Origin of the sequence: Bacillus sp. FSL M8-0256 (assembly GCF_038005765.1) — a bacterium.
Taxonomy (GTDB): domain Bacteria; phylum Bacillota; class Bacilli; order Bacillales; family Bacillaceae; genus Bacillus; species Bacillus safensis.
The window spans coordinates 3,333,705-3,391,375 of sequence record NZ_JBBOTU010000001.1; the positions used below are offsets into that span (position 1 = coordinate 3,333,705).

Below are 57,671 nucleotides of genomic sequence, written 5' to 3' on the forward strand. Positions count from 1 at the left end.
TGCTTTCGTCCTTTCAATCCTTGCGGAAGACTTACCCCTCAGTTGCAGTCAGGTCCTCTTCTGTTGCTGAAGATCTCGAAGGCGCCTCATTTGCAGGACAGTACGAGACTTATTTAAATATCAAAACAAATGAAGAGTTTTTACAGTCAGTCAAAGAATGCTGGTCTTCTTATTTTGCAGCGAGAGTCACAGAATATAAGGAAGAGATGAATGAAAATGAGGAAGAGATGCCGCTCATGGCCGTTGTCGTTCAAGGATTGATCCATTCTGACGTCTCCGGTGTCATCTTTAGTGAGAATCCCGTATCGGGGAAAACAAATGAAATGATGCTGACCGCAAGCTACGGATTGGGAGAAGCAATTGTCTCCGGCCTTGTGACACCAGACACGTTTATTGTAGATAAAGAGAATTTTTCGATTGAAAAAACACTTGGGGCGAAAGAGCTACAAATTGTTCCTTTCCAAGAGGGTGTCATCGAGGAGCCAGTATCGGAGGAAATGGCTGGCCAGTTTTGCCTGAACGATGATCAATTGAAGGAAATCACACAAATCACGAAACAAGTAGAAGAACTTTACGGACATGGAGTCGATATCGAATTTGGAATTGCAGATGGGTCGTTTTATTTACTTCAAGCAAGGCCGATTACTACAGCTCTTCCAAAAGCAGTAAATGACACAGCAGGTGCTTCTTTTCAAATGAAGCCAGAAGAGCTGCAGGATTTCTGGATTTCAATGGATGATCATATGCCTGGTCCAACGAGCCCTCTTTTCTCAAGCCTGATCATACCAGCCTTAAAAAGCGGGATGAAGAAAAATGGAGAAAAGTATCAAGTACCTGATTTGAACATCAAAGATATTAAGCTTTACAGAGGCCACCTATACTCAGCACCGGATCTGCCAGAAGCGCAAGAAGGAGCTGCACCCGTTTTTGATGAAAGTATATTTGAGTTATTTCCTCATTTAAGTGAACGGATGTATGAGATTCTAGAGAAAAATTTCTTTCCATTTTACGAAAAACTCGATCGCCAAATGAATGAACCTATGACCATTGAAAAAGCCATCATTGGTTTTGAAGAATTAAAGGATTTTTATATTCAAGCATATGATGATCATTTTGATATCGTCATACCACAAGTCATTCTATCAGCCATCATCGAAGACATGCTTGTAACGTATACTGGTGATCAAACCCAAGTCGTCTTGCTGCACGAAATGATGATAGGCGTGATGAACAAATCTCTTGAAACAGACAAGGTGCTATCTGATATCGCAAAGGATGTCCTTCAAGATCCAGAACTTCATCAAGCATTTATTCAACATGAAAAGAACTCGGAGCTGTTACATGCACTCAATCACTCGGAAAAAGGAAGGCATTTCATTTCGAAATTGGAGGATTTTCTCCAAGTTTACGGCTGGCGATCTGTTAAAAGTCATGACCTTACAGATGAGACTTGGGCAGAAAACCCGGAGTTTATATTAGATATCATCAGAAATAACATCCATTGCCATTGTGATTTTGATGAAGAATTTGCAAAAGCAGTGATCAAAAGACAAGAGACATATAAACATTTTATGAGTCAAGTGAAGGATGAATCGTTTAAAACAAAATTTGAGACGCTGTATCAATTTGCCCTTCAAGCAGCGAATATCCGAGATGACCACCACTTCTATATTGATGCCATGTTAGATGCAAAGGCCCGGGTATATCTATTAAAAATAGGTGAACTTCTTGTACAAAAAGGAGCCATTCCTCATCAAGAAGATCTTTGGTATCTCTACGATGAAGAGGTACAAAAAGCGCTCACAACGTCTATCTCATTTGATTCGGTTATCCAGCAAAGAAAGATAGAAATGAAGGAAAATGAAGTTATTCAACCACCGGCTTACATTGGTACACCAACTGAAGCGGAACTTCAGCAAGTAGAAAGAATGCTTGGTTCATTAAGAGAAAATGAAAACAACACACACGATGTGATCCATGGAATTGGCGCATCCAGCGGTATTGTTTCTGGAAGAGTAAAAGTCATTACATGTGCTGATGAATTCTCACAATTTCAAAAGGATGATATTTTAGTTTGTAAAACGACCACACCTTTATGGACGAGCTTATTTAGAGATGCAAAAGCAGTCATCACCGATGCTGGAGGCATTTTATCTCATTCAGCTATTATCGCAAGAGAGTATATGATGCCAGCTGTCTTAGGTACTAGAATAGCAACTGAAACACTTCAATCCGGTGACCTTGTGACAGTAGATGGCAGCAATGGACGCATTCAGATTTTAAAGCAGCATTCGCGTGCATAAACTTATCATTTTGGATGATATTGGCGGTCATAGGTTTTATCGGTATACTTACTTTGTTGCAAACACATTCATAACCTGAGGTGAGTATGCTTGTTAAAATCTACAAATCAACGAATCATTCGCGCAACAATGGATTTATTAACTGAAAAAGGCTATCAAAAAACAACAACCAAAGAAATAGCGACAAAAGCGAATGTGAGTGAAGCAACTATTTTTCGCAACTTTAAAAACAAACGCGGCGTGATTGCTGCCATTATGAAAATGAAATCAACACCGACAAAAACCCTAGAAGCAGAATTCAAAGGCGATTTATACACCGATTTGAAGTTTCTCGGTACCTATTTCCTTGAAGATTTGACTTCCAAAAAAGAATTTATTTATATCAGCATGCGAGATCCGGTTATGTATAAGGATTTAACCAGTCACGAAAAGATTTATCCTCAAGAATTGAGAGAAATGCTCATACAATATTTCAAAAAGATGGGTGCCCAGCATCATGTATTAAAAGGAAATGAAGACATTTATGCAGACATTTTCATTAGTACGTATTTCGGATTTTTCATTCAGCAGCTAGAGCAAGATTTTCAACTCGTTCTCACACAAAAAGAAGATTTTATTGAAACATGCACACACATTTTCATGAGAGGAATTTCTCCCGCTTAAAGGGTGGAATTCTTCTTTTTTACAAAAGGTGGTATACACATTGAGGTTAAAAAAAGAGAGTTTCGTCATCTATTCTTTGTTGCTTGGAGCTATACTAGTTCCAGTCAATTCAACGATGATCGCTGTCGCTCTATCATCCATATCAACTTATTATGATCAATCCCTTGCAAACATCACTTGGGTTGTCACAATTTATCTAATTGTCATGGCAGTCACTCAGCCTATCGCTGGTAAGTTAGGAGATATATACGGACACAGGCGAATGTATTTAATTGGGGTCATGCTCTTTTTAATTGGATCAATTGGATGTGCTTTAGCTCCTAATCTAGCTTTTCTCATCACTTTTCGTTCCATTCAAGCAGCTGGCGGTGCTATTTTAACACCGAATAGCATTGCATTGATTCGTGCAACAGTATCCCCCGAAAAATTGTCTAAAACAATGGGGTATTTTGGGTTTGGAGCCGGTATTGGTGCCGCACTTGGACCTTTTATTGGTTCGATTCTTATTCAGAGTTTTGATTGGCATTCTATATTCTTTGTCAATATCCCATTCTTGTTCCTTACACTTGTTACCGGCGTATTACTCATTCCAAAAACAAAGCATACACGCTTACAAGCAAATGTAGACATCACTGGTTCACTATACTTAACCATCGGGATTGCCACACTCATTCTATGCACTAAAAGCCAATTGCTAAATGAATACTTGATCTATGGAATTCTAGCGTTGATCGTCATTCCTTTATTCTTTAAACATGTACGAAAAGTAAAGAATCCGATCATCGATTTGTCGCTTTTTAAAAACAGTTCATTTACAAACGCAAACCTGTCGATCATGCTAAGTAATTTTGTGATGTATGCCATTCTTCTAATTATGCCGCTGTTTATGGAACAACAACTTGCACTTTCTCATACACAAAGCGGTATTATTCTATCAGTATTTTCTCTTTGCATGTCTATTAGCGGCTTGTTAGGGGCAAGACTCCATCCGAAAAAAGGCGCGAAAAAAATGATTGGCTTTTCATTTCTCTGTCTGACTTTATCAGGCATCATGTTAATCACACTCAGTCAGTTCCCTACCTTACCACTGCTTATCGTGACACTTGTCGCAGGTGGAATTTCATCAGGTATTGGAATGACCAGTATGCAGATGGCTTCTTTAACGTCTGTTGATCAAAGCTTATCTGGTTCAGCATCTGGTATTTTCTCTACCTTTCGATATTTTGGCAGTATCATTTCGTCTACATTGATTGGGATCATGAGTGGTTTTCAATCTTTATTTATTGTATTAATGGGTGCAGGTATTCTTGGTTTCCTTTTATCTCAACGTGTAAAAACCAAATCAAACTCCGCATCATCTGAACATTCCGCCTAATGACTCCCTTGCTCTATGTTTAGTTAGAGCGGGGAGTTTTCATCATTTGTATCACTGTAAACTATAGCGAGTGCATCCATCAAATCCTGAAAATCATCTTTTAAAGAAGAAAAAATGGCATATGTCCAGACAAAAAAGGAACTTCAGGTACAAATGGTCTCCCTCACTTACCTAAAAGCTTTTTTTCATTCTTTCAGCATGGATAACTTCAATTTTTTTTCACAATTTTTGTGGTATGATTTTGAAAATAGAGAACGCAAAGGAGCGGAAGAATGGAACGTGTGAAATATGTTTTGATCTGTTTATCAGCTCTACTTTTATTCCTGACAGGCTGTGGAAAAGAACAGCAATTTACGCCGCCAGGCAGCTCTCAATCCATCGCTGTCATCTCTCAATTAAAAAAAGCCTCCTTTTCAATAGTTGATATACAAAAAAATAAAATGCTCTCTTCTGTGGATTTAAAACACCCACTCACTGATCTTATTCAAATCAATAAAGACGTCATCATCGCTACAAGTAAAGAGGGAGAATCCCTTATCGAAATTAATCTAAAACACGGTACAGCAACAGATTATATGAATGTGGATAAAGGACTGACTTCCCTTACATATGATGCAGCTTCTCATACATTAATCGCTGCTAACTCACAGAAAAATGTCGTTTATTTTATTGATACGGAGCGCAAAAAAATAAAATCGACTGTGAAAACTGGAAAATTACCTTCTTCTATGACTCTTTCTTCATCAGGTATTTTATTTGTTTTAAATGCAGAAAGTCATACTGTCTCCGTCATAGATATTGAAAAGGAAAAAAATATACGTACTTTTTCTGTACTTGAACGGCCTTCTGGGATTCATTTTGATGGACAGTCCATTTGGATCGGCGGCCACGGTAAACAAGGCACCTTAAATAAGAGTATTTTTGCTTATGACCCTAAAACTGGAAAAAAACAGCGAGAAATAAAGCTAGGCGTTATGCCTGTTGCATTTTTTCCAGAGAAAAATTCTTCTACTTTATATGTACTATGTCATGGAGATCATACGCTATACAAAGTAGATACCAAAACAAATAAACAGCTTGCTTCTGTTGAAACTGGTCAAAATCCGAATTATATCACCGCTGATACGACATCAATTTATGTGAGTAACTTGGATGACAACTCAGTATCCATCATCGATAAACACTCACTTATCATGAAAAATCAACTGAATGTCCCATCAGGACCTTATGCTATCGTGTTGGAGGAAAAGAAATGAAGGAACAAATGCGTATTTTAATCGTAGATGATGAGCTTGATATGCTTGAGTTAATCGGGTCTTTTTTAAAGAGACATGGCTTTCACATTATCACTGCGAATAATGGAAAAGATGCCTTGCATCAGCTTGAAAAGGAATCTGTTGATCTTGTTGTATTAGATATCATGATGCCTGACATGGATGGATTTGAAGTCTGTCAGCGTATTCGACAAACATCTCAAATACCGATTTTATTTTTAACAGCGAGGAGTTATGAACAGGACCGAATTAGAGGACTTGAAATTGGAGCGGATGACTACATCATGAAGCCTTTCAGTCTGCGTGAGCTTGCAGCAAGAATCGAAACCACTCTGAGACGAATTAGAGGTCTTTCGCTAAAGCGCAGCCGAATACAGATTGGTGACATGGAGATTGATCAAGATGGCAGACAAGTTTACCTCCATCAACAGCCCATTAATTTAACAAGAAGAGAATTTGATTTACTCATGTTTCTTTTGCTCAACCAAGGACAAGTGTTTTCACGAGAACACCTTTATCAAAAATTGTGGGAATCACATTCAACGAGCGGCTCTTTAAGAACTGTCGATACACATATCAAAACGCTGCGACTAAAATTAAAGGAAGCAGAACGATATATTAAAACCGTTTGGGGTGTCGGCTATAAGTTTGAGGAGGAAGAATGAAGCCATTATCGATTAAAAAGAAAGTACTCTTCTTAATTCTTGCAGTGATCGGAATCGTTGCAGCCTCAGCGCTTGCCCTTACCTTTTACTTATACCAGCATTTATATATTGATAAACAGATCAATTCCTTAAGTTTGCAAGGTAAGAAGCTGGCAGAAATCTATCACACACACGGGAAAGACAAGTATTTTACCGACAGAATGAAATGGGCAAATGACTCAAGTCAGGCAAGCATTATTTTTACAGATGATCCAATGGAGCTTTCAAGTGGACTTCCTTTTGATACGGACACAAATGATAATCTCATTACGTTCAAGGAACGCCAAAAGCTCCTTCAAGGTGAAACCGTCGTGTTAATTAGAGAACACCCAAAGTTTCACCAAGATATTCTTGGCATCGCCATCCCTGTTTTCTCAAGCAATGATGATCTATCGGGAACTATTTTCCTCTCCATGCCCTTATCAGATGTATATGAACCCTTTGTCCAAATTAGATTGACGCTTGGCATATCCATCTTAATGATTCTGCTCCTGATATTCGTGATCGGATATAAGAGCTCCAATAAAGTAGTGCAGACAATTAATAAAATGAAAGAAATTGCAATGGAAATGGAATCTGGTGACTTCTCAAAACGAATGGCCGTAACCAAAAAAGGAGATGAGTTAAACCAGCTTAGCCGCTCCTTTAATAAACTGTCTTCAACCCTCGAAAAAGTTGAACAGCACCGCAGGGAATTTCTTGCGAATGTCTCTCACGAACTTAGAACGCCTTTAAGTTATATGAAAGGCTATGCAGAAGGAATTGAAGAAGGGATCATTGATCAAAAAAAGGGAATGCAAATCATCCAAGATGAGGCCACACGTTTAAGCCGGCTTGTGCACGACCTTTTAGATCTTGCACAGTTAGAAGGTGACTCTTATCCACTTACGATGGAGCCAATCGTCTTTGCACAGCTCATCCACGATGTTCTTGATCAAATGGCATTCATCGCTGACAAAAAAAGCATTACTTTCAAACGAACGCTTGAAGAGGATTGTATTGTTTATGGTGATAGTGACCGTCTCCAACAAGTAATCCGTAATTTACTCGATAATGCCATTCATTACACGCCATCTGGAAAATCAATATCGATTGAATTACAAGTTCACCAAGGTGTTGCTGAATTGAAAGTGACTGACGAAGGCAGCGGTATTCCAAAAGAAGATCTCCCACATGTTTCCGAGCGATTTTATCGTGTAAATAAAGCACGAACAAGAAAGGATGGCGGATCTGGCCTTGGACTAGCCATTGTCTATCAAATCATTAAAAAACATCATGGAACATTCGACATTCAATCTGAACCTGGCTTTGGTACGACAGCCATCATTCAACTTCCCAATGCTCCATTCAATGAAAGCTCACCTACTCTATAGCTACTCACGTATTTTAAAATATCATTTGGAATTACTACTTTATCAATAAATTCAGTATCCATAGGATTTTCTACAACTTGAACAGCTCTTTTCATCAAGAGCTGTTTTTATTTCTAAAAGATAAAAAAATGGTCTTTTTTTATTAACATTTTATTCATATTTGCTTGTTACACTTTTTTCAAGTGAAGAAAAAGGAGTGACATGCTTTTGATCAGACGTTTTCAGAAATTTGATATTTATTTATTTTTCATATTGATCTTATCTGCCATCTTAAACATTTATAACATTTGGGAAGATGATACGGTGAATGCGTATTATACTGCGGCTGTCACTAGTATGATGCAAAGCTGGCATCATTTCTTCTTTGCTTCATTTGATCCAGCAGGGTATGTCACGGTGGATAAACCCCCGCTCACCTTCTGGCTGCAAACGATCAGTGCCAAAATTTTTGGTCTGCATGGATGGAGCGTCATCTTGCCTCAAGCTTTAGCAGGCATTGGATCTGTTTATCTAATCTATCGTCTTGTCAAACCAACTTTTGGTCAAGCAGCGGCAAGATTAGCGGCACTTATCATGGCGTGTACACCTATTGCGGTGGCTGTATCCCGCACAAATAATATTGACAGCTTACTTGTCTTTATACTTTTACTAGCAACAGGAATGATGTTCAAGGCTGTAAAACAGCAAAAGGTTCTTTGGGCGATTGCTTCATTTGCAATGATTGGCGTCGGCTTTAATACAAAAATGCTACAAGCCTATATGATCGTACCAGCACTCATTCTTTTTTACATCATTGCCTACCGAACGACATGGAAGAAAAAGTTGTTATCATTAATGATTTCAATGATTGTTCTTTTAGGTGTATCTGCTTCTTGGTCTATAGCGGTTGATCTCACTTCCAAAGACAATCGTCCTTATATGGGATCAAGTCAATCGAACTCAGCACTAGAATTAGCCTTTGGTTACAACGGTCTTCAGCGGTTGACTGGTCAACAGTCTGGCGGGGGAGGCGGCACAAATCAGGGTAAGGGACAGCCGCCTTCACAGCAAGGTGATCAGCAAAATGACAATGATTCATCCACCATGCCTCAGCCGCCATCTCATGGAAATCAAAACAACTCAGACAATTCAAACCAATCATCCAGTCAGAAACAGCCTTCAATGCAAGGACCACCAAGCAATGCAAACGGCACAACACCACCTGATATGCCTTCAGGCGGTAATGGTGATGGACCGCCAAATGGCATGGGCGGAAAAATGGGAAATGGCTCCGGCATGTTTGGTACAGGAACCAAGGGACCGTTACGTCTGTTCCAATCTGAACTGTCCGATCAAATCAGCTGGCTGCTTCCATTTGCAATCTTCGGTGCGATTGGTATCTTCTTCTCGACTGCCTTTGAAAGAAGACGTCTCAATACAAAACAAAAAGAAACACTATTTTGGTTAGCATGGCTTATTCCTGTAGCTGCATTTTTCAGTGTAGCAGGATTTTTCCATCATTATTATTTGATCATGCTGGCACCGCCAATTGCTGTATTAGCAGGAGCCGGTTGGGTTTCTATGACACAATTGTTCCAAACAGGAACTGGGTTTAAAAAATGGCTGCTTCCATTTGCGATATTCGTCACAACAGCATTTGAAATCTTTATCCTATCTACTTTTACAAGCACGATCGGTCTTGGACTAAGCATTGCAGTCGGTATCCTTGGTGTTGGAACAATCCTTTCTCTGCTTTTGATAAAAGGAAAAGAAAAACTAAAACAATTCGTGTCTCTCATCGCCATCCTTGGCATGCTGATTGCACCACTATACTGGGCAAGCACACCTCTTCTTTATGGGGGAAACAGTATGCTTCCAGAGGCTGGTCCTCAGCTTGCAACTTCAAGTGGCAGCATGAGTTCACAAGTCAATGAAAAGTTGATCAGCTATCTTGAGAAAAACAATACGGGAGAAGAATTCCTATTCGGAACAACAGATGCAACCACTGCTTCACCTTACATTATTAAAACAGGAAAAGCTGTTATGGCATTAGGTGGATTTAGTGGATCTGATAACATTCTCACGCTTATTGAATTCAAACAGCTCGTCAAAGACGGCAAAATCAAGTACTTCTATCTTTCTGGTATGAGAGGCGGCAGCTCTGACATTCTCACTTGGATTCAAAAAAATGGCAAAGAAGTATCTGCTTCTAAATGGCAGAACAGCTCTACATCCAAAACGAACCAGCAAACAGACAGCCAACAATCAGAACAAAATGATCAGTCAAATGGAAGAATGGGCGGAATGGAAAGCGGCACTCTTTATGAACTATCCGTTGATTAATTCATCTATTAAAAGGGAGGAAGGATGACTGATGGAAAAGAACATACGATATTCTATTGTAGTCCCAGTCTATAATGAAGAACTTGTGATCCATGAATCCTATCAGCGACTGAAAACAGTCATGGATTCGACAGGAGAAGCATACGAGCTTCTCTTCGTCAATGACGGTAGTATGGATCGAACAGCTGAACTAATTAAAGGGTATTCCCAAAACGATCCGAATGTAAGACTCATTGATTTTTCACGTAACTTCGGACACCAAATTGCCATTACAGCTGGGATGGATTATGCAAAGGGAGAAGCGGTCATCGTGATAGATGCAGACCTGCAAGATCCGCCTGAATTGATATTAGAGATGATCGCAAAATGGAAAGAAGGCTATGAAGTCGTATACGCCGTGCGCATCAAACGAAAAGGCGAAACTTTTTTCAAAAAGCAAACCGCTTCCCTTTTCTATCGCGTTTTACGTCAAATCACCGAAGTAGATATCCCAATCGACACCGGTGACTTCAGGTTAATGGATCGTAGAGTGTGCCATGAAATGAGAAAAATACGAGAAAAAAATCCATTTGTTCGCGGCCTAGTCAGTTGGGTAGGTTTCAAACAAATTGCAGTAGAGTACGTTCGAGATGAACGTCTAGCAGGAGAAACAAAATACCCGCTCAAAAAGATGCTCAAGCTCTCGATGGATGGAATCACTTCCTTTTCCTATAAACCTTTGAAGCTAGCGAGTATAGCAGGAATTGCCCTTTCCGCTATCGGATTCATTTCAATGTTTCTTGTACTTTACTTAAAGCTTTTTACAAACAGCACCATTACAGGATGGAGTTCATTAATTGTCATACAGCTGTTCTTTAGCGGCATCATCCTCTTTATGCTAGGAATGATTGGGGAATACATCGGCCGAATCTACGACGAGGCAAAAGATCGACCACTTTACATCGTAAGAGAGAGTTACGGGCTTCAGTCAAAGCCACATCCTGTTCAACCCCCTGTTCATTTCAAGCAATACAAACAGCATTAAAAAAGCGTGTGAGACCTCTTTAAAGGTCCCGCACGCTTTTTGTATTAAGCGGCTGTTTCAAACCGCTTTCTGTTGATGAAGAAAGAAAGAGTAATCATCAGATAAATGCCCATTGTGACCATCGTTTGGACAATTGGAGTTGTTGACACAACGCCGATGAAAATGGCCATGATCGCAATCACAGAAAACCATGTTGTGAAAGGATACAGCTTCACGCGATATCCTCCTGGTTCTGCTACACTCCGAGATTTTAAATGACCGACAGCAATAATAAACCAGATGAATAAGACCGTATAGCTTAAAGATCCCATTAAATAATTAAAGGTTTGACTTCCTACAAAAAGAGAAATCAATACAGCGGCATACAATGTAGATGTACACACTAGGATCGCTCTAACAGGCACCTGCTGTTTTGATAGCTTTGAGAAGCCCTTCCATACACGCCCATCCATCGCTTGCGTATAAAGTACCCTTGAGGATGCGTACAGCCCAGAGTTCATAGAAGACAAGATCGCTAGTAAAATGATACCGTTCATGATGTCACTTGCATATGGCACGCCAATCGTTGCAAACACGGTGACGAATGGACTCACTTGCTCATTGTTTACTTGATTCCAAGGAATCAAGCTGACGATGATGAAGAACGGCAGTACATAGAAGCCGATGATTCGTACAAATGTACTTTGAATGGCCTTTGGGATGACTTTTTCAGGGTTTTTTGTTTCTGCTAATGTGACCCCGATCATTTCAGTCCCGCCATATGAATACACTACAACAAGCATGGCCGCAATTAAGCCGCCTGTTCCATTCGGGAAAAATCCTCCGTGGTCGGTTAAGTTGGATAATCCCGGTGCTGCATGCTGACCAAATGAGACAAACAACATGGTTAACCCAATGATAATAAATAAAAGAATAACAGCAATTTTAATAGAAGCTAACCAGTACTCTGTCTCAGCAAACATTTTAACAGAACAAACATTGATCAATGTCACAACAAGTGAAATGATTAACACAAGTATCCAAATCGGCACTTGTGGGAACCAGTACTGAATAAAGATCGCAGATACGATTGCTTCTGCTGCAATGTTCAGCACCCACATTTTCCAGTATATCCAGTCTAAGAAATAAGCCGGATATTTGCCTAACACCGGTTCAATTAAATCACGGAATGTTCTTGCGCCAGGTCGTGCAACCGTCATTTCGGCAAGTCCTTGCATAATAAATAATAAAATAAGACCACCAATCATATATGCCAAAATGACAGCAGGACCTGCGATATCAATAGCAGAGCTGCTTCCTTTAAACAGACCAGCACCAATTGCACCGCCAAGTGCGAGCATCATAATATGCCTTGACGTCATTGTTCGTTTTAACTGCACATGTTCCTTTTCCATTTTCTATAGCTCCTTTAAATTTGAATCTTCAGACAAATATAGGATAAAAGCATATAAAAAGGCCAGTCATCTCCTTGAAGAGACGACTGACCTTGCAACCGCGTTACCACTCTAATTGATTCAGCCATAGCTAAATCCAACTTAAAACCCGTTAACGGAGGTCACACGTAAAGACTTACTATTTCATTCAGTCTTACCGCTCTTTGAGCGAGTTCAATGATTCGTTTTACTGCGTTGCACCAACCCGCAGCTCTCTTAAAAAAACGGATGTTCATCTACTATTCTCAAGTCAAAGCGTTTATAGTCCATTTGTATATTCATCAAAGATTTTATTTTTTAAATATACTGACTAACCACGCAATTGTCAACATCCTTTTTCAGACATTCTCTTTTAACGAATCCAAACAGCGACTTCATCCATCGGACGGCGCGTTTTGCCGCGCTTCGGCTCAGTCACACGATAACCAAAGGCTGCCATGACAGAAATATCATACTGACCATCCTCAAGCAGCCCTTCTTCATCTAGAATGCGATGAATCTCATCGTAGCTGAATCCTTCAACTGGGCATGAATCAATGCCAATTTGTGCAGCGGCTGTCATCATGTTTCCAAGGGCAATATACGTTTGTTTTGAAGCCCAATCAAAGAGCGTGCGTTCATTTTCTAACAAATGAAGATCATTCTCTTGGAATTCTTGGTAGCGTCCCTTCACCATCTCGAACGTTTCGTCTGACATTCCTTTGATTTGCTTGTTGATATATTCTGCATATGCTGAATCATAACGGGCGTCTGTTCTTGCCAAGATGATCACAAAATGGCTGGCAGTAGGAAGCTGCTTTTGCGCTCCCCATGTATACTCTTTTAATTTTTCTCTAAATGCTTCATTTTGAACAACGAGGAACTTCCAAGGCTCAAACCCTACAGAGCTTGGGGAAAGTCTTCCTGTTTCTAAAATAAATGCAAAATCATCCTCTGGTATTTTTTTCGTTGGATCAAACTCTTTTGTCGCATGGCGGAACTCATACGCCTCAATGATTTCTTTTTTTAATTGCTCTTTGTCTCGCATTGTCTTCATCCTTTCTATTAACCAATTAGGGTGTGTGTTTCATCAATCCAATTTCTTTCCATTCCCATATAGAAATTGTTATGATAAAAAAACAACAGCCCGAATGTGTGATGTGATATCTCTATGGTATAAGAAAAGCTTCGAGTGATTCAAGTACGCACATTTTTGTTCGTTAGTTACCATCTTGTTCGTGTATCACCAAATTTATCTTAGAAAGGCGTGTTAAGATGAGTGCACCATCCAACCCAGTCAGTATTGTCAATCATGGCTGTCCCGTTTCAGTGACGACAAGTGTCATCGGAGGGAAATGGAAAGGAGTGATCCTTTATCATTTGACTTGCGGACCAAAACGCTACAATGAATTGCGCCGGCTGCTGCCAAGAATTTCTCAGCGTGTCCTCACACTGCAATTGCGTGAGCTTGAACAAGACGGCGTTGTCCATAGAGAAGTCTATGAGGAGGTCCCCCCTCGTGTCGAATATTCCCTCACTTCTCTCGGAAATACATTAAAGCCTATCATCTTCGCTATGCGTGAATGGGGCGAATCCTACGGGAAAGAAGCGCGCCCAAAAGAAAAAAGCTGCCATCTCTAGCAGCTTTTTTTAAGATGAAATTGCCGTTGGTTCTTGCTGTGGATCATCCTTCACAAACAGGATGCCAAGCTGATGATGCTCCCCTTCATAAGAAGCACGTTTCTCAAATCTTGTCTGACCATTTAAGCCAATAATCTCGAGCTTTGTTAGAGCACGATTGGTTTGAAGGGCTTCATAAAATTCCGAAACGGTTTTGACTTCAATTCCATTCACTTTTGTGATGACTTCTCCGATCTCAAGCTTTAAATCAGCCGCTGGTGTATTCGGAATAATCCCCAGCACCATCAGCCCTTGATTACGCTTAGAGAAGTAGAACGGGGCAGCATTGTCATTAACCCTCTGCTTCCATGAGAGAAAGACTCTTCCTATCACCGCAATCAATACAGCTCCCCAAGCAATCGGTTCAAACCAAATACTTGCAGCACCTAATAAGGCGACAGCGAGTCCGAGCATAAGAATACGCCGCGCTGTAATTTGAATACTAACAATTGGCAGTGAGCCTTGAATTCTCTGACCGAATCCGATGATATATGGAATCAAAATAAATGAAAAGCTTTGATCATGCACTTGAAGCACCGGCCACCATGGCAGAGAAGAAGTGAATTCACCTGCCGGCATCAGCAAAACAAGCGGTAAAAGCCACAGACGGTTTGCCCGCTGCTGACCAATTAAAAGTCCTCTCGCACTCATCACCATAGCAGGCGATGTACGTAAATGCGCCGTTCGATAGGCTAGAATTCCCTCGGTCATTAATAGAAGTCCTAGCAGAATGACAACGGCTGATGCATTCATCATTGAGAGCTGCGGCAGCCAAGAATGACTCACTTGGAAATGCATCAGTCCAAGTGCCGCAATAAAACTGAAACCGAGTGTGTATGCAGACGAAAGCGCACTCGCCTTAAAGAATAAAGAGAAAACGATGGTCATCGCTGCAATCAGCACGATGAATCCAGGGGGGAGGGCAATCCCTAAGCCTACTGAAATAACGGATAGGCAAATCCCTAGAATCCATCCCTTTGAATATGTAAATTTAAGTTCATCGTATACATCTTCTATTCTTGTTTGAAACGCTTTTCTCTCCCGCTTTACGCGGATGTAGCCATGCAATAGGCTGATTAATATCATGAAATAAAAAAGAGGATGGATTAAAAACAGACCGACCGCTTTTAATCCGGCTCCCATCCACTCCGAGCTCATTATCGTTCACCGCCCAAGTCAAGCATTTTCTCTTATTCTATCAAATAAATCGATGCTTGACATCAGGTTTATTTCTCCTGATTCATCCAAAGTGTGACATTCGACAGTGAAAAATCTTTTAAGTAGTGATTGACATCTACATCTAGTATGCCGCCGAGCAGCTGCATCGACCTCTTGATGTCGGTTAAGTTTATACCAAGTCTCTTATGATTATCCATTAAATAATTGAAGTATATCTCAGCACAGTCTTCATCGATTTCGTCGACTGATTCTACCGTTGTGTAATTGACCAAGTACCTGCTTAACAGCATGAGCAGACTTAATGCCTTTGTAGCGGAAAACGTCACATCTTTCGTACGACTCTTAAGTTCCTCTACCAACTCGTAATATTTTTTCTCTCTCACAATACTTGCCCTTTTCAATTGTGTACCCCCATTTACTAGTTCTTTTAAGAAAAGCGCAAACCTCGGTACAGCTTAATGCTCAAGCTGAATATCCGCAAAAAATAAAATATTTAAAATGAGTGCTACTTTTTATTGTAAGAATTATTTATGTAACATACAACTTTCAAAAGTTTCATTTTCATGACATGTTTAAATCAACAGAAAGTCTCTTATATACTTATGTTATCGGGTAAAATTGAAGGAATGTTATGTTTTTTGTAAAATAAATGAATATATTTCTCGATATAATTTATTTTTAATCATAAATTATTACATGTTCATGACACTTATGAACCAAAAAAAAGAGGCTATTATTCGCCTCTTTATTTTTTAAGATATAGTGCTTTTAGTGCAGTCTGTAATTGAAGGTCATTTTTTTCGTAAGATTTCACTTCATCCACCATTTTGTTCATCATTTCCGCTGTTTTCAAATCAATGACACCTGATTTATCGAGATTGTATGTGCTTTGGAAGGCAAGTACGGCCTTTTTCGTTTCTTCATCAAAGTATCCATCTACTCTGCCAGGGTCAAATGACAATCCCTTTAACAGCGTCTGCGCTTGTCTTACTTCTTCATTGTTCATATCAAGCTGAAGCGGTTCTTTCAGCTGAAGCGGACCTGCGGTAAAGTAATCCGGCTGATGAATCGCAATTGTCGGTACGACGCCTTTTTTGTGAATCCAATTGCCTTTTGGCGTGAGCCATTTATACAGCGTTAATTTAATATTACTTCCATCTCCCATCGGAACCGCCTGCTGCACAGTTCCTTTTCCAAAGGAGACATCACCAACAACTTCATACTTTCCAGCTTCTTTCATGGCTCCAGCAAGTATTTCCGAAGCGGAAGCACTGCCTTTATCAATTAAGACGTTGACTGGGTAAGGCTTTTGTTCTTTCAGTTTTGAAAAATATCGTTTCCGGTCGCCATTCCGTTCTGCGATTTGAATATAGGGCTGATCCTTCGTAATAAAATGTTTCAAAATATCTTCCACACTTTGCAGATAGCCGCCAGGGTTTCCTCTCACATCCAGTACAAGGCCTTCTATGCCCTTTTTCTCGAGCTGTTTCAGGCTTGACGTGAAATCCTTCGCCGTATCTTCAGAGAAGCTGGAGATCGCAATATAGCCTGTTTTATGACCATTGACCTCTTTTACAGAGGAAGTCACTGTTTCAAGCGGGATTTCTTCTCGTTTGATATGGAACGTCAGCTCTTTTTCAATCCCGTTTCGTTTGATTGTTAAGGCGACAGACGTTCCTTTTTTTCCTCTTATTTTCAGTACAGCATCGTTTAAGCTTTTTTCTTTCATCGGCTCACCGTCAATGCTGATGACCTCATCTTTTGGCTTTAGACCTGCTTTTGCCGCAGGGGATTTTTTAAAGGCGGAGACGATAATGATCTTTCCTTCATCCATCCCCACTTCTGCCCCAATTCCCTCAAAGGAAGAATCAAGCGAATCAGAAAATTGCTTTGCGGTCTGCTTGTCCATGTATACTGAATACGGATCGTTTAACGTCGAAAGCATTCCTTGGATCGCGCCTTCAAGCAGCTTTTGCCGATCCACTTCCTCTACATATTCATTTGAAATAAGGTCATAGGCTTTCTCGATCTTTTCCATCCCATTCTCTTTCGCCTTATCACTTGATTGAGCTTGTCCAGCCATTGCAGCGGCTGCTTGCGTTGACTCCGCATGAGTTCCCTCTTTATGCGTCATCACACCTGCACTTATTAAGAGAACGACACTTGCCATAATAGATGCGATTTGTTTTTTCATATTTGGCCTCCTTCTTCAACTCTTCCTGATGACCTGAGTTATTATATGCCAGAAGAAGGGATTTCATGTAAAGACATTCTCCCGTGAAGGCTTGACGAATCATTTTATTAGGTGTAATTTTTATTTTGTTATGATTGAGAAGGAGTCTTCGCTATGTATATTATCTTGACGATGCTTTTATTAGGAATTTTATTAGGTTTTGTAGGAGCAGGCGGGGCGGGATTCGTCATCGCATTGCTTACATTAATTTTTGATATCCCTATCCATACCGCACTCGGGACGTCATTAGCCGCTATGGCATTTACGACACTATCAGGTGCATACAGCCACTACCGGGAAGGGAACATTCAGCTGAAATCTGGTTTGATTGTCGGGGCTCTTGCTTGTATTGCTTCTTTTGCTGGGGCTAAGGTTGCTCCTTTTATTCCAGAAGAGAGTCTGCACTATTTAACAGCAGGAATGCTTTTTTTATCCGCTGTTTTTATGATGATCAAACTATTTGTTCTTAATGAAGAGGCTGAACAGCAGCCGCTTTCTTCACGTCAGCTGATGACAAGAGGCATTATTTTAGGTCTTGTGTCAGGGATGCTGTCAGGCATGTTTGGTATCGGGTCTGCACCATTCATTCAAGTAGGGCTTTTGATTTTACTGAAGCTGTCGATTCGGCAAGCCGTTGGCACGACCATGCTTGTCATTATTCCGATTTCCATCGGCGGTGGAATTGGATATATTTCAGAGGGTTATGTTGATTTTATCTTGCTGATTCAAATATTAATTGGAACCGTATTAGGCGCATTTATCGGCGCGAAATTTACACGCCTTGCACCGAAGCTCTTATTGAAATCAGCTGTTCTGTTAACACCTATTATTGCCGGATTACTGCTGCTGTTTTAATTCTATCTAGACCAAAAAAGCCGATAACATGATGTTATCGGCTTTTTGATTAGCGGATATATTGCGCTGGATTGACTGCATTTGATTTTGCGCCATTCCATAATCCTTTATGAATTTCAAAGTGAAGATGCTGACCATGCGATTGGCCGGTATTTCCCATATAGCCAAGGAATTGTCCTTGTTCGACTCTCTGTCCTGTTGACACACTTCTTGTAGACAGATGGGCATATACAGTTTGATACGTCTGTCCATTGATATTGTGCGTAATGAACACAACATTTCCATAGCTCGATGAGTAGCTTGAGTTTGTGACGGTTCCAGATGCTGCTGCATAGACAGGAACTGTGCCCTTTGCTGCAATATCTAATCCGAAGTGGTTTCCGCCAGAACGTCCGCCAAAACCAGATGAGAAACGCCCTGCAGCTGGTTTAATAAAGCCTGAGCTGCTTGCTGGTGTATCAGATACTTGATCTGAGCCGCCGCTGTGAGGTGCAGGTGCATTTTTTTCAGCTGCTTGTTTGGCTTTCTCCGCTTCTTCCTTTTGTCGGTGTGCTTCCTCAGATTTCACTGCCGCTTTTTGATTCGCAAGGATTTCTTGTTCATTCTCAAGCTTGCCTAGTTCATCATGTGCATGATTTTTTTTATCTGTCACATCACCTAAAATGTGTTCTTTTTCTTTGTGCTTCTTAGATAAATCTTTTTTCAGTGCTTCTAGCTCTTTCAGAGATGTTTCAAGTCCGCTTAGCTGATTATTTAGCTCTGCTTCTTTTTGCTCCACCAGCTTTAAATCATTTTCATGTTCTGTAATCATGTCTTTGTCTGCTTCGACAATCGTTGTGACAGCCCCAACACGACCGACAAAATCACTAAAGCTGCGAGCACCTAGCAGCACATCTAAATAGTTGATCGTACCGCCGCTTTTTTGCATTGAACGAATTCGGTCTTTGAAAATGGCTTTTCTTTTTTCAATTCGCTCATTGATGACTTGAATGTCTTTTTTTAGCTTCTTGATCTCTTGCTTCGTTTTTTTAACTTCTTTCTCTTTTTCAGCGACTTTTTCAGTTGCAGTACTCACCTTTTGGTCAATTTGTTCAATTTCTTTCTTGAGCTTTGATTCTTTCTTTTCAAGCTTTGCCAGCTCTGACTTCTTCTTCTTCAAGCTTGATTCAGTCTTCGATGTTTTCTCTTCGATTTGTTGACGTTTTTGATCTAGGTCTTCGTATGCGAATGCACGATTCTCGTTCCCTGGAATGTATAGCCACGTTGTTCCAATAAACGCTGCCATTCCAGCCATCATCAGCTTTCTTTTCAAAACGATATTCCCCTCCCATGACAACTGTCGACATGAAGAGCCGACCGGATGAATCAGATCAACCGGTCACATCTTCTATAGAATCCTCGAATGCTGCCATCAAAATATATTTATACTTTTAAGAATTTACGGATAGACGTTAAGCTTCCCCATACACCAATGATTGCACCGATCACTAGCAGGATCAGTGATACTTGATAGACAAACGGGTTGTATGGAAGCATTGAAATAAATGAGCCTTGTACTCTCGGTGCGACCCAGCCTACTGCATATTGATACGTGCCAAGCAATAGGGCAATTGGTATAATGGAACCAAATACACCAAGCAATAATCCTTCAATGAAGAATGGCCAGCGGATAAACCAGTTCGTTGCACCTACCAGCTTCATAATCTCAATTTCTTTACGTCTAGCAAAAATCGTAATTTTGATCGTATTGGAGATTAAGAACATAGCTGTAAATAACAGCCCGATAATGAGCACAATACCGACATTACGCGCTACTCCGACTACATTAAAGAGTCGGCTGACCTCTTCTTTTCCATAGGTTACTTTATATGTACCCTTTAGTTTTTCTAATTTCTTCGCTACTTTTGGTGTATCGTGAGGATCTGTTGTTTTCACAATAAACGCATCGTTTAATGGATTTTCTTGATCAACAAGCCCCATGGATTGTCCATTTTCTCCAAAGCTTTTAATCAGTGCTTTCAGTTCGTCATCCTTAGATGAGTACTTCACATCACTGATTTCAGGAATCTTTTCAATTTCTGCTTTTAATTCATCCTGCTGCTTTTGATTCGCCGTTAATTCGATTAATACTTTTACTTCTACTTCTTTTTCAGCGTTCGATGCCATGTTATTCAAGTTGAGCATAATCACAAGGAAAACCCCAACTAAAATCAATGTGACAGTAACCGCACTAATTGATGCAAATGTCATCCACGTGTTTCTTCCAAGTGAACGGAAGCTCTCACGTAAATGCCGCGAGAGAGTTTTAATCATAAATTCCGTACTCCCCTCTTGCTTCGTCACGTACAATCATTCCATCTTCGATTGCAATGACGCGTTTCTTCATGGTGTTTACAATTTCTTTGTTGTGTGTCGCCATAACCACTGTTGTCCCGCGGTTATTAATCTCTTCGAGCGTCTTCATGATTTCCCAAGAAGTGTCTGGATCAAGGTTTCCTGTCGGCTCATCTGCAATGACGACCTCAGGGCTATTGACAATCGAGCGGGCAATAGACACACGCTGCTGTTCACCGCCGGACAGCTGGTCGGGAAATTGACGCGCTCTGTGCTTTAGCTGAACCAGATCGAGAACATCAAGCACTTTTTTCTTAATGATATGAGGCTGTTCACCAATCACTTCAAGAGCAAATGCTACGTTCTCAAACACAGTAAGAGTTGGAAGCAGCTTGAAATCTTGGAATACTACGCCAATTTCTCTTCTTACGTAAGGAATTTCTTTTTCCTTCATTGATCCTAAATCTTTGTTATTAATTAAGATTTGCCCTTTGGTTGGCTTCTCTTCACGATACATCATTTTGATGAAAGTGGATTTACCAGCACCACTTGGCCCAACAACATACACAAACTCTCCTGGATGGATAGAGACATTGATTCCATTGATCGCCTTTACGCCATTAGGATAGATCTTGTAGACTTCCTTCATTTGAATCATGTAATCACCTAATCTTTTCTTATTCGCTGACTAACAGCTTATCATGATGTTTTGACACTTCTCGTCAAAAAACGTTATGTATGGTCACGCACATACCCTTCGATACTTACTAACAATTTATGTCCTTTTCATCCAAAAAGATGAAAAAATTGAATCGTCTCATTTTCAACAACTCCAATTATACGTCATGAATCGACGCAATGGTATTACATTTATATTTCAAAACTTATAAATAAAAGGTAAATAGAACAATCAAAACCGAAAAACGTGCCTTTATACCCTTATTTTTTAAATAAAATTTAATATAATGCGTTTTCATACTATCTAAAAGTCTTTTTCTACATATAAAAAAACAAAAAAACCTTGTCGATTAGACAAAGGTTTTATTTTTTCTCTGCAAGCCATTTTGCTACTTCTTTTGCTTGCTTCTCATCTACCATACCGCTTGGCATAGAGCCTTTACCATTTTGCGCAATATCTGCGATTTGGCTTTCATTATATTTCTTCCCTACTTCTTTCAGGCTTGGTCCGCCTCCGCCAGATAGGTCTTTCCCATGACAGCCAATACAGTTTTGCTGATAGATCTCCTCACCACTGCTCACAGATGAAGCACTTTTGCTGCCTTCTTTGTCACTGCTGCTTGAATTTCCTCCACAAGCCGCGAGAACAAGAAGCATCGCTGCAAATAGCATCGTTAATCCGCTTTTTTTCATCTATTTCCCTCCCTTACAATCATTTGGTCAACGCTATTATATCCTTGTTTATGCCCTTTTAAAACCCTCACCAAGCACCTCTTTTGCATCCATCACGATGACAAATGCTGATGCATCGATTGCTTTCACCACTTGTTTCAACTTTGTGAATTGTGACTGCCCAACGACACACATCAAAATCGGGCGGTCATGATCGGTATATCCTCCAACTGCTGAGATCTTCGTCACACCACGGTCAATTTGATCAAAAACCGCCTGTCTGACCTCATCTTCATGCCCTGTAATGATCATTGCCATTTTTGAATGACTGAAGCCAGCCTGTACCACATCAATCGTTTTACTAGAAATAAACACACCAATGACCGCGTACAGCCCCTCTTCAATTCCAAAGACCGTCATCGCAGCCAGAACAATCAAGCCATCCATCATCGCTAAACAGGTGCCTAGCGTGAGTCCTGTGTACTTATTGATGATTTTGGCAGCGAGTGCCGTTCCACCCGTTGATCCATTCCCAAGGAACACGAGTCCTATTCCGATCCCAATGACCACACCGCCAAAAATAGCCGCCAGCAGTGCTTCATGTGTGACAGGTGCAATATGTCTTGTGACAAACACCATGAAAGGTAAAAAAATTGAGCCAACGAGTGTTTTCACCCCAAATGTACCGCCTAATAAATAAAAGCCAGCGATAAACAATGGAATATTGAGCCCCCATTGCACATAAGCCGCTTCAAAGCCGAATGACTGCATAATGGTACTAATGCCGCTCACACCGCCTGCTGCGATCTGATTTGGTAATAATAACGTATTAAATCCAATCGCCACGATGGCTGATCCGATTAAAATGAACAAATAATTTTTCACTTCGATCCAAAATTGTGAATGTCCCTGCTTCATGTCTTTCTTCCTCCGTTACTTCTGAATGCACACCTATTTTAAGCCCTCTTAAAACGATTGTAAATAACAGCCAAATGCAGTGCTAATGGATTAATACTTTATCACACAGACGGATCAGCGCACTTGCCGGTTGGCATAGGAGTAAATGATGGTATATTTAATATGTACATGAGAAAGAAGGGGCATGCGATGAAGAAAATACTGAAGATAACAGGTATGACATTACTTGCACTGATCATCTTAGCTTTTGGTGCTTTCTATACATGGAGCCGCTTTACATACGGACCATCAGAAGCATTAAAAAAACAGGTGAACATGGAGCAAGTGGAACATAAAAACAATGTTTATACATTTGAAGCATCAAAAAGTGATACTGGCATCATTCTCTATCCTGGGGCAAAGGTGGAACCACTTGCGTATGCCTATATCGGGGATACGCTGATGAAAAAAGGCTACTCTGTCTTTATCCCTGACATGCCCTTTTCCTTTGCGATTTTCAATCCAAACAAAGCGCAGGACATCATCAAAGATCACCAAACGATCAAACACTGGTATATTGGCGGACATTCACTTGGCGGGGCAGCTGCCGCTATGTTTGCAGAAAAAAATCAGAGCAAGCTCGATGGACTCTTTTTCCTAGCATCTTATCCAGCATCAGATGACCTGAAACAATCTTCATTGAAAGTCCTTTCTATTTCAGGTGAAAAGGATGGGCTGGCCACACAAGAGAAAATCAAGAAATCGAAAGCAAATCTGCCGTCTCAAACTGTTTATCATGAAATAAAAGGCGGGAATCATGCGCAGTTTGGCATGTATGGCAAACAAAAAGGGGATCAGCCAGCGGACATTCCAGCCCTGTCGCAGCAAAATGATCTCATCCAGACAATGCTTGACTGGCTGAAGCCAGCAAAAAAGCTCCCATAACGGGAGCTTTTCATTATTATTTTTTTGTCACTTCTAAAAATTCTTCAGCATCTGCTACAGCCAAACGAATGGCTTCTTCCCAAAATGCTTTTTGGGTAAGGTCAACGCCTAGATGCTTTTTGGCTAAATCTTCTACTGTCATTGAAGCAGTATCTTTTAATAATGCAATGTATTTCTCTTCAAAAGATGTACCAGCCTGCAATGCTTTTGCGTAAATTCCTAACGAGAACATGTATCCAAAGGTGTATGGGAAATTATAAAATGGAACATTCGTGATATGGAAATGCAGCTTAGACGCCCAGAAATGCGGATGGTATTCATCTAATGAGTCACCGAACGCTTCCTTCTGCGCTTCGACCATCAATTCATTCAACCGATCAGCCGGCACTTCTCCTTTTTTACGTTCTTCATAAAAGCGCTGTTCAAATAAGAAACGAGATTGAATGTTCATGAAGAAAGCTACACTGCGCTGCAGCTTATCCTCTAACAGGCTGAGACGCTCCTCTTCATTTGCCGCTTCTTTTAATGAAGCATCAGCTACAATCATTTCTGCGAAGGTCGACGCTGTTTCAGCTACATTCATTGCGTATTTGCGATTCAGAATGCGAACATCCTGCATCACTTCCTGATGGAACGAATGACCAAGTTCATGCGCTAGTGTCGCCACATTGGATGGACTTCCTGAGAAAGTCATAAAAATACGTGATTCTCCGCTGTCAGGGAAATTTGTACAAAAGCCGCCTACCCGTTTGTTTGGACGGTCCTCAGCTTCTACCCAGCGTTCATTAAAGGCTTTTTCTGTAAAAGCAGCGAGCTCTTCTCCAAATCCAGCGAAATGTTTCACAATAAAAGCAGCTGCTTCTTGATAAGGATAGATTTTGGTCTCACTGCCGATAGGAGCCCCAACATCGAACCAGCTCAGCTTATCCACTCCAAGCATGTCAGCTTTTCGGTGTAAATAATCAATGAATGGCTGCTTATGTTCATCAATCACAGACCACATCGTATCAAGGGTTTCTTGTTTCATACGGCAAATTTCTAGCGGCTCTTTTAAAATGTGCTCCCAGCCTCTTGCTTCATACACTTGCAAACGAAAACCAGCAAGGTGATTGAGCGTACTAGCAAATAAATGTTCATCCTGCGTCCATGCATGCTCTAGGTTGTGGTAAACGGCCTTTCTGACTTCACGATCTGAATCATCCATCGCATTTTCTGCTTGGCCTACAGAGATCATCTGTGTTTCTCCATGCTGTTCAAACGGAATGGTAATTTTATTCACTAAGCTGGAATAAAGCTCATCCCACGCATGGTACCCATCTACAGCCAGCTTTTGAATCAGCGTTTCTTGTTCAACAGGTAATTGATCCTTCACACGGTCTCTCCGCTCATTTAATATGTAGCGGACATCTGAAAAGGCTGTTGAATTCATCAGTTCTTCCCACTTGTTTGCTGGGATAGCAGCAAGCGCTTGATCAAACAGTGCAAGGATTGTTCCTAAATCAGCTTCCAGCTTGGCAATCGTACCTCGAAGGCTGCCTGCTTTCATATCCTTCGTATTTTGGGCTTGGAGGCAGGTTACAAATGAACCTGCTTGAGATAATTTTTTATATGTAGTTTCATACGTGTCAAGGACAGACGTTAATTTGCTTTCAATGTGTGTATCTTCTTTTGAAAAGGCATTCACCTTTTGTCGTAATTCAGCTAATAGCTGCTGAATATGTTGCAGGTATGTCTTAAATTCTGGTGAAGAACTGCCTCCTTTAAAAAAGGTATCTAAATCCCACGTTTCTTGCAATGGTGTTAATCCCAAAATATTTCCCCCTTTATTTGCTAATTTCATCATACAAAGGATATAGAATCAGTATGTCGTATGTATTCCTTTATATTCATTATATTTTCTCACAATTAAAAAAACCCGGCAAGAAGCCGAGTTTTTATGATAATTTCGAACGCAGGTACGCATCGATAAATGAATCTAAATCTCCATCCATCACCGCTTGAACATTTCCCATCTCCGTATTGGTTCGATGGTCTTTCACAAGAGAATAAGGGTGGAATACATAAGAGCGGATTTGGCTTCCCCAGCCAATTTCTTTCTGCTCTCCTCTGATTTCATCCAATTCTGCCTGCTGTTCTTCGATCCGTTTTTGATAAAGTTTCGATTTCAGCATTTTCATCGCACGTTCTCTGTTTTTAATTTGTGATCTTTCTGTTTGGCACGTCACGACGACATTCGTTGGAATATGTGTGATACGAACGGCAGAGTCCGTCGTATTCACGTGCTGGCCACCTGCTCCGCTTGCACGATACGTATCTACCTTGATATCCTCTGTCCGAATATCAATATCAATTTCTTCATTGAATTCCGGCATGACATCACAGGAAACGAAGGATGTATGTCTGCGGCCAGAAGAATCAAAAGGAGAAATACGAACCAAACGATGGACACCTTTTTCAGCTTTTAAGTAACCGTACGCGTTATGCCCTTTGATAAGTAAAGTCACAGACTTAATTCCTGCTTCATCACCTGGAAGGTAATCAAGCGTTTCAACCTTAAAGCCTCTGCGCTCTGCCCAGCGAGTGTACATTCGCAGAAGCATAGAACCCCAGTCCTGTGATTCAGTTCCGCCTGCACCTGGGTGAAGCTCCAGAATGGCATTGTTTTTATCATAAGGTTCGCTTAAAAGAAGCTGCAGCTCAAATTCGTTAAACTGCTTCGTTAAGTTCTTCAGCTCTTTTTCAAGCTCTGCATGAAGCTCCTCGTCGTAATCTTCCTTTAATAAGTCATGCGTCATTTGCAGCTCTTCATGCGATTCACTGAGCTCATGGTAGGAATTCACAGAATCCTTCAGTGCATTGGCTTCATTGATAACGCCTTGAGCTTTTTGCTGATCATTCCAAAAATCAGCCTCTGACATCGTCGCTTCAAGCTCTGCGATTTTGGCCTCTTTTGTTTCTAAGTCAAAGAGACCCCCTAAAATCAGCTAGCCTGCTAGCCATATTTTCAAGCTCTTGTCTAATTTCTACTAATTCCATATCCTTCACCTCATAGATGTATGGGGGCTGACATGAATAGAAAGAGGTTTTCACCTCTTTCCATTACTTATTCTGTCTTCCCATGACAATTTTTATATTTCTTGCCGCTTCCGCAGTGACATGGGGAGTTTCGTCCAATGTCTACGACTTTACGTACCGGCTTCTTCTTCACTGTCTTCTCCTCATCGCCCTCTTGCGGCTGATGAGCCGTTGTTTGACCTTGAACCACTTCTTCACGTTCTAGGTTGTTTTGGATTTCTGATTTCAAGACATACTTGGCCACGTCATCTTCAATTGAAGCAACCATATGCTCAAACATCGCAAATCCTTCCATTTGGTATTCACGAAGCGGATTCGTTTGTGCGTACGCACGTAAATGAATACCTTGGCGCAGCTGATCCATTGCATCGATATGGTCCATCCACTTCGAATCCACCGCACGAAGAACAATGACTTTTTCAAATTCACGCATTTGTTCTTCGCCAAATGTTTCTTCTTTTGCATCGTATTTTTCTTTAATACGATCCATGATGAAGCTTGTGATTTCATCTGCTTCTTTACCGAAGATATCTTTGACCGTAATGGCACCTTCGTCTAAATAGTTCGTGTTGATTAATTCAACAAGACCATCTAGTTTCCATTCTTCAGGCAGCTCTTCTTTTGGCGTATAAGATCCCACAGCACGCTCAATTGAAGATTGGATCATATTGATGACAATTGATTTTAAGTTGTCAGAATCGATGACTTCAAAACGCTGTTTGTAGATTACTTCACGCTGTTGACGAAGCACATCGTCGTATTGCAGAAGCTGCTTACGGGAATCAAAGTTGTTCCCCTCTACACGTTTTTGAGATGATTCAACGGCTTTAGACACCATTTTACTTTGGATTGGTGTAGAGTCATCCATGCCAAAGCGGTCAAGCATCGCCATCGTCCGCTCTGCACCAAATCGGCGCATCAATTCATCTTCCATGGAGAGATAGAATTGGGTAATCCCTGGGTCTCCTTGACGTCCAGAACGTCCGCGAAGCTGGTTATCAATACGACGGGATTCATGACGCTCTGTCCCGATAACAGCCAGACCACCAAGTTCTTTTACACCTTCGCCAAGCTTGATGTCTGTACCACGTCCTGCCATGTTTGTTGCAATGGTCACAGCACCTTTTTGACCAGCCTCTTCAATAATTTGTGCTTCACGCTCATGGTTTTTTGCGTTTAACACTTGATGAGGAATGCCTTTATTTTTAAGCAGCTTAGAAATAAGCTCAGATGTCTCAACTGCTACTGTTCCGACAAGAACTGGCTGCCCTGTCATATAGCGCTGCGCAACATCCTCAGCCACTGCTTTAAATTTACCATCCATTGTGCGGTAAATTAAATCAGGTCTGTCATCACGAACCACTGGTTGGTTGGTCGGGATTGACACAACCTGCATGTTGTAAATGTTACGGAATTCTTCTTCTTCCGTTTTTGCTGTACCAGTCATACCAGATAATTTTTCATACATACGGAAGTAGTTCTGGAACGTAATTGTTGCTAGTGTCATGCTTTCGTTCTGCACTTCAAGACCTTCTTTTGCCTCGATGGCTTGATGCAGACCTTCACTATAACGGCGTCCTTTCATTAAACGTCCTGTGAAGGAGTCAACGATGACTACTTGGCCTTCTTCTACCACATAATCCACGTCTTTTTGCATCGCAACATGTGCCTTCAGCGCCTGAGCGATGTGATGGTTCAGCGCGACATGTTTGACATCAAACAGGTTCTCAATGCCGAATGCTTTTTCCGCCTTCGTCATTCCGCTTTCAGTCAGCTGCACACTTTTTGTTTTAATATCATACGTGAAATCATCTTCGATTTTTAATGTGCGGACAAATGCATTGGCTTGTACATAAAGCTTTGTTGATTTCGCAGCTTGTCCTGAAATAATAAGAGGTGTTCTCGCTTCATCAATTAAAATGGAGTCAACCTCATCGATCACGGCATAATGAAGCGGTCTCTGAACCATTTGCTCTTTGTAAAGCACCATGTTATCTCGTAAATAGTCAAAGCCGAGTTCATTGTTTGTTGAATACGTGATATCAGCGGCGTACGCTTCTCTTTTTTCATCTTTGTCTAAGCTGTTTAAGTTTAAGCCGACTGTTAAACCAAGAAACTCAAAAATTTTGCCCATTTCCTGCGCATCACGGCTTGCCAAATATTCGTTGACTGTCACGATGTGGACGCCTTTTCCAGAAAGAGCATTTAAATAAACAGGCATTGTTGATGTCAATGTTTTACCTTCACCTGTTTTCATTTCAGCGATGTTACCTTCGTGAAGCGCGATGCCCCCCATGAGCTGCACCTTAAACGGGAACATTCCTGTTACACGGCGGGATGCCTCGCGAACCGTTGCAAATGCTTCAACCAGCAGGTCATCCACGGATTGTCCTTTTTCAAGTTTTTCTTTAAATTCAATCGTTTTATTTCGTAAAGCCTCGTCAGATAATTTTTCAAAATCTTGAGCGAGAGCTTCGATTTCATTTGCCTTTTTTTCATATCGGCTGATCGTACGTTTCGTAGGATCAAACACTTTGTTTAAGATTCCAAGCATATAATAACGCTCCTCTATTTCATGCAATTTTTCGGCATGTCCAAAAGTTTGACAGGTCCATATTTACCTGCATTTATCATACCATACCTTCTTTCATTTCCAAAGAATTTGCCATAATTTCGCACAAAAAACCCGCCCCTAATGAAGGGAACGGGTTTACTTTATTTAGGTTGTTTTTAAATCAGCATCAACTGATATTTAAGCGTTTGGCTCAATGAGTCCATATTTACCGTCATTTCGGCGATAAACCACATTGGTCAAATTTGTCTCAGCATTTGTGAAAACGAAGAAACTATGACCTAACATGTTCATTTGGAGAATGGCCTCTTCACTATCCATCGGCTTTAAGTTGAAACGTTTTTGTCTGACGATTTCTGTTTCATCAATCTCTTCGTCATCTTGAACTGCTACTTCAGCCGTACCATTTCCTCCAGCAAATAAGTGCTTTTTGGCACCTTGCTCGCGGAATTTACGGTTTACTTTTGTTTTGTGCTTTCTAATTTGACGTTCTAATTTACTGGCTGCTAGGTCTACTGCATTGTACATATCCTCATTATGCACCTCAGCTCGAAGTGCTAGATCAGTCATTGGAATGGTAACCTCAACTTTAGATTCTTGATCGTTGTAAAACTTCAAGTTCACGTTGACTGAAGCATCTACATCTGTCTCAAAATAACGCTCCAGCTTTCCAATTTTTTTCTCGACATGATCTCTTAGTGCAGGTGTTACGTCGATGTTTTCTCCTCTGACATTGTAATTCATGTAAAGAACGCCTCCTTTAAAATTAAGGATATGTAAACCTATTTCTACTTTTCCCTCCTTTTCTCCTGCTCAAACGTAAAAAAAATGTGAATATTTATTGAAATTTGTCGAATTTTGCGGTGCTTCAACTGTTGCTTGATAGGTGATGAATATATATTCGGCTGATTCTTGAAAAAGACCAGCGCACATTAAATGGTAAAAGATGAAATCGATGTTTTCAGCGATTGAGATAAGGATTTTAAATCCTCCGCAGCGGCTTTCATCTCTTCATTGGCAGCTAATGATTCTTCAACAGCAGCAGACATGTACTCTGTTTCTTCTGAGTTTCGTTTCGCACCTTCTTCAATGACACCAACTGTTTGAGAAATTTCCTCTGTACTAGCAGAAATTTGTTCTGCAGTGGCTGACAGCTCTTCTGCTTTCATTGAAATATCACGAATAGATTCCAAGATTTCATGGAAGCTCTGTTCAGATAATTGTGATACCTTTACACCCTCTGCTACATCCCGCTCGACCTTCGTCATCGATTGTGATGACTTTTCTGTATCTTTGTTCACGTTTTCGAGTAATTGACTAATTTGATCTGTGAGCTGACTAGATTCTTCTGCCAGTTTTCTCACTTCATCTGCTACAACTGCAAAACCTCTTCCATGCTCTCCTGCCCTTGCTGCTTCTATAGCTGCGTTTAAAGCAAGCAAATTCGTCTGGTCAGCAATGGCATGGATATGACCTAACAGATCTTGAATGCCTGTAAACTGCGCTTGCACATTGGTCATTGTAGAATGGTGTTCATTCACAGACTCTTTTATAGAACTCATTTGTTTCACAAACTGTTGAATAAGGGCCGCGCCCTCTTCAGCCTTTTCAGTCACTGAAATTGAGTGACCCGAAACATCGGACGTGTGTACAGCTGCATTTTGCATGCCAGTCGACACTTCCTGAATGGCGGATGCCACTTTTCCGACCGCATCTGATTGTTCACGTGAAGCTTCACTGACCTGTTCAATCGAGCTAGATGTCTGCTCACTAGCCGATAACGTTTGACTGATGGTTTCCTCAAATTGAGCAGCAGAATCAGCAAGCTGTCTTGATCCGCTTTGCACCTGCAAAATAAGCTGACGCAAATGAGCCGTCATTTGATTAAAGGCTGTGCCGAGTTGACCAATCTCATTTTTAGAGGTCACTTCAATCTCTTCAAGGGTTAGATCACCATCTGCCATCCTTTTTGCGGCATTTGTGACAGAAACAATTGGTTTTGTCATGCGATGAACAAATCTGATCCCAATCACCAAAAGGCCAACAATAATCGCTGCACTGACCAAAATGAGTGTAAGCAATAATTGATTACTATCTTGATTGAGCTGATTGATTTTTTGATCACGTTGTTTTAGCTGATTTTGAGCGAACTCTTTTGTAAAGGTATGTATTTCTTGTTCGATAGGTTGTAATTCTTGACTGAGGCGGGTGTTGAATTCTTTTTGATTTTGCATATTTAATGAATTAAATAATCGATTTGTTGAGGTGTAGTAGAGATAATTTTTTTCTGAGATTTGATCTAATAGATTTTTTGCTTGTTTGACCGTACTCATTTTCGAAGCTTCTGCTGTTTTCTTATTAATATCTTCATATGTTTGCTCAATTTTCTGCAAATTTTCAGCATCTTGTACGACGACATATGTTTTAATCTGTGCTTCCTGCTTTTGAAGAAGCGCTTCTAATTCCAGCGAGGTCTGATAAAGCTTCACTTCCTTGCTTAATAGCGCTTTATAGGATTGATCTGTTTTGTAATAGAGAAAGCTTGAGAAGCCTAACATACTGACAAACAATACACATATGACAATAAGCCCAATTAAAAATTGATTTTTTAGTCTCATAATTTCCTCCGAATGGTCTGAATTGGACAAAAATTAATGAATGACATACGGCCTCATACAGGCATGTATTTCATCCATCCACTTTCTATATTCAGGTATAAAGTATGTTTTCAGGAATGATTGGAAGTGATTTGAAGGGAATGTATAGAAAGCTAGTATATCAAAACTTAAAAATATTTGATCAAACGAACGAATCGTTTTGGCAAAGTGTTCATTTTCAATAATTGAAAGCAGAAGAGGATGTGTTGTGTCTAAATGAAAGAAGGCATGGATCAGATCATTAAAGATCCGATCCCCTTCTGTTTTGTCAAAATCCTTCTCAATTTCATCTAAATAGTTTAGACTCTCTTCTATCGTGTATAGAAGTTCATAATATGTGGTTAATAAAATATAGTCATTTGAACGATACGCCACAGGTCTCACCTATTTATTTCCGTTTATCGTAGTATACGCCGTCACTCGTTATGGGCTGGTATGGATTTTGATAATTCAGCTGTTTTGTTTTCTTTTTTTGAATGGCTTGAATATCTGCTTTTATCCCATTTTGGATAACCGTTAATTGTTGCGCCATCTGTTGATCTGTTTGGATGATTTCTCGGATTTTCTCTTTTTCTTGATCCGTCAATTCATGCTGTATATCTCTCATTAATTCGTCTCTCTCAATTAAAAAGGCATCAAAGTCTTCAACAAGTGTCTCACTTTGCGGATTTTCCGCTATTTCGGCTGCCATTTTTAATGTTTGATCATGCAGCTGGTCCACAATACTCATAGAGAACCCCCGATAGAGTGGTGACGGCCTTTTCGATCGGTTTGAATGACTTCCTTCCACGCATCACGGAAGTCAGTTACGTACTCTTCTACTTCATTCAATATCTCTTCGTCATTTTGAAGATTGGCTTCTATCAGTCTGCGATAAATGTAATCATACATACTTGCCATACTCTTTGATACGTCATAGGAACGATTTAAGGTGACATTTAATTCTTGAATGATGTTTTGAGCCTTTTTTAGGTTCAAGTTTCTCGTTTCTGCATCTTCTTTTTGAATGGCATGCTTCGCTATTCTGATGAACTTTAAGCAGCCTTCATAAAGCATAAGCGTCAACTCGGCAGGTGTTGCGGTCTCAATAGAATTTTTCTGATAGGCGGCATAAGGGTTCTGTATTGCCATATGTTATAAACCTCCAATTATTGTCCAAGCAGTTGAGAAAGGTAGCCAGATTGGTTGTTTAGCTTTTGAATTGCACTATCCATGGCGTTAAACTTCGTATAGTAACGGGCTTCAACCATTTTTAAACGATCTTGGAATGTACTCATTCGTTTTGTCAAAGAGTCAAGGTCCTTACCAAGTCCGTATTCCTTTAATTCCATAGTTGTGCTGCCAGCCTTTTTTTGAATGCTCTTCGAAAAGTCTGATAAGGAATTTTTGACACGATAGATAATTCCTTGTTCTTGATATTGCTGCTGCGCTTTGTCTTTATCCTTTGAATCCACATTTAAACTACCCGATATAAACATTTGTCTGACCTTCTCCGGGTCTTCTTCAATGGCTTTCTTTAATTTCTCTACTCCATTACTATCCTTAATAAATTCAAGCTTTCCGCCATCTTTATAGCTGGATGATGTCGAAATACCGATTTGTGTGAGTTGAATTTTATTCCCATCACTTGTCGTAATATTAGCATACAAATCACTTCTTATTTTAGAGGCACCAGATCGTAAAATGGAATCACTTCTCAGCAAGCCAGACTTCGCGGTCGTTTCCCATAGCTCTATTTCTTTTTCAGACATCGCTTTTTTCTCTTCAGCCGTTAATGGATGATAGTCTCTGTTTTTCTTTTCATTGACTTTACCATTAATCTGTTCAACGAGCTCATTGTATTTATCAACAAATTGCTTAATTTTATCATAGATTGCATCCACATCTGTTGAAACGTTTAAGCTGACGGGCTGATCCGTGGTTGCTTTAAGCTCGTACGTAATATCAGCCTGTGTGAATGTATTGTTGTTATTTTCCATTTTCAGACCATTAATCTCGTATTGCGCCTTCTTTCCTTGAGTAGTCGCAACTAATTTGTTATCTCCATCTACTTGGAAGCCTAATTGCGTTAAAAATGAAGCCGAATTGCCATCAGCTGCTTTAATACTGACGCCTTCACCCGTTGTCCGAGAAGTAAGGGCAATTGTATCCACGTAGTTAGTGCCATCAGAGATTTGGCCTTTGTAAGCCGTCACACCTAATTGAGCGTTGTTTAGCTTTTTCACGATGTCATCGATTGTATCGGAATCAGATGTATTGATCGTCACCATTTTCGGTTTTGTTGAATCTGGTGTCGTCACTTCAAACGTAAACGTGCCATTTGCTGGTGTAAATCCAGATGTACCAGAGGATTTGAAGACAGAAGCTGTCGCTAGTTGAGTGACATGAATAGAGCCAGAGGTCGCATTTGTTGATCCAGTTGCTGTGACAGCAGATTCATTAGAGCTTGTCACCTTTTTGGCGCCATATGTACTTGGACGCGTTAAGTTTAAACTGTTGATCAAATCATCTAATTCTTTAATTTTCGAGTTAACCTCGCGATAGCTGTCTCTTTGCCATTCAAGTGTTTGTTTCTGACGCGTCATTGTATCAAGTGGTGCTTGCTCCGTTTTCATCAGCTTTGATACGATTTCATCAATATCGAACACATTTGAAAATCCAGTAATACGATTGACCATTATTTATGTTCTCCCTTCATTTACATTCTTTTATCTACAAATAAACCGACAATTTCTGTCATTGCTGCATAGAAATCAAGCCATTCCTTGGAAGGAATTTCTCTAATCACTTCTTCTGTTTGGTTATCTACGACTTTGACATAATATTCATTGAGTTTTTCATGTAATTCAAATTGAAGATGAAATTGAGTAGGTTCAATCAGCTTGTTTGCGCCTTGAAGCGTTTTTTCAATTTCTTCTTTTGAAACAGTCCTGCCATTTGCTTGTGAGTCAGAGTTTACATTGTCATTCTGGTTATTAGAAACACGGGTTTGAAATGCATCGATAATTGGCTCTAATGATGTCAACTTACCAACAGACATAGTTATTCAGCTCCTGTGCTTTAATCTATCTTTTATATCGGCTTTGAATTTGTAAATTAAATATAGATGGACCGATTTGTTAAAGTTTCCTATAGATCATGAACATCTGTATCGAAACGCTTTCACACGGAGAAGGACAGCTGAATGCGATAAAAAAATCCTCACTTTTTTTGTGAGGATAATTGAGAGAGAAGATCTAAGGATAAACTCGCTGCACGATTGTTCTCTTCTTGAATAGACAGGTACACTTCTTTCCTGTGAATATCGATGTGCTTAGGAGCCTCAATCCCGACTTTCACTTGATCGCCTTCGATTGAAATAATCTTGACTTCAATATCATCGCCTATTTGAATCGACTGGTTTAATTTACGAGACAGCACTAACATGAGGATGCCACCTCTAACAAATGTTTTGTATGATAGGCTGAATCATGCAAAATCACCTGCTTGGCTTTCATGTTTTTCCGGTTCACAATAATAGGCGCTCTTAAATTGGCTGTCGTTTTTTCAATAGATGATTCCATTGTTAAAATAACCATTACTTCCACATCATTGGCATCTTCTACTTCCAGAATGTCTACAACCGCTTCGTCTAAATCAAATTCGTATTGATTGAAGAATAAAAACGGGCTGCTGACGATAAAACCTAATGCCGAGTTATTTAATGATTGAAGAACTAAAAATGGAGACTCTTCTGATAAAGGCAAAATGACAAACTGTTTTTGATCCAGAAATCCTGGTATCCCGTTAGAGAAGTGAATGATTTGCTCCTCTTTGATTGTCACTTCACCATGGTATTTTGTTTGAATGATCATAATTCACGACCTTTTTCGTTTTTCTTAACTATACCTTATCACCATTTTGGCCCGTTTCGTCAACTTCTATTTTTAATTCTGGATATTGTAACATATCAATATTAACCTTACCTGGCTGGTAGTTAACGATTGGTTTATGAGGTGTGGCCTCTATGATAGCTTTTTGCGGCTCCACATCAATTTGAAGCTCAGAAGGCTGATAGTGAATTTTCACACTAAAGAATGAAGGTATCACACCAATGGTAAATTGTTTTGCTGGGGGACTGCCATTGATTTTGGCAAACTCAGCAATCGCATTTCCACCATTCTCGATCTTGATGAGTTCACTTCCTTCTTCCGCTCTGCGACCCATTCCTTCTCCAACAGCACGCTTCCCCTCAGCTGCCCATTCCTCAGAACGTCTAAAAATTGACTTGATGTCCATATCGGCAAACGCCTCGGTTTGATCAATGGTTAATTTCGACGGTGTCCTTTTGATATTCATGACAGCTCGTGGCTGCTGAATCTCAAGATCAGCTTGTGGCTGCTCTACTTCTTGCCGAGAAGGAGTTGTCGACATTTGAAGTTTTGCATAGGTTTGCTGCATTAACAATCTAGGGATTTGCATATGTTCACCTCCATGATGCAAAAAAGCACCCATCGGATGCTTTTTATTATCTTAAGAAATCTACAAGAGATGGCTGAATGACTTTAGCTGTTGTCGCTAAAGCAGCTCTATTCACTGTCTCTTGTTGAAGAAGATCAAGAATTGCCTTTTCACTTTCAACATCTTCATTATCTGATTTAGCATTTTTCAGTACTTGGTATTGTGAAGTCAAACGACTTCCTACTAAGTCAACACGATTCGAACGCGCTCCTAGGTCGGATCGCTCAGCACTCATCACTTCTTTGAACTGATCGATACTTCCTAGTGCATCATCAGAATTCGCAAACGTTCCATTTTTCAATGAGTTTTCTAAATCAGTCAGCATTTCAATGACATTTTGACCGTTAGCCTGTCCGCCAAACGCTGAGATTGGATTTGAGTTTACATTTAAAGTGATACCATCAGAAATATTCGCTTGAACAGCATTCGCATCTGTATAATTTTCGAAGTTAAATGTATACGTTCCGTCTGCATTCTCAACAACTGGTTTAACATTTGTATTTGTCCCATTAAATACGAACTTACCTAGCATTTGAGTGTTCATTGCATCAATGATTTGATTCTTCATCTGGCCAATTTCCACTCCGATAGCTGCTAAATCTTCGGGCTGCTTTGTTCCATTTGCCGCATCAAGCACTTTATCTCGTATATTTGACATAATATCAATGATTTCAGTGACACTTGTTTCAGATGTATCAATCCAGTTTTGTGCTTCATTTAAGTTATTTTTATATTGTTCATTTCGAAACAAGGCAGTACTATATTGAAGGCTTTTTACTGCTGCAACAGGATCATCAGACGTTTTTGTAAAACGTTTGCCTGTTTGTGCCTGTTCATTAATTTTAGAAAGTTTTTCATAACTTTTACTAATATTTCGAAGTGAGTTTTGAGAAATCATACCTTGTGTGACTCGCATCCGTTATCCCTACCTTCCTACGACACCCATGCCGTTTATGACCTTATCCAATACTTCATCTTGTAATGTCATAATTCTCGCAGCCGCATTATATGCATGCTGGAATTGGATCATATTCGTCATTTCTTCATCAATGGAGACAGCGCTAGTCGACATTCTACGTTCATTGGCTGAATTGACAAGAGCAGCTGAACTGCTTTCAAGCGTCATGTTCTTTTTCCCTTGTACCCCCATCTCAGCAATAACATTTTGGTAATAATCCTGAATTGTCGTTGTATTGCCGCCGATTGGTAACTTTAAGTCTTGTATATTAGCTAATTTCGTAGCATTCGAACCGTCACCTTGTGTTTGATTGAGAGATGCAGCAATATTATCTGTTGATGCTAAAATGACATCGCTCACTTTAATACGAGCTGCCAAACCTTTATTCAACTCATTGTTATTTTCGATATCAAAAAAGTCTTGTCCACTTGCACCATTTAACGTATACCCCTGCTTATGTACATCGTTAAATGTATCCATGAATACTTTTGCTACTTCATCCAGCTCTGCAAGCATATCTGGATACATGCCTTTTTCAGCACCGTTTGACATGTAGCCATAAGCCTCAACAAGTGCTTTTACTTTACCGTTCACTTGTAATTGATCCGCTGCAATTGTTGTTGTTCCGAATTGAAGTGAGTTAACAAGTCCCGTTGTATTATCATAAGAGATTTGCAGTTCAGACTTTTCGTTCGTAATACCATTCAAAATGTTTCCAGCAGATTGTCCATTTGCACCGATAATGTCGATGTTGACAGTTCCTTCAGCAATTTTGAGTGCATTACCGCCAGGAGGATTGTAGCTGACCTTAATATCAACAAGTGAGGATAATTGATCGACCAAAGTATCACGTGTATCATAAAGATCATTTGGAAGATATCCATTTGGCTCAACTGCTGCAATCTGTTTGTTCACTTCATCTATTTGAGATAAAAGAGTGTTTACATCTTTGGCTGTTGAATCGAGTTCCGTTTTTAAATTCTTTTGTATCGTTGTTAAAGAGGAGTTGAGCAGACGGAATTGGTCAACTAAAGCCTGTGCACTTGTTTTAACAACTGTACGTGCAGAAGCTGTATCAGCATTTTTTGATTCCGATAAGACCTGTAATGATTTCCATAGATTATCAAAAGCTCTGTTCAAGCCTTCATCCGTCAAATCATTCATAACCCCTTCCATCTGTGAAAGGGCATCTGACTTCGTTGAGTAGTAAGATAAGTTATTATTATGATCTCTGTATTGTAGATCTAAAAAGCTGTCTCGAATTCTTTCAACCGTTCCAACTTGTACGCCTGTCCCCATTTGGCCATACGTCTTGCCGTCATAAACCGAAATGACTGGATAAGGATTTTCTGCTTTAAAGGTCACTCTTTGTCTTGAGTAGCCCTCCGTATTTGCATTGGAGACGTTGTTTGATGTGACATAAAGCCCTGCACGCTGGGCTGTGATTCCTCTTTTTGCCGTTTCTAGTCCCATGAATGTAGAACCCATTGGTATCCTCCTTGTTTACGCCTTTGAATCAAACAAAGCCCTTTGCTGTTTAGGCTTTGAACTCTCAAGACCATTTTGTCCGTAATTCATATTTTCTTTATTAGGGTTAACGAGATCGAATGTCAGTGAAATAAATTGAAGTGACTGCTGAATAAGCTGCTTGTTCAGTTCATTTACATCTTTTAGTTCCACCATGATGTCATTTAGTTTCTCATATAATGAAATGAGCTCTTTTTGATCTGTACCTTCAGCCTTTTCGATACATGCAGTGATGGTTGGTGATTGCTCACTTTGTAAAAATTGAACGGTCGCTTCAATTCGTTTTTCTTCTAATTGAGAAATGGCCTGAATATACTTTTGCTCTAAATTCAGGACCTCTGAAAGAGCATCAATCTCATTGCTTTTCAGCATTTCTGTTTTATCCTTAGACAACTTTAAAAGCTGTTCATGCAATCCATAGAGACGATGCAGTTCTTCAATAATTATTTTAACTGACATTCACGCTGCTCCCTTTTGTTATTGTTGTTTATAGAAATTCAGCATTTTATCTGCAATGCCTTTTGTATCTACTTGATATGTTCCGGCTTCAATGCTTTTTTTAATTTGGTCAATTTTATCTTGGCGTTCTCTCATAATATTCGGCACCTTTTGCATTTCGATTGCCTTTTTAGAAATTTCGACTTTATCAGTTGATTTAGCTTGATTCGATTGCAACGTTTGTTTCTCATATGTTTTCTTGTAAGGATTTACTGGTTGTGTTCCATATCGATTAATTTTCACGGGATTCCTCTCGCTTTCCGTTACAGTCTGTCTTGATTCTATCCATTTTATCGACCAAACTGCAACTTAGTTTAGGGAATCAGTCGTTTTTAGGATTAATGGCATAATAGGTGTCTTTTTTCCTAGATTCGATCTCCCTTTTACGCTCCTCTTCTTGGTTCATTTGGCTGATTTGCGAATGAATATCCTGTTCACATTGGCTGCATAGCTTGTTTTTCCTGATCGCTTTGCCACATCTTTCACAAGGATAATTAATATTTGGAAATTGACTAATTTGCAGTCTTTTCAAACGAATAAATTTCAAGATTAATTCTTCATCAACTTCTGTTGCTTCTACTATTTCAGCGATGGTTGATTGTCTATTGCTTTGTTTTCTCAAGAATTTATATACGATATCAAAAGAACGTTCTTCTTCTTCAAAGCATTTGTTACAAACCGTTTGGATGGTGGTTTTTAAAAATAGCTGATTACATTGTGGACAGTTTGCCAATTGATTCATAACCAAAACCCCTTACGTTATTTTCTTTTCTTATTATCGGTTAATTATCATGATTTTTAACTACGTATCAACGTAAAAGAAGAAACACTTTTAGCACCTGCGTCTTTCAAAATTCTTGCCGCATCATAGATGGTTGCTCCCGTTGTATAGATATCATCAACTAATATAATATCCCTTTGAACAATCGCATCTGTTTGCTTTATTTGAAACAATCCTTTTTGATCTAGGCGTTCATTTTTCTTTTTTTTAGACTGCTTACTTTGATGTATTTTCACGAGTGGCTGCAATATTGGCTTATCTAGCAAAGAAGCGATTATCACGGACTGATTAAATCCTCTTTCTTTTAGTCTTTCATGACTTAAAGGAATCGGTATCAGCAATGGGTCTTTTATGCAGAAGGAATGTTTAAATGCTGCTTTTACATCTTTTTGAAACAGCTCAGCTAAAGCCGTATCACCCCGAAATTTAAAGCGGGCAAGGACATCTTTCATCAACTCGTTGTAAGTATAAACTGACCTATTTTTCACAAGGATTTTAATAGAATCAGAGCGTTCATTCCATCTGTTACAGTCCTGGCACAATTGGTCATTTGACTGCGCCCTTCCGCATGTTGGACAAATAGGACGCTCAATCTTTACTAAGTGATTCTTACATGCTACACAAAGGCGATCATCATTTAATAGTAGGAATGATTTCCATGTAAAAGCAGGCACAAAATGTCCCTCGCAAATTTGGCAAATCAATAGGATTCCTTGTTCAGCAGCTGACGATTTTCACACCTTGGAAATGCAGAGACCTTGGAAGTTGCTTCTGTCAGAATGACCAGCATCGCAGTATTCTTCTGTTTATCCACCATCTCAGATTTACTGTAGGATATTTTATCGATATCTGTTATATATTGTGGTTTCACTTGATTCAGTGAAATCGCTAATACATCTTCCATACACTTTTCACAATGACAAATCATGTTTAATTGGTTGAGATATTGATTGAGAATTTCCTTGAGTAGTATTTCTTTTGCATTGAGTAGCATATTTGTCTCTCCTGCCATTTGTGTATTGTGAATATAATGTACCATGATTTAGTTGAACCCACACTGTTTTTCAGAAAACTCTTTTGCAGCCGTATCATTCATTTTTGCGATATGCTTCTTTGCTTGTTTCATACTTTTCGTTAAACCAAAATGAAAAAGGAAAACATCTCCTGTACAATAATCCGGGTGTCTGCCTACCCGCCCAGAAATCTGAACAAGTGCACTCTCTGTAAAAATAGTAGATTCCGAACCTAGTACCCCCACTTGAACATTTGGAATCGTGACGCCTCTTTCTAGAATAGTGGTTGTAACTAGTACATCGTATACGTAATCTCTAAAGTGCTGAACCTTTTGTTTTCTATCCGGATCATCGGCAGATACCCCCTCCACATTTAAGGATTGTTCTCGAAGAATCTTCGTTACCTTCTTCATGATAGCAATTGAAGGAACAAAAAGTAATATTCTTCTCTTATTTGCAATATGTCTCTGCATCCAATTCATCACTTTAGGGGGCAGCTGGTTCTTTTTTAATTTCTTTTTCCAATGACCGATCCAATGAAAGGTCGGTATGGGTAATGGTTGCTCGTGAAATCGCAAAGGAATTTTTATCGCTTCCAGTTTTCCACGAGAAACCTCTCTCGTCATTTTTTTAGAGGGTGTCGCACTTAAATAAATCCTAACCCCTCTGTTCTTTCTCATCGCCTTTAGAACAGCAAATTGGAGACGCTCATCCATTGAATAAGGGAAGGCATCGACTTCATCTACAATGAGCACATCAAAAGCATTTTTGTATCTCATCAGCTGGTGGGTTGTGGTGATCACAAGCGGTGTTATTTGAAACCTTTGAGAACCGCCTCCGTAAAGTACGGTAATTGTCACCCCTTGAAATGCTTTTCTAAGCCGTGGTTCGAGTTCAAGCACTACATCTGTTCTAGGTGTCGCAATACAGACCCTCATTCCTTGATTTAACGCATATTCGATTCCGTGAAAAAGCACTTCCGTTTTCCCTGCTCCGCAAACCGCCCAAACAAGTAGATCAAATTTGTTTTTAATAGCTTCAATCATTCTTTCTGACGCTCTTTTTTGTCCTTTAGACAGCTCTCCCTGCCATGTTAATTCGGCTCGACATGTTTCTACCATTTGTGGACCTGTCCATTCATAAAGAAACCCACATTCTGCTGCTTTTCCCATCATGATGCATGATCTACAGTACACACAATCCTTTTGACACACCTCACATGGAGAATGAGCGAAATACCGCTTGTGTGATACACCGCACCGGCAGCATGTAAAACCATTTGCTTTCCTCTCAATGGCTGGAGACCGATTGACTAAGCCCTTCTCCTCTAGCCAATCTAAATTGGACTGTGGACACTTTGTTTCAACAGTAAGCAGATGGCGTGAATGCAGCTGCCGCATTAGTTCCATTGCTTTGTCCATATTCAACATTACCAAACACCTTTCAATTGATGTTCGGCTATTATGCACAAAAACATGACATTTCGTCCAACAGGTAAAATAGAAAAACAAAACCCCTTTTCCATAAGAAAAGAGGTTTTTTAGGAATTATCTAATCACCCAGCCAAGGGCTAAAGAACCTTCACCTAGATGGGTGCCGATTACGGCACCAAAGTAGCTTTTATAAAATTCAACATGAGGATATTTTTCTGATAAGTGCGCAATTAATTCTTCTGCTTCTTCTTCTCTATTACCATGTATCAGTGTTGCTCTCATCGGAACACCACGTGATGCATCTTCATCAAATAATTCAAAAATACGTGAAATGGCTTTTTTACGTGTGCGAATCTTCTCAAAAGGAACAATTAGCTTGTTGTCAAAATGCAAAATAGGCTTTACCTTTAAGAGGCTTCCAATAAAAGCCTGAGCACCATTTAATCTGCCGCCTCTTTGCAAATGAGTTAAATCGTCTACCATAAAATACGCCCGCTGACTTTCTTTTAGGTAATTTAGATGTGCTAACACTTCTTCTAAAGAAGCACCTTCTTGGATTTTTTCAGCAGCTTCTAACACATAAAAACCTTGTGCCATACAGCTTGTTTCTGTATCAAACGGGTAAATATCAATCCCGTCAACTAGATCATTCGCTGAGACCGCACTATTATACGTTCCACTAATTCCACTTGAAAGGTGGATACTAATCACGGCGTCGTATGTTTCACTTAGTTTTTCATATAAGGCTATTAATTCACCGAAAGCAGGCTGAGAGGTAGTTGGAAGATCTTTGTGTTTTTTGATTTCTTCATAATATGTCTTCCAGTCCATTTCTATTTCTTCACGGTATGATTCACTGCCAAAGATGACGTTAAGGGGGATCATATGAATATTATGTTTATCACGCAGCTCTTGTGGTAGATAAGCAGTACTGTCTGTTACAACGGCTATTTTCATTCTTAAATACCTTCCTTATTCGTTAAGTTACTCTTTTTTATTTTAAAAGAATGATCATTTTTTCATTAGATTTATAATAGTAATCAAAAAAGCCTGCCTAATCAATAGGCAAGCCCGCTATATCCGAAAAAGACTCCTTACCCTGTCTATCATTTCTCTCCACCTAAAATGTGAGAGAATAAAAACAGGCGAAAAAGGAGTACTTGTCCGGAACATTATCTCATTTCTACCCAGCCGTTTTTAATAGCTACAACAACAGCTTGTGTACGGTCGTTTACATTCATTTTTTGCAAAATGTTACTCACGTGGTTTTTAACTGTTTTCTCACTAATAAAGAGCGATTCACCGATTCCTCTGTTGCTCTTTCCGTCAGCTAACATTTGAAGAACTTCACATTCACGTCTAGTTAAGATATGAAGTGGTCTGCGAATTTCAGGATATACCTCATGCTGTGGATGTGCTGAAACGCCGCTGGTTGCCAAGCGTCGGAATTCATTTACTAAATTATGAGTGACTTTCGGATGTAAATAAGAGCCTCCGTCAGCTACAACTTTCACTGCTTCGATAAGTGTGTCTGCATCCATTTCTTTTAGCAGGTAGCCTCTCGCCCCTGTTTTCAATGCATGTGTTACATAGTTTTCATCGTCATGAATAGATAGAATAATGACTTTTGATTCGGGATAAAGCTCAACAAGCTGCTTTGTAGCCTCAACACCATTTACATTCGGCATATTAATGTCCATAATGACAACATCCGGATGATAGTGTTCTACGATACGTGCAGCTTCGTCACCGTCGTCTCCTTCTGCAACTACTTCAAAAGTAGGTTCAAAATCTAAAATCCGTTTGACACCTTCACGGAATAATTGGTGGTCATCAATAATTACAATATTTACTTTAGTCACAAGCTACGCCTCCCCATGTTTATTGTTCTATACCTGAACTTTATGGTCAATATGTCTTTTGACTCTATTTTACAATTTTATTTTGCAATGTTAATGGCACGCGAATCATGATAAATGTCCCTAGACCTATTTTTGAGTCTATGGTCATTTTACCTTCCAGTAAGTCTACGCGTTCTTTCATGCCAAGTAAACCGAAGGATTTGTTTTTGTTTGTTTTCACATCTTTCATATCAAAGCCTTTTCCATCGTCTTTAATAATTAAGGTCACAAAGTCTTTCGTTACTTCTACTTTGACAGAGATTTCTTCAGCTTCAGAATGTTTTAATGAATTTGTGACAGCTTCTTGGGCTAGTCTAAACAGTGCTACTTCAAATTGAGAAGCAATTCTTTCGCTTTCTGTATCACCTAGGCATTGAAACGTAATTTTGGTTTTCCCATCATATTCTTCAATTGTGTTTAAGTATTTTCTCAGTGTCGGAATCAGACCCAAATCATCTAAAGCCATCGGTCTTAAATCATAAATGATTCTTCTCACTTCGTACAGTGCATTCCGCACATTCTGTCTGAGACTTCTAATTTCTTTAAAACCTTCTTCTGTACCGCGGTCTCTAAAAATCCGTTCAATTAATTCGGAACGCATCATCACGTTTGCCAGCATTTGAGCAGGACCGTCATGAATTTCCCGAGACACTCTTTTGCGTTCTTCTTCTTGGGCTTCAATAATTCTCAGCCCAAAATCTTGTTTTGCCTGAGCATCTTCAAGTAAAACGCCAACCTGGCGTAAATCCTGATTGAGATAGTTGAGAACAACTGTAATCTGACTCACAAGCGTTTCAGAACGTTCAATGACGTCTTGTAAGCTTAATAATCGTCTTTCCAGATCGTCTCTTCTTTCTCTCAGCTGCTTCTCGCGCTGCTGAATCATGGTGAGTTCCACTTGCAAGTTATGTGCTTTTTCGTAGGCCTCACGTATTTCTTCTTCGCTGAATTTGTTGAAGTTTCTGCTGACCTCAGATAAGCGGTTTCTAGCATGTCTTGTATGGACTTCCAGCTTATCCCCAAAATCAATTACTTCGTTTACTTGCTGTTTGATTTGCTTCAGCTCTTCTACTAGGCTTTCATATTGTTGACGGGACTGTTCGCCTATTCTAAATACTTCGTCCTTGCTGCCATCAACTGTACTTAGCATTTTCATGATGATTGAATCCAATAATTTCGGATCCATTTTGGGTGTTGTCATGGCTTTTCCCTCCCGTAACAGTGATGTCATCTTTTTTTATTATAAATGTCATTGATCTGCATTTTATGTCGAATTATAATGAAAGAATGCGTATAATCATGAAGTTTTTATGACGACCCTTTTTCCGCTCCTATCATCATAACAAAATACGCTGTAAAATTCTAAAACCAATGCAAATTTTCACTAGTCTTACAATTTGCTTGTCAGGAGGGTATGTCTTTTGCTGAATCGCTATCTTACAGTAAAAAGTCGTGGCGAGCATGAGATCGTCATTGAAAAATCACGTTTTATTTGTCATATACAGCGTGCTGTCTCAGAAGAAGAAGCACAAGCATTTATACAATCCATTAAAAAACAACATTGGAATGCCACACATAATTGTTCAGCCTATCTCATTGGTGAACATGACCTGATTCAAAAAGCGAATGATGATGGTGAACCAAGCGGTACAGCAGGTGTGCCAATGCTTGAAGTGCTAAAAAAACGGAAGCTGAAAGATACAGTCGTTGTGGTCACTCGTTATTTCGGCGGTATCAAGCTAGGTGCCGGTGGATTGATTCGTGCCTACGGAAAATCTGTATCAGAAGCTATCAACCATGTTGGAATGGTAGAGCGCTGTTTAATGCGTACAATGCACACAACAATAGATTATACATGGCTTGGAAAGGTAGAGAATGAGCTTAGAGCCTCATCTTTTCAGCTAAAAGAAATCCATTATGCAGAAGATGTTATTTTTGAGACATATGTCGAAGAAACACAAACAGAGCAGTTCATTGAGTGGATGACTGAGCTGACAAATGGAAAGAGTGTTACAAAAGAAGGCGAACTGATTTATTTAGAAAAGGACATTGGTCCGATAAAGGAGACAGATGAATGGCACAACGAGTAAAAGTGCGTGTACGAAAGAAAAAAAGTAAAAAGAAGAGAATTATCAAACGTATTCTGGTCTTATTTTTGCTTCTTATCATCTGCATGGGCGGATTTGCAGTATATAAAATCGTCAATACTCTTCAAGCTGCTGACAAAACATATGATGAACTAAACCGTGGAGAGAAATCGAATCTTCGTGATGCTGTCATTGATATTAAGAAAAAACCTTTCTCTGTATTATTTGTCGGAATTGAGGATTATGCCACAAAGGGTGATCATGGCCGTTCAGATTCACTCATTGTCGCAACGATTAACCCTCAAGACAAAACGATGAAAATGGTTAGTATTCCTCGTGACACACGCGTACAGCTTGCAAGTGATACAACAGGAAGTAAAGAAAAGATCAATGCAGCATTTGCTAAAGGTGGTAAAGATGAAACGATTGAAACTGTCGAACAATTCTTGCATATTCCGATTGATAAGTATGCAACCGTTGATTTTGACGGATTCAAGGATGTCATTGATGAAGTCGGCGGAATTGATATCGATGTTCCATTTGACTTCAATGAAAAAAGTGATGTTAAAAAATCGAAAAAGATTTACTTCAAAAAAGGCAATATGCATTTAAACGGGGAAGAAGCACTTGCTTACGCACGGATGAGAAAACAAGATCCACGCGGTGATTTCGGACGTAACGATCGTCAGAAACAAATTTTACGTGCAATGATTGATCAAATGGCGAAGCCAAATAACATTGCGAACGTCGATAACATTGCTAAAGAAGTCAGTGATCACATTACGACCAATTTCCGTATCACAGAAGGTCTTGCGCTTCAGCAAATCTACAGCGGATTTAAAGGAGACGACACAGAAACTCTTTCTATTAAGGGATCAGACCTTTATTTAGGGCCAAATCGCACGTATTACTTTGAGCCAGATCCGACCAATTTAGCTAACGTACAAAATGAATTACGGACGCATTTAAAGCTTCCTACTGAATCTTCAACTGAAACAGATTCACAAACCAATCCGTCCTCTGGTGAAACAGGGTCAAGTGATACAACTAACTCATCGACCAGCACACCTGGACAATAATAAAAACAGCCCAGTTCCTAGGAACGGGCTGTTTTTTACTGTCTTTTGACCATTCGTTTATAAAATTTCGTAAATGGTTTAAACTCTTCATTCACCAAGCCTGTGACTTCTGCAATCACCTGCATGAACATGACCAGTAAAAAGATAATAATCAGTGATAACCAAATGGTGGCGCTTGTCAGCAAAATTGCACTTAAGCTAAAGACTAAGCCAATCATATAAATCACGATAACAGCCATGCGATGAGACAAGCCAAAGGCCATCAGTCTATGATGAATATGAGACTTGTCAGGTGCTGAGATCGGCTGTTTGTTTAATATTCGTCTAATGATGGCAAAGGTGGTATCGAAAATTGGGACACCTAAGATGATCACTGGGACAACAACACTAAACAAAGTGACACTTTTGTACAGCCCTAATAGTGACAACACCGAAATCATATAGCCTAAAAAAAGCGAGCCGGTGTCACCCATAAAAATCTTCGCCGGATGAAAGTTGTAAAAGAGAAAGCCGATGGTACTGCCAATGACAACAAGTGATAAAGAAAGAATCAAAATTTTATCAGCTGAAAATGCCATCACGGCAATAGTTGATAAACCGATGACAGAAATACCGGCAGCCAGTCCATCAAGGCCGTCAATTAAATTAATGGCATTTGTGATTCCGACAATCCATAACACGGTTAGGGGATATGCCATCCAGCCTAACTCAATTCGATCTGTTAAGAAAGGAACAGAGAAAAAGTCCATTTTTAAGCCTGTGCTTACAATCAGGCAAGCAACAAGAACTTGTACGAGAAATTTAAATCTTGCACTTAAATTATATTTATCATCAAATATACCTAGAATGACGATAAGTACGGCACCAACTGAAATTGCTGTAATTTTATTATGTAGAAACAGCCCGCCTGCTAATGCTCCAGCCGCTACCCCAATAAAAATTGCCAAACCGCCCATTCGAGGCATTACTTTATCATGAACTTTTCGTTTATTCGGCTGGTCCACTGCACCAATCTTAATTGCAAACTTTTTGACGATTGGTGTCACAATTAAAACTGTAGCCAGAGAGACAAAAAACGCTAATAAGGCGCGTTCGTAATCCATAGGTCAGTCTCCTTCTAAATTGAAATCTGTATTTTGTATATTGGCCGCTCTTTCCATTATACAATTGAATAGAGGATGATCACAAGCTCCCCCTGTGAAGAAGAAACAAATAAAAACGCACAATCCCTGATGAATTATGCGTTTTCTTTAATATTCGTTAGTTCCACCATATTTGTGAACAGCGCGTGCCAATCTTTTTTCTTCGCACGGCTTTGTCTTAGATGTCTATAGGTCATGTCGTCTTTTTTGCTGATCACTTTTTGGCAGGCTTCTACGAAGAGCGCAGGATCCTCGCCTTCTAAATATTCATACACATCATTCTCTTTTAGCCTTTCCGTTGACGGAAGATTTAAACCAACAACCGGTATTCCTGCGGCTAAAAATTCATATAGCTTGAGCGGAAACACGGCTTGATTGTAAGGAGATTGTTTGTATGGCATCATACCTACATCAATCAGCTGCATATATGCAGGCACTTCTTCTGGTGCAACAGCACCTGTCCAAATCACATTCGGCAGTTTAAGTGCATGCTGAAAAGATGGATCACCATTTGTTCCATCCGGACCGACAAATAAAAATGTCCAATCAGGCTGCATGCGGGCAGCTTCTGCTATCATGTCAAAATCCAGCTTCGGCTTGATGCCTCCAATAAAACCAAGAACAGTTCCTTCTCTACCTTGCAGCACATCCTCCTTACATGGAAGATTGCTTTTTGCAAACACATCGTACTCAACGCCATTTTCCACTGTAAACACATCTTTTGGTTCGCCCATAAGACGCTTTTTGATTTGATCGTGTAAGTATTGAGAAGAGCATGTAATGCTGTGTGCGTATTTGATGATTCGATTTTCTGCTTTCACAATGACACGCTGCCTTATATAAGAAAGCAAATTATTTTTGCCGCTTATCGGCTCTCCCCACAGGTCACTGCAGTCATAAACAATATGTTTCCATTCAAATAAAGAAGATAAGAGCGGAAAGCCCGGAAACGTATACCATAAGCAAACAGCGATTCCCTTCTTTTCTTCCTGCCGCAAATGCTCAAGAAGAGGGGACAATTTATGAATATAGAACATGTCTTGATATCGGCCAAAGCGGAAAAATTTGCTCTTGAGCACATCAGGAATGGTCAATTGCTTCATTCGATCGGTTATGGGCTGAAAGGGAGCTGTATGACCAGATGCAGATGGGCATACCCAGATGACCTCTTTCGTTTCTGGATCAGATGCTAGAAATTCCGCCAGTCGATGCCGTCTGTACCTCAAGCCGTCCTGTCCCCATTCTCCCGTCGCTACGATAACATGTATGATCGAGTCTGCTTTCACCTTTATCACCTTTTTTCCCTTCTGTTTATAAGCGCTTCTTCACAGCATTTGTCGCATAGTGCATAAAACACCAAGATGCTTTGACAAAATGAAGCTGCTCAATTTCTCTGTAGACGAACCACGTTTTTTTCGCTGCTTTCCACTTGTTACTAGAGATCGAGTTTCCAACGATGCGGTATTCACTGAGCGGTTCACTCATTCCATAGGCTGTAAATCCTCTTTTTAATATGGACAGCCACGTAGCTAAATCCTGTCTTGTGCGGATGTTCGGCATTTCTACATGTCCTATCTTCTCTACATCAAGCATCACCGTTAAACAGCCGATAATGGTATTTTTCAAAGCTTCATCATAAGTTAATCTTGCTGGTGCAGTGACAGTTTTTTCTAAAGGTTCTCCATTTTCTGCAATGATGTCATACGCCGTGAATGTAAAGGCATAATCGTTTGTCAGCATAAAGTCTACCTGCTGTTCAAGCTTCGTCTCTTTCCACTTATCATCGCTATCTAAAAAAGCAATAAAGCGGCCTTTTGCCTGGTTGATGGCTGCGTTTCTAGCGATGGCGGCTCCCCCATTTTGCTCTAAATAAATGACGTGGATTCTGTCGTCTGCTTCACTTAAGTCCTCAAGCAGCTTCCTTGTTCCATCTGTTGAACAATCATCTGCGATGATCAGTTCCCAATTAGAATAGGTTTGGTCAAGGACGGAATGAACTGTATCCGTTAAATAGCGTTCCGCATTATAGGCCGGTGTAATGATTGATACTAACGGTTGATTGTTCACCTAAGACTCATCTCCAGTTCATCATTAAGATTCTTTGAACACTTCGGGTAAGACCACAAACATGAGCGAGATACTAAAGCCAATGACAAGTCCAAGCAGTGCCCGCTTTTTCGCTGACATGCCTTTATTGCCTTCATCAAGAACTTGAGCAGGATCAACAATCTTCGCCTGCTTCATTCCAAGCTTTGTAGACTCCAATTCATATAAAAATCGCTCTTTATCTACTTTGGAATCGTTGCTGACAGATTCGTCTTCTAGAGCAGATAATCTACTTTCAATCACCTGCTGCCTTTTTGTAAATAATGCTTTGTCTTGCTTCAGAAATGTATCTGACACCTGCTTCACGACAGCTAAAGCATGATCCTTATCAGCATCTGTGAAGGACAGCTGTAATTGAGTATCTGATTGATTGGTGAGGATGAGGCGGCTTTTCACATCCTGCCTTTCTTCTTCTTTCACATCACTGAGTGCTTCATTTAAAAATGCATCGCTTTTTAATAGAGATGTCACTTCTGCGATATTGTTATACACTCCGTCATCATATTTACCAAGTGTAAGCGTAACGGCAGCTGTGTAACTAGACTGCTGCACTGTTCCTTTGGCAAAAAAGAATCCAAAAGCGCCTAATACGACAGGCAGCAGCACAAGCCATACAATATACTTTTTGATTCGCTTCCCTATTCTAGATATGAAACCAGACATGTTCATTCTCCCAACATTGACGTATTTGCTTTTTCATTAGTGTAGCCATACCAGCGCAGCATCACACCCGGTTTACCAAGCGCTGTTTGTTTTTCAACATATTCACCGCTGCGATCACGAGTCCTAAAAAGACCCAGTGGAAATATAAATTCGAGACAGAACTAGGACTGATACTTGAAACGAGAAAGCTCAGCATGGCAGCAAACAAACCTTCAATGATCATTTTTGCTGATCTTGTGTCAGCCCATTGGTATTGTTTATACAGCGTGAACATGAGATAAGCGTAGACGGAGATATAGCCAAGCATGACCGCAAATCCAAAGTTCGTCATCACTTCCAGCAGCCAATTGTGCACTTCAACGACTTGATCTGTATCAAAGATCGAAAAGTGGGCTAAGTAGTAAGACACATTCCCCGCTCCGACACCAAACCCGTATGAATCCGTAAAGAAATGCCATGCATTTTTGATCAAATTCGCTCTCGCAATGTTGGATGGGAGTGGTTCACTAAAAGAATGGGCGACCTGAGAAGCGAGAAACAAGTCATAAAAGACTGAATAAATCTTGGCTGAAAAAACAGCGATACAGATGACACCAAGTCCGCCTGCTGCGATGAGTGACCACTTTTTGAGAAAGCGCGGCATTAGCAGCCACACATAGATGACCACTCCTGCAAATATACCAAGCAGGCTGGCGCGGGATTCTGTTAACAAAATGAGATACAGTGCTGCGATGGCGCCAAATAATCCAAAGGCTTTGATATAACCATTTTTCATTTGCCGCATACACGCTAAATACAAGAAAAAGCTAATGGATAAAAACGTCGCAAAGTCATTTTGGTTAAAAAAGACAGCTGTAGGATAGTGCTGTTTATAAGCCGGCCCAAGATACAATGAAGTATTCGGTAAATGGTTCAAAGTAAAGTGATTATAAAACCCTATCCCCATGACAAATACAGTCATGATGAGCCAAATGCTATAAAAGGTGACCACTTGATCCATTCGCTGAATGTACATGACCACAAGAAAGATAAATCCCATCCCCATCGCAAGCAGGGACATATATTTGAGACCGTCTGTGACCGAATGAGCCCACAGCAGTGAGATGAGCCCGTAAAGAAACCATGCAGCGAAAAAACCAAGAATGCCTTTTACACGAATCTGCTGCCACTGCGATATGTACGTTCCCTTATCTCTCATCCGCCTTATGAATAAAGCAAAGGCGGCAATGAGCATGATACGGTAGAGAAAAAGACTAAAGAACCCGGCACTAATTGAAAAGAAAGCGTTGTTGAGAAAGGTCAATGAAATTAAAAGATATATGGCTGACATGAACACTTGCTCACCATTCATGTATAGCTTCATTAACACGAGAAAAGCCGTCAGGACTAAAAGCAGGACCGGAATGGCGACCATCTTTTTTAACCCGGCGGGCTGCGCAGACGCCAATTGTACAAGTCCTAGCCCTGCTGCAAATAATATACATCCGATCATGATTTGCCATGCTGTTTGTTTCACACTCATACCCATTTTCCTCCTAAGCAACCCATCCGATTTGAGGGATTAAGCCTTGATTTCCTGTTTATAGTAGGAAATGGTACGAGCCAAACCTTCCTGTAAACTCACAACAGGCTCCCATGCTAAGACTTGTTTCGTTTCCTCATTTGCCAATGTACTATGCACGATATCTCCTGCACGCTGCGGCTTGTAAATCGGTTCAAGCTGTGATCTCGTTACCCGTTTCATCGTTTGAAACAGTTCATTCACAGTGATGGAATCACCACACGAAATATTTAAACAAACGTTTGATTGGGCTGTTAAAGCTGCAACATTTGCTGCCGCTAGATCACCCACATAGATAAAGTCTCTTGTTTGTTCCCCATCTCCAAAGATAAAAGGAGCCTCATCCTTTGCAAACTTATCAGAGAAAATAGAGACAACACCGCCTTCGCCAAGTGCATCTTGGCGCGGACCATATACATTGCTGTACCTGAGAATACAATAGTCCACATCATAGAGTGATTTTGCCATTTCTAAATACCGCTCTACTGTCAGTTTTGCTAAGCCATAAGGTGAACCAGGCTTTAGCCGGTGAGCGGTGTCTACTGGCAAATACACCGGGTCTCCATAGACAGCTGCCGATGAGGCAAAGATGACTTTTTCCACTCCTGCTTCAGCCGCAGCTTTCATGACGTGCAGAGATCCTTTTATATTGACCTCTTCGTCATATACGAAATCCTGAACGGAAACGGCTACACTTACTTGTGCTGCAAGATGAATGATATAATCCGGTGCGATTTGTTTGATCAAATCAATCGTCGCTGGCTTTGTGACATCTGCCTCCATACATTGCACGGAAAGATGAGCAATATTTTCTCGTGATCCAGTCGAAAAGTTATCAAGAACGATGGGCTCATAGCCTTTTTCTAGTAAAGCCTCTACCGTATGTGATCCAATAAATCCGCTTCCCCCAGTAACCAATACTTTCTTCATCCAAGCTCCCCCTGTTATTGTGCCTTCGATACCAATTCTGCTTCCCATACACTTGGGCGGCCGATAGACTGGTAAATAAATCCTCTCTCTTTCATTTCTGCTGGATCAAACAAATTCCTTCCATCAATTACAATCGGCGAACGAAGCAGCTGCTTGAGCTGGTCTTTATCCATCCTCTGTACGTCATCCCATTCTGTTAGGATGAGACAGGCATCTGTATCTTTTACTGTTTCGTACAGGTCGTTGCTGAAAACTGCCTGCGGGCCAAGCTCACGTTCAGCTTCTACATAAGCAATCGGATCATAGGCTTTCACAAAAGCCCCCAGCTCTCTCAGCATTGGGATAATATCTAGTGCAGGCGCTGAACGCATATCATTCGTATTCGGTTTAAAGGCAAGGCCTAAGACAGAAATGGTTTTTCCTTTAATATCACCGAACACACTCATCAATTTGCTGACCAGGTGGGCTCTTTGGTTGTTGTTCGTTTCAATGACAGATTCAATCAGCTTGAACCGGTATCCGGATGTTTCGGCAATTTTGAGAAGAGCCATCGTGTCTTTCGGGAAACAAGAACCTCCAAATCCAATGCCTGCTTTTAAAAATTTATGCCCGATTCGGCTGTCTAATCCAACTCCTTCACTGACTTTTTCAACGTCAGCGCCTACCCTTTCGCAAATATTTGCAATGTCATTAATAAATGAGATTTTTGTGGCAAGCATGGCATTTGCAGCATACTTAATCATTTCTGCACTTTCTAAGTTGGTCTCTACAACCTCTGTTTGAAACGGATCATGCAGTCTTTTGATGATGGTAGAGGCATGAGTGCTAGTCGAACCAATGACCGCCCGCTCCATATTCATCGTATCTTGAATCGCTGAGCCTTCTCGGAGAAACTCTGGATTGGATACGACATCAAAAGGATATTTGCTGCGCGATGCCTTTTCAACAATGGCTTGAACGAGACGGCCTGTTCCAACGGGCACTGTGCTTTTATTGACGATGATTTTATAGCCATTCATGTGTTCACCGATCGTTTGAGCGACAGCCTTCACATACGTTAAATCTGCTTCCCCCTGTGGTGTCATCGGTGTCCCTACGGCAATATAGATAATCTCTGATTCCCTAATAGCGGCAGGAATATTCGTTGTAAAAAACAGTCTTCCTTCTTCTGTATTCTTTTCAATCAATTCTTTTAAACCTGGTTCATAAATGGGAACGACACCACTTTTTAAGCTGTTGATTTTTGATTCATCGATGTCACAGCAGATGACACGATTTCCGATATCAGCAAAACAAGTACCCGATACTAACCCGACATAACCTGTTCCAATCACAGCAATTTTCTTCAACATTTTTCATCCTCTCAGTAAAAGCATATTGTCCGTTCCAAGCTGTTTATCTATCTATCATTCTTTGCACATTTCATCTTGTTTAAACGATGGATGTTGATTGATTGAACACCTTCTCATATTGCTGAATGAGATGTTTCGCATTATGTTCTGATGAAAATTCTGTATGAACCATTTCATGAAGATCGTTCTTCACTTCTTCATTCCATCTGTTTTCATAAAGGCAGGCGTGAATCGCCTCTTTCAGCTGACGCGTCGAACGCGGTTCAACGAGCAGGTGTTGATAGGTTGAAAATAAGGATGGGAGACCACCAACCCGGGTTGCAATGACAGGTACTTTTAAAGCGAGCGCTTCTAGAACGACGGTTGGCATTCCTTCACTGTAGGAAGGGAGTGCAAACAGATCAGCTGCCATTAAGTAGTCTCTCACCTGCTCATTCGGCACCTGCCCTGGGAGTATAATAGATGCCCCCGCCCGTTCCTTGAGTTCCTTTGCAAGGGGGCCTTTTCCAACAAAAACTGCTTTCACTCCATCCATGCTGCTGACAGCATCAGCTAATTCAAGCAAGCCCTTCTCTTTCACTAAACGCCCGACGAAAACAACGAGCTTATCTTGAAGCGGTAAACCTAAGTGTTTTCTGATGCCTTCTTGACCTTCTTCCGTTCTGGAAAATGATCGGAGCGGAATACCAAGCGGAAGACATTTTGCTTCTACCTTCGTCATCTCATTTGTCTTTTTAGCCAGCTCCCCACTCACTGTCAGAACAGCAGATGCCTGCCTCACCGCCGTTTCAAAGGCTGCCTTCGCCCCTTTGCTATAGTTCGGATATACATTCACATCACTGCCGTGCAAGGTCAGAAGATAAGGGATTTTCGTTTCTTTCTGAATAACAGCCGCCGCTCCGCCAGACGGCATGGCAAAGTGCGCATGGATAAAATCTGGTGACAGCTGATGACGCTGCATTGCTCTGAGAACGGAAGCCGCTATTCGTTTACTCGGCTGCGCCCATTTCAGCTGTCCAGGGAGCGCTGGATAAGGCGGTCTGTAAACCTTCACTCCGTTCCTCACTTCCTGTTCAGGCAGATCCCTTTTCTGCCGATAGGATGCCTTGAGCATCCGTAAAACCGGTGGATTCACTGGTTTAGGACAAATGACAGTCACTTCTATTCCTTGTTTGAGCAGCTCCTGTACTTGTGTTTCATGAAATACGCCCTCACTCGGATGTTTTTCACTAGGATATACACTTGTCAGCCATAGTACCTTCATGACGAACGACCTCTTCTCAATAATTTGCCTGCAGCCTGCGGATACATTTTGATGAGCAGCAAGCTATACAATGCAGCACTGACACAAACAGTCAGTAGTAATTGAAGTGAAATATCTGCTGACGTCAGCTTCATCCCTTGATGTAAAGCTACCGCACAGACCGCCATGAGCAGCGTCATGACAGCAGGCTTTCCAAGTGATTTTAAATACACCTTCATATCAAGCTGAATGACATATGCCATAAGCCATCTGCCGACAATAAAGTTGAGCAGACTGACACCTGAGTAGATCCAAGCTACTGTGAGCAGACTGCCTGTAGTGACACCTGCATATAATGCGCAGCCATACACGATGAGCATTCCCGTATCCCAATAAAAGGCTAAGTCCGCTCTCCCTTTTGCAAGAAGGATTGAACCGTTTGGATTCATCAGCACACGCAGCAGGCCGACAATGCACAATATATTTAAAACCGGGACCGCTACTAGCCATTTCTCTCCAAACACGACTTCTATAAAGCTGTCTGATACGGCAGCAAGGCCGATTAATAATGGAAAACTAACCAATGCGAGCATATTCGTCATACTTAGGAAGCCCTCTCGCAGCACGGAGTGATCCCGCTGACTTTTTGCGAAAACCGGGAAAGCCACTC

General features: G+C 40.4%; 56 protein-coding genes and 1 other annotated feature (2 of these 57 cut by a window edge). Of the genes, 13 read left to right on the forward strand and 43 right to left on the reverse strand.

What is annotated here, in order from left to right; genetic code table 11:
* From NSQ76_RS17320 to NSQ76_RS17355, 8 genes are all read left to right on the forward strand, one after another.
* A protein-coding gene (locus NSQ76_RS17320; RefSeq protein WP_341055117.1) for a PEP/pyruvate-binding domain-containing protein crosses the window boundary here: on the forward strand, positions 1–2,303 show its 3' portion. It extends 229 nt beyond the left edge of the window; the window shows 2,303 of its 2,532 coding nt (coding positions 230–2,532); the start codon falls outside the window, past its left edge; the stop codon is at positions 2,301–2,303.
* 90 nt (positions 2,304–2,393) lie between these two features.
* Positions 2,394–2,966, forward strand: a complete 573-nt coding sequence (locus NSQ76_RS17325) for a TetR/AcrR family transcriptional regulator (protein WP_025093985.1) — start codon at positions 2,394–2,396, stop codon at positions 2,964–2,966.
* A gap of 40 nt (positions 2,967–3,006) precedes the next feature.
* On the forward strand, positions 3,007–4,341 hold the full coding sequence (locus NSQ76_RS17330; protein ID WP_034623777.1) for an MFS transporter: 1,335 nt from the start codon (positions 3,007–3,009) through the stop codon (positions 4,339–4,341).
* 272 nt (positions 4,342–4,613) lie between these two features.
* Positions 4,614–5,597 carry a hypothetical protein gene (locus tag NSQ76_RS17335; protein ID WP_024426234.1) on the forward strand — a complete coding sequence of 328 codons (984 nt, stop codon included), beginning with the start codon at positions 4,614–4,616 and terminating at the stop codon, positions 5,595–5,597.
* Positions 5,594–6,280 (forward strand): response regulator transcription factor, encoded by a 687-nt coding sequence (locus NSQ76_RS17340; RefSeq protein WP_034623775.1) that lies wholly within the window; start codon positions 5,594–5,596, stop codon positions 6,278–6,280. The genes NSQ76_RS17335 and NSQ76_RS17340 overlap by 4 nt, the downstream gene beginning before the upstream one ends.
* A complete protein-coding gene (locus NSQ76_RS17345; RefSeq protein ID WP_034623773.1) occupies positions 6,277–7,692 on the forward strand; it encodes a HAMP domain-containing sensor histidine kinase in 1,416 nt (471 codons plus the stop codon). Before NSQ76_RS17340 ends, NSQ76_RS17345 begins: the two co-directional genes overlap by 4 nt.
* A gap of 207 nt (positions 7,693–7,899) precedes the next feature.
* Entirely contained in the window at positions 7,900–10,014 is a 2,115-nt protein-coding gene (locus tag NSQ76_RS17350) for an ArnT family glycosyltransferase (protein WP_034623772.1), read from the forward strand.
* Positions 10,015–10,045: 31 nt separating this feature from the next.
* Positions 10,046–11,038 (forward strand): glycosyltransferase family 2 protein, encoded by a 993-nt coding sequence (locus NSQ76_RS17355; protein ID WP_034623770.1) that lies wholly within the window; start codon positions 10,046–10,048, stop codon positions 11,036–11,038.
* 44 nt (positions 11,039–11,082) lie between these two features.
* Here NSQ76_RS17355 and NSQ76_RS17360 read toward each other — a convergent pair whose 3' ends face one another.
* Both NSQ76_RS17360 and NSQ76_RS17365 read right to left on the reverse strand, forming a co-directional pair.
* Positions 11,083–12,432 (reverse strand): amino acid permease, encoded by a 1,350-nt coding sequence (locus NSQ76_RS17360; protein ID WP_024426239.1) that lies wholly within the window; start codon positions 12,430–12,432, stop codon positions 11,083–11,085.
* A gap of 75 nt (positions 12,433–12,507) precedes the next feature.
* Positions 12,508–12,734 (reverse strand) — a binding site (T-box leader).
* Positions 12,735–12,823: 89 nt separating this feature from the next.
* Positions 12,824–13,498 carry an NAD(P)H-dependent oxidoreductase gene (locus NSQ76_RS17365; protein WP_024423594.1) on the reverse strand — a complete coding sequence of 225 codons (675 nt, stop codon included), beginning with the start codon at positions 13,496–13,498 and terminating at the stop codon, positions 12,824–12,826.
* Positions 13,499–13,725: 227 nt separating this feature from the next.
* Here NSQ76_RS17365 and NSQ76_RS17370 point away from each other — a divergent pair, with 227 nt between their 5' ends.
* Positions 13,726–14,091, forward strand: a complete 366-nt coding sequence (locus tag NSQ76_RS17370) for a winged helix-turn-helix transcriptional regulator (protein WP_024423595.1) — start codon at positions 13,726–13,728, stop codon at positions 14,089–14,091.
* 9 nt (positions 14,092–14,100) lie between these two features.
* Here NSQ76_RS17370 and NSQ76_RS17375 read toward each other — a convergent pair whose 3' ends face one another.
* From NSQ76_RS17375 to ctpB, 3 genes are all read right to left on the reverse strand, one after another.
* Positions 14,101–15,288, reverse strand: coding sequence for a PDZ domain-containing protein (locus NSQ76_RS17375; RefSeq protein WP_034623768.1), 1,188 nt, complete (start codon positions 15,286–15,288; stop codon positions 14,101–14,103).
* 68 nt (positions 15,289–15,356) lie between these two features.
* On the reverse strand, positions 15,357–15,710 hold the full coding sequence (locus tag NSQ76_RS17380) for a swarming motility protein SwrAA (protein WP_007500014.1): 354 nt from the start codon (positions 15,708–15,710) through the stop codon (positions 15,357–15,359).
* Between the two features lie 344 nt (positions 15,711–16,054).
* Positions 16,055–17,503 carry a carboxy-terminal processing protease CtpB gene (gene ctpB / locus NSQ76_RS17385; protein WP_034623765.1) on the reverse strand — a complete coding sequence of 483 codons (1,449 nt, stop codon included), beginning with the start codon at positions 17,501–17,503 and terminating at the stop codon, positions 16,055–16,057.
* 153 nt (positions 17,504–17,656) lie between these two features.
* Here ctpB and NSQ76_RS17390 point away from each other — a divergent pair, with 153 nt between their 5' ends.
* Entirely contained in the window at positions 17,657–18,397 is a 741-nt protein-coding gene (locus tag NSQ76_RS17390; RefSeq protein WP_024423598.1) for a sulfite exporter TauE/SafE family protein, read from the forward strand.
* 49 nt (positions 18,398–18,446) lie between these two features.
* Here the strand turns inward: NSQ76_RS17390 and NSQ76_RS17395 are convergent, their stop codons facing one another.
* The 5 genes from NSQ76_RS17395 to NSQ76_RS17415 form a co-directional block, all read right to left on the reverse strand.
* Entirely contained in the window at positions 18,447–19,709 is a 1,263-nt protein-coding gene (locus tag NSQ76_RS17395; protein WP_034623763.1) for a murein hydrolase activator EnvC family protein, read from the reverse strand.
* 110 nt (positions 19,710–19,819) lie between these two features.
* Entirely contained in the window at positions 19,820–20,710 is an 891-nt protein-coding gene (gene ftsX, locus NSQ76_RS17400) for a permease-like cell division protein FtsX (protein WP_024423600.1), read from the reverse strand.
* On the reverse strand, positions 20,703–21,389 hold the full coding sequence (gene ftsE, locus NSQ76_RS17405) for a cell division ATP-binding protein FtsE (protein WP_024423601.1): 687 nt from the start codon (positions 21,387–21,389) through the stop codon (positions 20,703–20,705). The genes ftsX and ftsE overlap by 8 nt, the downstream gene beginning before the upstream one ends.
* A gap of 383 nt (positions 21,390–21,772) precedes the next feature.
* Positions 21,773–22,102, reverse strand: a complete 330-nt coding sequence (cccB, locus tag NSQ76_RS17410; RefSeq protein WP_024423602.1) for a cytochrome c551 — start codon at positions 22,100–22,102, stop codon at positions 21,773–21,775.
* A 48-nt stretch (positions 22,103–22,150) separates the two neighbouring features.
* On the reverse strand, positions 22,151–22,999 hold the full coding sequence (locus NSQ76_RS17415) for a YitT family protein (protein ID WP_024426245.1): 849 nt from the start codon (positions 22,997–22,999) through the stop codon (positions 22,151–22,153).
* Positions 23,000–23,188: 189 nt separating this feature from the next.
* Between NSQ76_RS17415 and NSQ76_RS17420 the strand changes: the two genes are divergently transcribed.
* A complete protein-coding gene (locus tag NSQ76_RS17420; RefSeq protein ID WP_341055144.1) occupies positions 23,189–23,923 on the forward strand; it encodes an alpha/beta family hydrolase in 735 nt (244 codons plus the stop codon).
* Between the two features lie 16 nt (positions 23,924–23,939).
* On the opposite strand, the gene NSQ76_RS17425 is transcribed toward NSQ76_RS17420, so the two are convergent.
* The 24 genes from NSQ76_RS17425 to NSQ76_RS17540 form a co-directional block, all read right to left on the reverse strand.
* On the reverse strand, positions 23,940–25,733 hold the full coding sequence (locus NSQ76_RS17425) for a M3 family oligoendopeptidase (RefSeq protein ID WP_341055146.1): 1,794 nt from the start codon (positions 25,731–25,733) through the stop codon (positions 23,940–23,942).
* 124 nt (positions 25,734–25,857) lie between these two features.
* A protein-coding gene (gene prfB, locus NSQ76_RS17430) for a peptide chain release factor 2 (protein WP_098677688.1) occupies positions 25,858–26,959 on the reverse strand; the annotation gives its coding sequence in 2 pieces (ribosomal slippage) (positions 25,858–26,886 and positions 26,888–26,959; 1,101 coding nt in all).
* A gap of 67 nt (positions 26,960–27,026) precedes the next feature.
* Positions 27,027–29,552: a preprotein translocase subunit SecA gene (gene secA / locus NSQ76_RS17435; RefSeq protein WP_024423607.1), complete on the reverse strand. Its 2,526-nt coding sequence runs from the start codon at positions 29,550–29,552 to the stop codon at positions 27,027–27,029.
* 198 nt (positions 29,553–29,750) lie between these two features.
* A complete protein-coding gene (hpf, locus tag NSQ76_RS17440) occupies positions 29,751–30,314 on the reverse strand; it encodes a ribosome hibernation-promoting factor, HPF/YfiA family (protein ID WP_024423608.1) in 564 nt (187 codons plus the stop codon).
* Between the two features lie 188 nt (positions 30,315–30,502).
* Positions 30,503–32,188: a methyl-accepting chemotaxis protein gene (locus NSQ76_RS17445; protein WP_341055152.1), complete on the reverse strand. Its 1,686-nt coding sequence runs from the start codon at positions 32,186–32,188 to the stop codon at positions 30,503–30,505.
* A gap of 33 nt (positions 32,189–32,221) precedes the next feature.
* Complete coding sequence (locus NSQ76_RS17450; protein ID WP_024426250.1) at positions 32,222–32,602, reverse strand: hypothetical protein; 381 nt, start codon at positions 32,600–32,602, stop codon at positions 32,222–32,224.
* A 13-nt stretch (positions 32,603–32,615) separates the two neighbouring features.
* Entirely contained in the window at positions 32,616–32,957 is a 342-nt protein-coding gene (gene fliT, locus NSQ76_RS17455) for a flagella biosynthesis regulatory protein FliT (RefSeq protein WP_024423611.1), read from the reverse strand.
* Positions 32,954–33,358 (reverse strand): flagellar export chaperone FliS, encoded by a 405-nt coding sequence (gene fliS, locus NSQ76_RS17460; protein WP_024423612.1) that lies wholly within the window; start codon positions 33,356–33,358, stop codon positions 32,954–32,956. Before fliS ends, fliT begins: the two co-directional genes overlap by 4 nt.
* A 17-nt stretch (positions 33,359–33,375) precedes the next feature.
* Entirely contained in the window at positions 33,376–34,905 is a 1,530-nt protein-coding gene (locus NSQ76_RS17465; RefSeq protein ID WP_024426251.1) for a flagellar hook-associated protein 2, read from the reverse strand.
* A 20-nt stretch (positions 34,906–34,925) separates the two neighbouring features.
* A complete protein-coding gene (gene flaG / locus NSQ76_RS17470) occupies positions 34,926–35,267 on the reverse strand; it encodes a flagellar protein FlaG (protein ID WP_024426252.1) in 342 nt (113 codons plus the stop codon).
* Between the two features lie 161 nt (positions 35,268–35,428).
* The gene (gene csrA / locus NSQ76_RS17475; RefSeq protein WP_008360181.1) at positions 35,429–35,653 is read right to left on the reverse strand and encodes a carbon storage regulator CsrA; all 225 of its coding nucleotides are present in this window, start codon (positions 35,651–35,653) and stop codon (positions 35,429–35,431) included.
* Positions 35,647–36,081 (reverse strand): flagellar assembly protein FliW, encoded by a 435-nt coding sequence (gene fliW, locus NSQ76_RS17480; RefSeq protein ID WP_034623753.1) that lies wholly within the window; start codon positions 36,079–36,081, stop codon positions 35,647–35,649. The genes csrA and fliW overlap by 7 nt, the downstream gene beginning before the upstream one ends.
* A gap of 28 nt (positions 36,082–36,109) precedes the next feature.
* Positions 36,110–36,688 carry a DUF6470 family protein gene (locus NSQ76_RS17485; protein WP_024426253.1) on the reverse strand — a complete coding sequence of 193 codons (579 nt, stop codon included), beginning with the start codon at positions 36,686–36,688 and terminating at the stop codon, positions 36,110–36,112.
* Between the two features lie 46 nt (positions 36,689–36,734).
* Positions 36,735–37,643, reverse strand: coding sequence for a flagellar hook-associated protein FlgL (gene flgL / locus NSQ76_RS17490; protein WP_024423617.1), 909 nt, complete (start codon positions 37,641–37,643; stop codon positions 36,735–36,737).
* Positions 37,644–37,652: 9 nt separating this feature from the next.
* On the reverse strand, positions 37,653–39,173 hold the full coding sequence (gene flgK / locus NSQ76_RS17495) for a flagellar hook-associated protein FlgK (protein ID WP_024423618.1): 1,521 nt from the start codon (positions 39,171–39,173) through the stop codon (positions 37,653–37,655).
* A gap of 15 nt (positions 39,174–39,188) precedes the next feature.
* A complete protein-coding gene (locus NSQ76_RS17500) occupies positions 39,189–39,671 on the reverse strand; it encodes a flagellar protein FlgN (RefSeq protein ID WP_034623751.1) in 483 nt (160 codons plus the stop codon).
* 18 nt (positions 39,672–39,689) lie between these two features.
* Positions 39,690–39,953: a flagellar biosynthesis anti-sigma factor FlgM gene (gene flgM, locus NSQ76_RS17505; protein ID WP_024423620.1), complete on the reverse strand. Its 264-nt coding sequence runs from the start codon at positions 39,951–39,953 to the stop codon at positions 39,690–39,692.
* A 79-nt stretch (positions 39,954–40,032) separates the two neighbouring features.
* Complete coding sequence (locus NSQ76_RS17510; RefSeq protein ID WP_024423621.1) at positions 40,033–40,452, reverse strand: TIGR03826 family flagellar region protein; 420 nt, start codon at positions 40,450–40,452, stop codon at positions 40,033–40,035.
* Between the two features lie 56 nt (positions 40,453–40,508).
* Positions 40,509–41,165, reverse strand: a complete 657-nt coding sequence (locus tag NSQ76_RS17515; RefSeq protein WP_235183647.1) for a ComF family protein — start codon at positions 41,163–41,165, stop codon at positions 40,509–40,511.
* 26 nt (positions 41,166–41,191) lie between these two features.
* A complete protein-coding gene (locus tag NSQ76_RS17520; protein WP_034623748.1) occupies positions 41,192–41,485 on the reverse strand; it encodes a late competence development ComFB family protein in 294 nt (97 codons plus the stop codon).
* Positions 41,486–41,533: 48 nt separating this feature from the next.
* Positions 41,534–42,934, reverse strand: a complete 1,401-nt coding sequence (locus tag NSQ76_RS17525; protein WP_034623746.1) for a DEAD/DEAH box helicase — start codon at positions 42,932–42,934, stop codon at positions 41,534–41,536.
* A gap of 117 nt (positions 42,935–43,051) precedes the next feature.
* Positions 43,052–43,894 (reverse strand): DegV family protein, encoded by an 843-nt coding sequence (locus NSQ76_RS17530; protein ID WP_024423625.1) that lies wholly within the window; start codon positions 43,892–43,894, stop codon positions 43,052–43,054.
* Positions 43,895–44,109: 215 nt separating this feature from the next.
* Positions 44,110–44,799, reverse strand: a complete 690-nt coding sequence (gene degU / locus NSQ76_RS17535) for a two-component system response regulator DegU (RefSeq protein WP_008348273.1) — start codon at positions 44,797–44,799, stop codon at positions 44,110–44,112.
* 64 nt (positions 44,800–44,863) lie between these two features.
* A complete protein-coding gene (locus tag NSQ76_RS17540; RefSeq protein WP_003213166.1) occupies positions 44,864–46,039 on the reverse strand; it encodes a sensor histidine kinase in 1,176 nt (391 codons plus the stop codon).
* A 220-nt stretch (positions 46,040–46,259) separates the two neighbouring features.
* Here NSQ76_RS17540 and NSQ76_RS17545 point away from each other — a divergent pair, with 220 nt between their 5' ends.
* Both NSQ76_RS17545 and NSQ76_RS17550 read left to right on the forward strand, forming a co-directional pair.
* Positions 46,260–46,928 carry a YigZ family protein gene (locus NSQ76_RS17545; protein ID WP_012011434.1) on the forward strand — a complete coding sequence of 223 codons (669 nt, stop codon included), beginning with the start codon at positions 46,260–46,262 and terminating at the stop codon, positions 46,926–46,928.
* Positions 46,913–48,004, forward strand: a complete 1,092-nt coding sequence (locus NSQ76_RS17550) for an LCP family protein (protein ID WP_034623744.1) — start codon at positions 46,913–46,915, stop codon at positions 48,002–48,004. The genes NSQ76_RS17545 and NSQ76_RS17550 overlap by 16 nt, the downstream gene beginning before the upstream one ends.
* 35 nt (positions 48,005–48,039) lie before the next feature.
* Here the strand turns inward: NSQ76_RS17550 and NSQ76_RS17555 are convergent, their stop codons facing one another.
* From NSQ76_RS17555 to tuaB, 9 genes are all read right to left on the reverse strand, one after another.
* Entirely contained in the window at positions 48,040–49,107 is a 1,068-nt protein-coding gene (locus tag NSQ76_RS17555) for a glycosyltransferase family 4 protein (protein WP_024423627.1), read from the reverse strand.
* Positions 49,108–49,241: 134 nt separating this feature from the next.
* Complete coding sequence (gene tuaH / locus NSQ76_RS17560; protein ID WP_341055797.1) at positions 49,242–50,438, reverse strand: teichuronic acid biosynthesis protein TuaH; 1,197 nt, start codon at positions 50,436–50,438, stop codon at positions 49,242–49,244.
* 19 nt (positions 50,439–50,457) lie between these two features.
* Complete coding sequence (gene tuaG / locus NSQ76_RS17565; RefSeq protein WP_171464729.1) at positions 50,458–51,213, reverse strand: teichuronic acid biosynthesis protein TuaG; 756 nt, start codon at positions 51,211–51,213, stop codon at positions 50,458–50,460.
* A 24-nt stretch (positions 51,214–51,237) separates the two neighbouring features.
* Positions 51,238–51,915, reverse strand: a complete 678-nt coding sequence (tuaF, locus tag NSQ76_RS17570) for a teichuronic acid biosynthesis protein TuaF (protein ID WP_024426261.1) — start codon at positions 51,913–51,915, stop codon at positions 51,238–51,240.
* Positions 51,916–51,976: 61 nt separating this feature from the next.
* Positions 51,977–53,437, reverse strand: coding sequence for a teichuronic acid biosynthesis protein TuaE (gene tuaE / locus NSQ76_RS17575; protein WP_341055167.1), 1,461 nt, complete (start codon positions 53,435–53,437; stop codon positions 51,977–51,979).
* 39 nt (positions 53,438–53,476) lie between these two features.
* Positions 53,477–54,406, reverse strand: coding sequence for an NAD-dependent epimerase/dehydratase family protein (locus tag NSQ76_RS17580; protein WP_135031304.1), 930 nt, complete (start codon positions 54,404–54,406; stop codon positions 53,477–53,479).
* 14 nt (positions 54,407–54,420) lie between these two features.
* Entirely contained in the window at positions 54,421–55,758 is a 1,338-nt protein-coding gene (gene tuaD, locus NSQ76_RS17585) for a UDP-glucose 6-dehydrogenase TuaD (RefSeq protein ID WP_135031306.1), read from the reverse strand.
* Between the two features lie 79 nt (positions 55,759–55,837).
* Complete coding sequence (gene tuaC / locus NSQ76_RS17590; protein WP_034623733.1) at positions 55,838–57,022, reverse strand: teichuronic acid biosynthesis protein TuaC; 1,185 nt, start codon at positions 57,020–57,022, stop codon at positions 55,838–55,840.
* A protein-coding gene (gene tuaB, locus NSQ76_RS17595) for a teichuronic acid biosynthesis protein TuaB (protein WP_034623731.1) crosses the window boundary here: on the reverse strand, positions 57,019–57,671 show its end. Its footprint extends 799 nt past the window's final position; the window shows 653 of its 1,452 coding nt (coding positions 800–1,452); its start codon lies beyond the right edge, outside the window; its stop codon occupies positions 57,019–57,021. The genes tuaC and tuaB overlap by 4 nt, the downstream gene beginning before the upstream one ends.

Excerpts from the sequence above, each read along its gene's own strand:
- NSQ76_RS17335 (WP_024426234.1), top strand. The coding sequence starts at position 4,614 with ATGGAACGTGTGAAATATGTTTTGATCTGTTTATCAGCTCTACTTTTA.
- NSQ76_RS17340 (WP_034623775.1), top strand. The coding sequence starts at position 5,594 with ATGAAGGAACAAATGCGTATTTTAATCGTAGATGATGAGCTTGATATG.
- NSQ76_RS17345 (WP_034623773.1), top strand. The coding sequence starts at position 6,277 with ATGAAGCCATTATCGATTAAAAAGAAAGTACTCTTCTTAATTCTTGCA.
- NSQ76_RS17355 (WP_034623770.1), top strand. The coding sequence starts at position 10,046 with ATGGAAAAGAACATACGATATTCTATTGTAGTCCCAGTCTATAATGAA.
- NSQ76_RS17360 (WP_024426239.1), bottom strand. The coding sequence starts at position 12,432 with ATGGAAAAGGAACATGTGCAGTTAAAACGAACAATGACGTCAAGGCAT.
- NSQ76_RS17365 (WP_024423594.1), bottom strand. The coding sequence starts at position 13,498 with ATGCGAGACAAAGAGCAATTAAAAAAAGAAATCATTGAGGCGTATGAG.
- NSQ76_RS17370 (WP_024423595.1), top strand. The coding sequence starts at position 13,726 with ATGAGTGCACCATCCAACCCAGTCAGTATTGTCAATCATGGCTGTCCC.
- NSQ76_RS17375 (WP_034623768.1), bottom strand. The coding sequence starts at position 15,288 with ATGAGCTCGGAGTGGATGGGAGCCGGATTAAAAGCGGTCGGTCTGTTT.
- ctpB (WP_034623765.1), bottom strand. The coding sequence starts at position 17,503 with ATGAAAAAACAAATCGCATCTATTATGGCAAGTGTCGTTCTCTTAATA.
- NSQ76_RS17390 (WP_024423598.1), top strand. The coding sequence starts at position 17,657 with ATGTATATTATCTTGACGATGCTTTTATTAGGAATTTTATTAGGTTTT.
- ftsX (WP_024423600.1), bottom strand. The coding sequence starts at position 20,710 with ATGATTAAAACTCTCTCGCGGCATTTACGTGAGAGCTTCCGTTCACTT.
- ftsE (WP_024423601.1), bottom strand. The coding sequence starts at position 21,389 with ATGATTCAAATGAAGGAAGTCTACAAGATCTATCCTAATGGCGTAAAG.
- cccB (WP_024423602.1), bottom strand. The coding sequence starts at position 22,102 with ATGAAAAAAAGCGGATTAACGATGCTATTTGCAGCGATGCTTCTTGTT.
- NSQ76_RS17415 (WP_024426245.1), bottom strand. The coding sequence starts at position 22,999 with ATGAAGCAGGGACATTCACAATTTTGGATCGAAGTGAAAAATTATTTG.
- NSQ76_RS17420 (WP_341055144.1), top strand. The coding sequence starts at position 23,189 with ATGAAGAAAATACTGAAGATAACAGGTATGACATTACTTGCACTGATC.
- secA (WP_024423607.1), bottom strand. The coding sequence starts at position 29,552 with ATGCTTGGAATCTTAAACAAAGTGTTTGATCCTACGAAACGTACGATC.
- hpf (WP_024423608.1), bottom strand. The coding sequence starts at position 30,314 with ATGAATTACAATGTCAGAGGAGAAAACATCGACGTAACACCTGCACTA.
- NSQ76_RS17445 (WP_341055152.1), bottom strand. The coding sequence starts at position 32,188 with ATGAGACTAAAAAATCAATTTTTAATTGGGCTTATTGTCATATGTGTA.
- fliT (WP_024423611.1), bottom strand. The coding sequence starts at position 32,957 with ATGAGTATTGTGGACCAGCTGCATGATCAAACATTAAAAATGGCAGCC.
- fliS (WP_024423612.1), bottom strand. The coding sequence starts at position 33,358 with ATGGCAATACAGAACCCTTATGCCGCCTATCAGAAAAATTCTATTGAG.
- NSQ76_RS17465 (WP_024426251.1), bottom strand. The coding sequence starts at position 34,905 with ATGGTCAATCGTATTACTGGATTTTCAAATGTGTTCGATATTGATGAA.
- flaG (WP_024426252.1), bottom strand. The coding sequence starts at position 35,267 with ATGTCTGTTGGTAAGTTGACATCATTAGAGCCAATTATCGATGCATTT.
- csrA (WP_008360181.1), bottom strand. The coding sequence starts at position 35,653 with ATGTTAGTGCTGTCTCGTAAATTAAACCAGTCGATTCAAATAGGCGAT.
- fliW (WP_034623753.1), bottom strand. The coding sequence starts at position 36,081 with ATGATCATTCAAACAAAATACCATGGTGAAGTGACAATCAAAGAGGAG.
- NSQ76_RS17485 (WP_024426253.1), bottom strand. The coding sequence starts at position 36,688 with ATGCAAATCCCTAGATTGTTAATGCAGCAAACCTATGCAAAACTTCAA.
- flgL (WP_024423617.1), bottom strand. The coding sequence starts at position 37,643 with ATGCGAGTCACACAAGGTATGATTTCTCAAAACTCACTTCGAAATATT.
- flgK (WP_024423618.1), bottom strand. The coding sequence starts at position 39,173 with ATGGGTTCTACATTCATGGGACTAGAAACGGCAAAAAGAGGAATCACA.
- NSQ76_RS17500 (WP_034623751.1), bottom strand. The coding sequence starts at position 39,671 with ATGTCAGTTAAAATAATTATTGAAGAACTGCATCGTCTCTATGGATTG.
- NSQ76_RS17510 (WP_024423621.1), bottom strand. The coding sequence starts at position 40,452 with ATGAATCAATTGGCAAACTGTCCACAATGTAATCAGCTATTTTTAAAA.
- NSQ76_RS17520 (WP_034623748.1), bottom strand. The coding sequence starts at position 41,485 with ATGCTACTCAATGCAAAAGAAATACTACTCAAGGAAATTCTCAATCAA.
- NSQ76_RS17525 (WP_034623746.1), bottom strand. The coding sequence starts at position 42,934 with ATGTTGAATATGGACAAAGCAATGGAACTAATGCGGCAGCTGCATTCA.
- NSQ76_RS17530 (WP_024423625.1), bottom strand. The coding sequence starts at position 43,894 with ATGAAAATAGCCGTTGTAACAGACAGTACTGCTTATCTACCACAAGAG.
- NSQ76_RS17540 (WP_003213166.1), bottom strand. The coding sequence starts at position 46,039 with ATGACAACACCCAAAATGGATCCGAAATTATTGGATTCAATCATCATG.
- NSQ76_RS17550 (WP_034623744.1), top strand. The coding sequence starts at position 46,913 with ATGGCACAACGAGTAAAAGTGCGTGTACGAAAGAAAAAAAGTAAAAAG.
- NSQ76_RS17555 (WP_024423627.1), bottom strand. The coding sequence starts at position 49,107 with ATGGATTACGAACGCGCCTTATTAGCGTTTTTTGTCTCTCTGGCTACA.
- tuaF (WP_024426261.1), bottom strand. The coding sequence starts at position 51,915 with ATGTCTGGTTTCATATCTAGAATAGGGAAGCGAATCAAAAAGTATATT.
- tuaE (WP_341055167.1), bottom strand. The coding sequence starts at position 53,437 with ATGAGTGTGAAACAAACAGCATGGCAAATCATGATCGGATGTATATTA.
- NSQ76_RS17580 (WP_135031304.1), bottom strand. The coding sequence starts at position 54,406 with ATGAAGAAAGTATTGGTTACTGGGGGAAGCGGATTTATTGGATCACAT.
- tuaD (WP_135031306.1), bottom strand. The coding sequence starts at position 55,758 with ATGTTGAAGAAAATTGCTGTGATTGGAACAGGTTATGTCGGGTTAGTA.
- tuaC (WP_034623733.1), bottom strand. The coding sequence starts at position 57,022 with ATGAAGGTACTATGGCTGACAAGTGTATATCCTAGTGAAAAACATCCG.